Genomic DNA, 57671 nt, shown 5'->3' with positions numbered 1-57671 from the left:
ATCACCCGCACCGCCCCGGTTTCTGTCAATATCAGATTCCGCAAATGAATATCTGACGGGTTCAGTCCGGCTGCCCGGGCGTCAGAAAGCGCTTCTTCAACCTGCTGAATCATGTCATCACTGATTGCAATGCCTTTCTTCAGACAGTTATAAAAGGTTTCACCTTTAATATATTCCATGAGAATAAATGAATCGCCAGTTTCGTAAATGTCAGGATAGAATGCGGACCCGGCTAATTTTTCATAGATCGCTGCTTCTTTGACTGCTGTCGCTTGATATTCCGGAAAAAATACTTTCAGCGCCATTTTTCGACCGCCTTCTGTTAAGGCAAACACATAGGCGCTTCTTCCCTTGCCGATTAGTGTTAATTCCTCGGATTTCTCTTTGACTTTATCAAATCTGCTGTTCTTGCGGTATATGACGGAATGGGCCAGTGCCTCTGCTTTTGTCAGCATTTCATTCACCTTCTTTGCTCTATTTTATGCAGCTGTTTATAGGAAAATCATAAACTGTTCAGGAAAAAGAGCCTAATTCTAGTGTATCTGGTCTTGAAGAAGAAGGCTACTTATAAGCATGAATTGTGATAAAAGAGACATAGAACGTTTAATTTCCATTCTTGAAAAGCGCTTACAAATGGGATAGTATTAATTTTAAATAAAGCGCTTTCGTGAATGATCAAGGGGGAAGAAGCCATGACAAAACAGATTGTGACAGGGATTATCGGTGCAGGCCGCATCGGCAAACTTCATGTTCAAAATATAAGCCGGATTCCTCACATGAAAATAAAAGCAGTCTCTGACATTCAGGCAAGCCGTATAAAAAGCTGGGCCGACAGTCATCAGATTGAATACATAACCTCTGATTATCGTGATTTATTACATGATCCTGATATTGATGCTATTTTGATTTGTTCTCCTACAGCCGTACATGCACAGATGATCAAAGAAGCAGCCGAGGCGAAAAAGCATATATTTTGTGAGAAGCCCGTTAGTTTCTCTCTGGACGAAACGAGTGAAGCGCTTGCGGCTGTCTGGAAACACGGGGTAACACTTCAAGTCGGATTTAACCGCCGCTTTGATCCTCATTTTAAGAAAATCAAAACGATTGTTGAAAATGGTGAAATCGGCACACCTCATTTATTAAAAATCACGTCCCGGGACCCAGAACCCCCGAATATAGATTATGTCCGTACGTCAGGCGGATTGTTTATGGATATGTCGATCCATGATTTTGATATGGCCAGATATATTATGGGAAGCGAAGTGACGGAAGTGTATGCCAAAGGGGCGGCTTTGGTGAATCCTTCTTTTGCGGAGCTGGGTGATATTGATACAGCTGTTATTACACTGACCTTTGAAAACGGTGCCATGGCTGTGATTGATAACAGCCGCCAAGCTGTGTACGGATATGACCAGCGGGTTGAGGTTTTCGGGACGAAAGGCTCTGCAGCGGCTGACAATAGCAGGCCGACGACGGTTGAGGTGTCAACAGCTGATTTTGTGATGAAGGATAAACCGCATTTCTTTTTCCTTGAACGCTATAAGGATGCATATGAGGAGGAGATTCTCCGTTTTGCAGAAGCGATCGGCACAAACCAGGAGACTCCCTGCACCGGTAATGACGGTTTACAGGCCGGAAGGATCGCCAGAGCAGCACAGCAATCGCTTGCTTTTGGCATGCCTGTCAGCATTGAGCACACTGAAAAAATCGCTTTTTAATCTAACAGGATTACAATTCAGCAAGCTTGGGTATATACTCCATTGATACTTTAAGTAGGCGGTGGAGAAAATGAATACAGTACATGCTAAAGGAAATGTTTTGAACAAAATCGGAATTCCTTCTCACATGGTTTGGGGTTATATTGGCGTTGTCATCTTTATGGTTGGAGATGGCCTCGAACAAGGCTGGCTGTCTCCTTTTCTCGTTGATCATGGTCTCAGTATGCAGCAATCCGCATCGTTATTTACCATGTACGGCATTGCTGTCACCATCTCAGCTTGGCTTTCAGGAACGTTTGTCCAAACTTGGGGGCCGAGAAAAACGATGACTGTCGGATTGCTTGCATTTATCCTCGGTTCGGCCGCTTTTATCGGCTGGGCGATTCCTCATATGTATTATCCAGCTCTCTTGGGCAGCTATGCTCTTAGAGGCTTGGGATATCCGCTGTTTGCATACTCTTTTCTCGTATGGGTATCATACAGCACCTCTCAAAATATTCTCGGAAAAGCCGTCGGCTGGTTTTGGTTTATGTTTACGTGCGGCCTTAACGTGCTCGGCCCGTTCTATTCCAGCTATGCAGTTCCGGCCTTTGGAGAAATCAATACGCTTTGGAGCGCTTTACTGTTTGTGGCGGCAGGCGGAATTCTTGCCTTATTTTTTAACAAAGATAAATTTATTCCGATACAAAAACAAGATCAGCCGAAATGGAAAGAATTGTCGAAGGCATTTACAATTATGTTTGAAAACCCTAAGGTAGGCATCGGCGGAGTGGTCAAGACGATTAATGCGATAGGACAATTTGGATTTGCCATCTTTCTTCCTACTTATTTAGCACGATACGGGTATTCGGTTTCGGAATGGCTGCAAATATGGGGGACGCTGTTTTTTGTGAATATTGTGTTTAATATCATTTTCGGTGCAGTCGGAGATAAACTTGGCTGGCGCAATACGGTCATGTGGTTTGGCGGTGTCGGATGCGGTATTTTTACGCTGGCGCTGTATTACACGCCTCAGCTGATCGGGCATCAGTATTGGGTGCTCATGATTATCGCCTGCTGCTATGGCGCGGCTTTAGCAGGCTACGTTCCATTAAGCGCGCTTTTGCCGACGCTTGCACCTGATAATAAAGGTGCTGCCATGTCAGTGTTGAATTTGGGATCTGGTTTATGTGCGTTTATCGCGCCGGGCATCGTGAGTCTTTTCATTGGGCCGCTCGGTGCAGGCGGCGTGATTTGGATCTTTGCGGCATTGTATTTTTTCAGTGCCTTTCTGACGCGATTCTTGACAATTTCTGAGCAAAGCACAGATGTGTATACGGAGGAACGGTTTGTCAGTGAAAATGTGCAGACAAATTTTGATAAAACGGTTAAGCAGTAGCCTCTTTGGTCAAACTAATCATAAACGTGTGCAAAGAGGTGTAGAGGGTGAAACGATTCAGCACGGCGTATCTTTTGCTGGGCATTCTTTGCTCAGCGGCAGTATTTTTAATAGGAGCTCCTTCCCGCGCACTTGGCGCGGAAGTGGAGCACTATGAGCCGCTGCAGGTGCATGTGCAGCTTGAAAAGGTGTATTTGGACGGCGATGTCAGCATTGAGCATAAGCATGAAAAAGTGTTTTCTATGGATGATTTTTGGGCAGCTTATGCCGGATGGACGCTTGTGGAACAAAAAAAGGGATATGTGCTCTTCCGGAAGCAAATGGACGATATTTCTCCGCTCAGCAAGGTCAACGGGTATATCGGTGTATCGGATAATGGAGTGATTTCCACTTTTCATGGGCGGCCTGAGCCAGCTTCCGAACCAATTCAGTCTTTTTTTCAAATTGATTTAGAAAGGCTGGAAAGCCATATGCAAAAAAATCTGCTGAAAGGCATTCCATTTCGGACAAAAGCGGAGTTTGAGGATGTCATCGAACATATGAAGACATACAGCGGGTAGCGTCCGCTGATTGAAGACATGTATTCATGTCTTTTTTTTCGTGAAAGAATGAGAGAGAAGCGAACATATGTTAACTTTTCTATAAGACTTTGGCTGTTTTTATGGTACAATGAAGAACAGTCAAAGAGGTGAATTTGCGTGATTGAATTTGTTAAAGGGACGATTGATTATGTATCTCCCCAATATATTGTCATAGAGAACGGCGGCATCGGCTATCAGATTTTCACGCCGAATCCGTTTATATATAAGGAGAGAAGCCAAGAAACGATTTTTACATACCATCATATCAGAGAGGATGCTTTTTCGCTTTACGGTTTTTCAACAAGAGAGGAGAAGGCGCTCTTTACAAAGCTGTTAAACGTGACCGGAATTGGCCCGAAAGGAGCACTTGCCATCTTGGGCTCGGGTGATCCCGGAGCGGTCATCCAAGCAATTGAAAATGAGGATGAAGCTTTTTTGGTCAAGTTTCCTGGAGTAGGAAAGAAAACCGCACGCCAGATTATTCTAGATTTAAAAGGAAAGCTAGCAGATGTTGTGCCTGAAATGATTGAAAATCTGTTTAATCATGAAGAAAGGCTTGAAAAGCAAACAGCGGAAACGGCTCTTGAAGAAGCACTTGAAGCCCTCAGGGTTCTCGGATATGCTGAAAAAGAAATCAAAAAGGTGCTTCCTCACCTTAAAGAAGAAATTGGGCTGACAACAGACCAATATGTGAAAAAAGCATTACAAAAACTATTAAAGTAAGGTGATGTTCATGGATGAACGGCTCGTCTCAAGTGAAGCAGACAACCATGAATCAGTGATAGAGCAAAGCCTGAGGCCGCAAAATCTGGCACAGTATATCGGGCAGCATAAGGTAAAAGAAAATTTGCGCGTGTTTATAGATGCGGCGAAAATGAGACAGGAGACGCTGGATCATGTTCTTCTGTACGGGCCGCCCGGACTCGGAAAAACAACGCTTGCTTCGATTGTTGCTAATGAAATGGGAGTGGAATTGCGGACGACATCAGGGCCTGCGATTGAAAGGCCTGGTGATTTGGCTGCTATATTAACGGCGCTGGAACCGGGAGATGTATTATTTATTGATGAAATACATAGGCTGCACAGATCGATCGAAGAGGTGCTTTATCCTGCAATGGAAGACTTTTGCCTGGACATTGTGATTGGCAAAGGCCCATCTGCCCGCTCGGTCCGGCTCGACCTTCCGCCTTTTACGCTGGTGGGAGCCACGACGAGGGTGGGGCTTTTGACGGCTCCTTTAAGAGACAGATTCGGCGTCATGTCTCGCCTTGAGTACTATACACAAGAAGAACTGGCGGATATTGTCACAAGAACCGCTGATGTATTCGAGGTTGAGATTGATAAACCGTCGGCTCTTGAAATTGCAAGAAGATCGAGAGGGACGCCCCGCGTGGCGAACCGCCTGCTGAGAAGGGTGCGCGATTTCGCCCAAGTGCTGGGTGACAGCAGGATTACGGAAGACATTTCTCAGAATGCGCTGGAGCGGCTTCAGGTTGACCGCCTCGGTTTGGATCATATTGATCATAAGCTGCTGATGGGCATGATCGAAAAATTCAACGGCGGCCCAGTAGGCCTTGATACGATTTCAGCTACCATCGGCGAGGAATCGCATACGATTGAAGACGTATATGAACCATATCTGCTGCAAATTGGATTTATACAAAGAACGCCGCGTGGAAGGATCGTGACACCGGCCGTTTATCATCATTTCCAAATGGAGGCTCCCCGATATGACTGAATTTCCTAAGATCATTATGATTCTTGGTGCTGTTTTGCTTATTATCGGAGCAGTTTTGCATTTTGTCGGCAAGATGCCGGGAGATATTTTTGTAAAAAAAGGAAATGTCACGTTTTTCTTCCCGGTTGTCACTTGTATTATTATAAGTGTGGTATTATCAATTTTGCTCAATCTTTTTGGCAGAATGAAATAACAAAAGACTAGAATAAAGGTGAAATCATCATGAAAGTCGATTTATTTGATTTTGAACTACCAGAACGTTTAATTGCACAAGTACCGTTGGAGCAGCGTGATGCTTCAAGGCTGATGGTGCTCGATAAACATACAGGAGAGCTTACTGACAGCTCGTTTAAACACATTATCAGCTTCTTTAACGAAGGCGATTGTCTAGTCCTGAACAATACCCGGGTGCTGCCTGCGCGGTTATTCGGCACAAAAGAGGATACCGGCGCGAAAGTGGAACTTCTTTTGCTGAAACAGGAAACCGGTGATAAATGGGAAACACTTGCCAAACCGGCGAAACGGGTGAAAAAAGGAACTGTTGTCACATTTGGAGACGGAAGATTGAAGGCAATCTGCACGGAAGAGCTTGAGCACGGCGGCAGAAAGATGGAATTTCAATATGACGGTATTTTCTACGAGGTGCTTGAATCCCTTGGAGAGATGCCGCTCCCTCCATATATCAAAGAACAGCTTGATGACAAAGAGCGCTACCAGACAGTGTATTCAAAAGAAATCGGCTCTGCTGCTGCGCCTACAGCTGGCCTTCACTTCACGGAAGAAATCTTACAGCAGCTGAAAGACAAAGGCGTGCAAATTGAGTTCATCACACTCCACGTAGGCCTTGGAACGTTTCGCCCTGTGAGTGCCGATGAAGTGGAAGAGCATAATATGCATGCAGAGTTTTATCAAATGTCAGAAGAAACGGCTGCAGCCTTAAACAAAGTAAGAGAAAATGGCGGCAGAATCATTTCTGTCGGCACGACCTCGACACGCACGCTTGAGACGATTGCCGGGGAACATGACGGGCAATTTAAAGCATCAAGCGGCTGGACATCTATTTTTATTTATCCGGGCTATGAATTTAAAGCCATTGACGGAATGATTACAAACTTCCATTTGCCGAAATCGTCATTGATTATGCTGGTAAGCGCGCTTGCTGGAAGAGAAAACATTCTGCGTGCCTATAACCATGCAGTGGAAGAGGAATACCGTTTCTTCAGCTTCGGAGACGCGATGCTGATTATATAATTTGAGAACAGGAGGCCTCATCAAAAGTGGCTGAACAACCAATACGCTATGAATTTATAAAAGAATGCAAACAAACAGGAGCGCGGCTGGGCAAAGTGCATACTCCTCACGGCTCCTTTGAAACGCCGGTTTTTATGCCGGTCGGCACACTGGCGACAGTCAAAACAATGTCGCCTGAAGAGCTGAAAGCAATGGATGCAGGCATCATTTTGAGCAACACTTATCATCTATGGCTTCGTCCGGGCCAAGACATTGTCAAAGAAGCGGGCGGGCTCCATAAATTTATGAACTGGGACCGCGCAATTTTAACAGATTCAGGCGGTTTTCAGGTCTTTTCTTTAAGCAAGTTTCGTAATATAGAGGAAGAGGGTGTCCATTTCCGCAATCATCTAAATGGAGACAAGCTGTTTTTATCTCCGGAAAAAGCGATGGAGATCCAAAACGCACTCGGCTCTGATATTATGATGGCGTTTGACGAATGCCCGCCATACCCGGCGGAGTACGACTACATGAAGAGGTCAGTTGAACGGACAAGCCGTTGGGCGGAACGCTGCCTGAATGCCCACAATCGTCAGGATGAACAAGGGCTGTTTGGTATTGTACAAGGCGGAGAATATGAAGATCTGCGGACACAAAGTGCGAAGGACTTGATTTCCCTTGATTTTCCGGGATATGCTATAGGCGGATTGTCTGTAGGTGAACCGAAGGATGTCATGAACCGTGTACTCGAATTTACAACACCGCTCTTGCCGAAGGATAAACCGAGATATCTGATGGGAGTAGGTTCTCCGGACGCACTGATCGACGGAGCGATCCGAGGGGTCGACATGTTTGACTGTGTGCTGCCTACACGGATTGCAAGAAACGGCACAGTGTTTACTGCTGAAGGACGACTCAATATGAAAAATGCGAAATTTGAAAGAGACTTCCGTCCGATTGATGAAGAGTGTGATTGCTATACATGTAAAAACTACACTCGCGCGTACATTAGGCACTTGATTCGCTGCAATGAAACATTCGGCCTTCGATTAACAACTTACCATAACCTTCATTTTCTGTTACACTTAATGGAGCAGGTAAGACAGGCTATTCGCGAGGATCGTCTAGGTGATTTCAGAGAAGAGTTCTTTGAGCGTTACGGCTATAACAAGCCAAATGCGAAAAGCTTCTAAATAAAACATAACAGGCTTACAGAAAGGGGTGAAAATGATGACTGGCACTTTAGGTACATTGGTTCCTATTATTTTAATGTTTGCGGTCCTTTACTTCTTGCTGATTCGTCCTCAGCAAAAGCAGCAAAAGGCTGTACGCCAAATGCAGGAGGAACTGAAAAAAGGCGATTCAGTAGTGACAATCGGGGGATTGCACGGTACTGTTGACTCTATCGACGAAAGCAAAGTCGTAATTAAGACTGGTGATAACACACGTCTTACGTTCGACCGCCGCGCGATCAGAGAAGTTTCTGCTGCTGAATAACAGCAGGAGCTATACATAGCAAACAAAAAAGAGCGGGCGAGTGAGCCCGCTCTTTTTTATGTGGAAGACCTGTTTCCCCTCATGTTCACGCCGAAAACCCCGCCCAGCATGCACACCCCTAAAAATCCCAGATGGAAGATCAGCTGTTCTGCTGTAAATGTCTTTCCGAATCCTAAATACTGAAACAATAAGATAATCAGAGAAAAACTTAAGGCAGTCAATGCTCCAATCATCCAGCCTCTTTCCTTGCCTTTCCCGCCTGAAATGAACCCGCCGATAAATAAAGAGAGAAATGAGATAGCTGTGATCAGCCAGTTAAATGATGATTCTTCCAGCGAGGTTGCGGTCAATAAAAGTGAAACCGCCAAACTTGTCAGGAGCATGGCTGAAAATATGGCGATTAAGCCGTAAAGAATGCCTTTTCCAACTTGTTTCGTTTCCTCCATGATTGTCTCCTCTCTGCCTGTATTAAAAGGCTTCTGTTCTTTTTGTTCAAAACCGTCAGACATGCTGATGGCTCGTCTTTGTAAAAATGTATTCCCTTATCCCATGAATTAGACGTAAAAGCTTTGTGAAATGCAATCGGTTTTTCTTACATAAATTGATCATTTTGTTGCATCCTATAATGAGTTGGAGGTGCATAATGGAAGAGCTTCTCACTATTGCGTTTCGCACAGTCGTATTGTATTTTGTGATATTGGTCATTTTTCGTTTCATGGGCAAACGGGAGATCGGAGAGCTTAGTATTTTAGATCTCGTTGTCTTTATCATGATGGCTGAAATTGCCGTTTTAGCCATAGAAAACGTAGACGATCATCTATTTCATACCATTTTGCCAATGCTTGTATTAATGATCATTCAAGTGACTTTGGCATACTTTTCTTTAAAAAACCGAAAAGTCCGCCAGCTTCTTGACGGTAAGCCGACCATAATTATCAAATATGGAAAAATTGACGAAGACGCCATGAAATCACAGCGTTATAATTTTGATGATTTAATGGTTCAGCTCAGAGAAAATAGCGTCGACAGAGTAGCTGACGTATCATTTGCTATTTTAGAGCCGTCGGGCAAACTGACTATTGTAAAGAAAGAAAATAGCGGAGAGCATCGGCAGCTCGAATTGCCGCTCATTATAGACGGCTTCATTCAAACAGAAAACCTGTCCAGAATCAGTAAAGATAGAAAATGGCTGCTTGAAAGTTTGCAAAAACACGGATACACAAACCCTTCAGATATTTCATTTTGCTCGTTTACAGACGGAGAATTATTTATTGACGAAAAAGATGGGCACCGCACGTGACCATTATCGGACGATCAGACGTCCGATAATGGGAATGCGGCGAAGCTCATCTTTTTTAATTAAACGGAAAACGAGCAGGAGGATCATATAAATGGCGGCGCTCGCCGCAATCCATCCGGCTAGATTGACAGCCTCAGATGCTCCAAAGCTTATATATTGTTTGATGGCGGAGCTGATGAATCCGCAAATTACAATAACAGCGAAGCTGAGCGCGTACTCCTTGATTTTGATACTGATCGGCAGCACTTTGCTTACGGTTGCTGCGTGCAATAGCGTGACGAGCACCATGCCTGTCACAATGGCTAATGCCGCGCCCATAATGCCAAGAGAAGGCCTTGTGGCAAGGACAAAAATAAGGCCTGTTTTGACAAGCGCTCCGATTAAGCTGTTCATCATCGCAGCTCCTGCCAAATTAAGCGCCTGCAGCACAGCTTGAAGCGGGCCTTGGAAATAATAAAGCAGAAAAAACGGGGCCATTACTTTTATAAATACAGCTGCGCCTGAGGAACCGTACATCACTCTCATCAGCTCATCCGCAAATACAAATAAAATAACAACTGAAATGCCTCCGCTGAGCAGACAGAGACGCATCGCCTGTTCCAAGCGGTATTCCACCACCTGCAATTTTTTCTGCTCCATTCCTTCACTGATCGCAGGAACAAGGGCGGTCGACAAAGAATATGTAATAAAGCTGGGCAGAGTCAGCAGCGTCATGGCAAAGCCGGTCAGTTCCCCGTATTGCTTTGTTGCGGCAACTGTTGCCACACCGGCGATGGCAAGGCTTTGAGCGACGACGATTGGCTCGAAAAACCAAGAGAGGTTTCCGATAAAGCGGCTCCCGGTTGTTGGAAGGGACACGCTCATTAATTGGGTAAAGGTTTGTTTTCCGTTTTTAATTGACTGGAAAAAATGCTTTCTGATTTTAATTGTCTTTTTATACTTAAAGCAAACGAATAAATAAAGAAGTGATGCCAGCTCCCCTGCCACTGAGGATAGCATTGCCCCCGCTGCAGCATATTCAATTCCGTAAGGGAGAAAAATCGTTGTGCAGACAGCCACGAGTGAAATGCGGACAACCTGTTCAAGGACTTGTGACATAGCAAGCGGGTTCATATTTTGTTTTCCTTGAAAGTATCCCCTCAGCACACTCGATATAGCAATAATCGGCACAACCGGCGTAATGGCCAAGAGCGGATACAGTGTTCGCTTATCTGTCAGCATCGTTTCAGCCATAACCGGGGCGAAAAACAGAAACAGCGGTGTAAAGATGAGGCTGAGCACTCCCGTAATGGTCAGAGACATGACTAAAATATTTTTCGTTTTTTGATGATCTCCGCGCGCACTAGCTTCAGCGACTAGCTTGCTGATCGCGACCGGCAGACCGAATTGAGTTAATGTAGTGGCCAAGAAGAAGGTGGGCGCTGCCATCATGTAAAGCCCGACTCCTTCTTCACCGATAAAACGGGCGATAACCACCCGGTTGACAAACCCGAGCATTCTTGTAACCATTCCTGCTGCGATAAGGATAAGAGTGCCCTTTAAAAACGTCTGTTTCGCCATTTTTACCCCCTGCCTTCTCAAACTACCTGGAATCATATACAATAAAGATATGCGTATATGTCGTCCAAGCATGACAAGTCTTCTTGAAAAACAATAAAAAAGGAGCGTGGAATTCGTGGAGAAGCATCCAGCCGATCTATATAAAGACCACGTCAGGCCGTTTCTTTACAGCAAACTGGAAGAGTTTAAGATTCTCGGGTATGATGATGTTGAACTCGAAAGTTTGTGGTCATACTTAACAGATAAGAAGTGGAAAAAGAAAACGGAACTGAACATTTATGAACTGGCGAGTGATATTTTATCAGTGAAAATTGGCGAATTTATGAACTATGCAACCGTTGAGTCATTTAAAACGTCTAATTGGCTGGGCAGTGAAGAGGGCCAGGAAGCATTGGAAGAACTGCTGAGATAGCAGGTTGATTCGCACAGGTTTAAGGGAGGATATACATAATGAAAAAAGGACGCTTGATTGCGTTTTTCCTTTTCGTTCTATTGATCGGCACGGGCTTGGGCTACTTTACGAAGCCTGCTGCTAACAATATTACGTTAGGATTGGATTTGCAAGGCGGATTTGAGGTGCTGTATGATGTACAGCCTGTAAAAAAAGGTGACAAAATCACAAAAGACGTTCTGGTCAGCACTGTAGAGGCATTGAACCGCCGGGCCAATGTTCTTGGTGTCAGCGAACCGAACATCCAAATTGAAGGGAATAACCGGATTCGCGTTCAGCTCGCTGGTGTGACAAACCAAAACAGAGCGCGTGAAATTCTGGCGACTGAAGCGCAGCTTTCTTTCAGAGATGCAAATGATAAGGAACTGTTAAACGGTGCTGATCTAGTCGAAAACGGCGCTAAACAAACTTATGATAGCACAACAAATGAGCCAATTGTCACGATTAAGCTGAAAGACGCTGATAAATTTGGAGAAGTGACCAAAAAGGTCATGAAAATGGCGCCAAACAACCAGCTTGTCATTTGGCTGGATTATGATAAAGGTGATTCCTTTAAGAAAGAAGTTCAAAAAGAGCATCCTAAATTTGTATCCGCTCCAAATGTAAGTCAGGAGCTAAATACAACTGATGTAAAAATTGAAGGTCATTTCACAGCTCAAGAAGCGAAAGATTTAGCCAGCATTTTAAACGCAGGCGCACTTCCTGTAAAACTGACTGAAAAATATTCAACATCAGTAGGCGCACAATTCGGCCAGCAGGCTCTCCATGATACAGTATTTGCCGGTATTGTCGGTATCGCAATTATTTTCTTATTTATGCTTTTCTATTACCGTCTGCCGGGATTAATCGCGGTGATAACACTATCGGTTTATGTATACATTACGCTCCAGATTTTTGACTGGATGAATGCTGTACTTACACTTCCGGGAATTGCCGCTCTCATTTTAGGTGTCGGGATGGCTGTTGACGCCAACATTATCACCTATGAGCGGATTAAAGAAGAGCTCAAGCTAGGAAAGTCAGTCCGCTCTGCCTTCCGTTCAGGAAACAGACGGTCATTTGCGACGATTTTTGACGCGAATATTACAACCATTATCGCAGCGGTTGTGCTCTTTATCTTTGGGACAAGCTCTGTTAAAGGGTTTGCGACAATGCTGATCCTATCGATTTTGACAAGCTTTATCACTGCCGTTTTCTTATCGAGATTTCTCCTCGCTCTCCTTGTGGAAAGCAGATGGCTTGATCGGAAAAAAGGCTGGTTTGGTGTCAATAAGAAACATATCATGGATATTCAGGATACAGATGAAAATACAGAGCCGCATACGCCATTCCAAAAATGGGATTTCACGAGCAAACGCAAATACTTCTTTATTTTCTCCAGTGCAGTCACGGTTGCCGGGATTATTATCCTGCTTGTGTTCAGGCTGAATCTTGGCATTGACTTTGCAAGCGGCGCACGGATTGAAGTACAAAGCGACTATAAGCTGACGACAGAGCAAGTCGAAAAGGATTTTGAATCTCTGGGTATGGACCCTGATACTGTAGTTCTGTCAGGCGAAAAGAGCAATATGGGTGTTGCCCGTTTTGTCGGGGTGCCAGATAAAGAAACCATTGCAAAAGTAAAAACGTATTTTAAAGACAAATACGGATCTGATCCAAATGTCAGTACAGTTTCACCGACAGTCGGTAAGGAGCTGGCAAGAAATGCGCTGTACGCAGTTGCTATAGCTTCTATTGGCATCATTATTTACGTTTCAATCCGATTCGAATACAAAATGGCGATTGCCGCCATCGCCTCATTGCTATATGACGCATTCTTTATCGTCACGTTCTTCAGTATTACAAGGCTTGAGGTAGATGTTACGTTCATCGCGGCCATCTTGACGATAATCGGGTATTCCATTAACGATACAATCGTTACATTTGACAGGGTCCGCGAGCATATGAAAAAGCGCAAGCCGAAAACATTTGCCGATCTGAACCATATTGTAAACCTGAGCCTGCAGCAAACCTTTACACGTTCAATTAACACTGTATTAACTGTTGTGATTGTTGTTGTGACATTGCTGATCTTTGGAGCATCTTCTATTACTAACTTCTCAATTGCTTTATTGGTCGGGCTGTTAACAGGCGTTTATTCTTCTCTATACATTGCCGCACAAATTTGGCTTGCATGGAAAGGAAGAGAACTGAAAAAAGATTCGGCGCAATAAAAAATATCAGGCTGTCCTCTGCAGGGCAGCCTGTTTTTTGAAGTTTCATTGAACTTAAAATAGACATTTGCTATAATGACATACGCTTACATTTAAACATATATATGGTGTTAAAAGTGTTTATGACTGGTTTTCAGATATGTAGGAGGGTTTATATATGAGGGTTCGCGAATCAGAGCTGCCGGGCATAGGACAAAAAGTTGAAATGATTACTAGAAACCGTGATAAAATTTCAATTATCATTCATCATGACGGACGGAGAGAGCTTTACTATTTTGACGAAAACGACCATGAGGAATGTGTTACCTCCGTGCAGTTTGATGACGCTGAAGCAAGGCAAATGTCTGCAATTCTTGGCGGAATGGCCTATAAACCGAAAGCATTAGAACAGGTGGAGTCAGCCCTTGATGATTTGATTATAGAGTGGTGTAAAGCAGAGGCGGGAGCGCCTGCTATTCATCAGACGATTGGTGAGTTGAATGTGGGTCAGGAATATCATGTGACGGTCATTGCAATTATTAAGAAGAATCAGGATAAACAACTGAATCCGAGCTCTGAAACAGTCATTGACGAAGGCGATACACTTGTGATTTCCGGTGAGGGAACCGGACTGAAGAGGCTGATCCGGGAAAAATTAACAGCAAAGGGGGCTTAACCTAGTGTTAAGCCATGTTTAAAACCAGTCTTGATGGGGAAAGTTACCTCAATAAGAAGTTTGGGGGAAAAGAGAATGAATAAACAATGGACCATTATTTTCGCACTTATTTTCACCTTAATTGTCGCTATTTTCGCAGTCATTAATGTTCGATCCGTAGAAGTTGATTACCTGTTTGGAAGATCAGAATGGCCGCTCATTCTTGTTATTTTGGGCTCAGTTTTAATGGGAGCGCTGATCGTATTTTCTGTCGGCATTTTTCAGGTAATGAAATTGAAGCGGGAAATAAAAACCTTGCGGAAAGAAAATAGAACTGCAATACATAAACAAGAGGATACTCATCTTGCTGATCAGACTGACACACAGGATGCATCAGCCATGATTGAGAAAAAAGACTAGTTTTCGAATATTATTTGAAACCCCTCAGCCTGCTCTAGTATAATAGGGTGGTTGAGGGGTGAATTTATGTTAGCGTCAAAAATGCGATGGGAAATCCAGCGACCAGATCAGGATAAGGTCAAATCACTCACAGAACAATTGCATATAACACCTCTTGTTGCGTCCCTGCTTGTAAAAAGAGGCTTTGATACGGCAGAAAGCGCTAGGCTGTTTTTACATACAAAGGATGCCGATTTTTATGATCCTTTTGAAATGAAAGGCATGAAAGAAGCGGCAGATCGAATAAAACAGGCGATTTCACAACAAGAAAAGATTATGATATATGGCGATTATGACGCCGATGGGGTTACAAGTACGTCAGTGATGCTTCACACGCTGCAAAAACTGTCGGCTCAAGTTGATTTTTATATACCTGACCGTTTTAAAGAAGGATATGGACCTAATGAACAGGCGTTTCGTTCGATTAAAGAACGGGGCTTCTCTTTGATCATTACGGTTGATACAGGAATTGCCGCTGTGCATGAAGCGAAGGTGGCAAAGGAACTCGGACTGGATGTCATCATTACCGATCATCATGAACCGGGACCGGAGCTTCCGGATGTCCATGCGATCGTCCACCCGAAGCAGCCTGGCTGCACTTACCCGTTTAAGGAGCTTGCCGGGGTTGGAGTCGCGTTTAAGCTTGCCCACGCTTTATTGGGTGAACTTCCTGATGAACTGCTTGACCTGGCGGCTATCGGCACCATTGCCGATCTAGTCCCGCTGCATGACGAAAACAGATTAATTGCAACACTAGGACTTGAAAGGCTTCGACGGACAAATCGGCTCGGCTTAAAAGAGCTGATTAAGCTGTCAGGCGGAGACATCGGAGAAGCGAACGAAGAAACTGTCGGATTTCAGCTCGCACCAAGGCTGAATGCCGTCGGAAGAATCGAACAGGCGGATCCCGCTGTTCATTTGCTTATGTCAGAGGATTCGTTTGAAGCGGAAGAGCTTGCCGCAGAAATTGACCAGCTGAACAAAGAGCGCCAAAAAATGGTCAGCAAAATGACGGATGAAGCGATTGAAATGGTTGAACAGCAAGGGCTCGATCAAACTGCAATTGTCGTGGCCAAAGCCGGATGGAACCCGGGAGTCGTCGGGATTGTGGCTTCAAAGCTTGTGGACCGTTTCTACCGACCGGCCATTGTTCTTGGCATTGATGAAGAAAAGGGAATCGCTAAAGGTTCGGCCCGAAGCATCAGAGGATTTAATTTATTTGAGAGCCTTTCTGAATGCAGAGATATTCTTCCTCATTTCGGCGGCCATCCAATGGCTGCGGGGATGACGCTGAAAGCCGAAGATGTGCCGGATTTGCGAAGCAGGCTGAATGAAATAGCGGACAATACGCTTACGGAAGAGGATTTTATTCCCGTACAGGAAGTCGACCTTGTCTGCGGCGTCGAAGACATTACAGTTGAAAGCATCGCAGAAATGAACATGCTGTCTCCTTTTGGCATGCTGAACCCGAAACCGCACGTTCTCGTAGAAAACGCAGTACTGGAAGATGTCCGCAAGATAGGGGCAAATAAAACTCATGTCAAAATGACGATCAGAAACGAGTCGTCCCAGCTTGATTGCGTTGGTTTTAATAAAGGCGAGCTTGAAGAAGGCATCGTACCGGGTTCAAGAATTTCCATTGTCGGTGAGATGTCAATCAACGAATGGAACAATCGAAAAAAGCCGCAGCTTATGATAAAGGATGCCGCTGTTTCTGAATGGCAGCTGTTTGATTTAAGGGGAAAACGGACGTGGGAAGACACAGTTTCCGCCCTTCCATCTGCTAAACGGGCAATTGTCTCTTTCAAAGAAGACTCAACAACATTACTTCAAACTGAAGACCTTCGCCGAGAAGTGCACGTCATCAGTTCTAAAGATCAAGCAAAGGCGTTTGACCTCGATGGTGCATATATTGTATTACTGGATCCGCCGCCTTCGCTGGACATGCTCGCACGTTTGCTGGAGGGCAAAGCGCCTGAGCGGATATATTTTATTTTTCTTAATCATGAGGACCACTTCTTATCAACTTTTCCCGCAAGAGACCACTTTAAATGGTATTATGCGTTCTTGCTGAAAAGAGGCGCTTTTGACGTGAAAAAACACGGTTCAGAGCTTGCAAAACATAAAGGATGGTCCGTTGAAACAATCAATTTCATGACAAAGGTGTTTTTTGATCTCGGTTTTGTTAAAATAGAGAATGGTGTGCTGTCTGTTGTGAGCGGAGCAAAGAAACGCGACTTAACAGACTCACAAACATATCAGGCGAAACAGCAGCTGATGGAACTGGATCAAAAGCTGAATTATTCTTCTGCTGAAGAGCTGAAGGAATGGCTGAATAAGCTGATGAAACAAGATTCAGAGGCTTATGAAAGTACGAGGAGGACATAAAACAGATGGATTTAAAACAATACGTAACAATTGTACCGGATTACCCGAAAGAGGGCGTGCAATTTAAAGATATTACGACACTGATGGATAAAGGCGATGTATACCGCTATGCCACAGATCAAATTGTTGAATATGCGAAAGAAAAGCAAATTGATTTGGTTGTTGGTCCTGAAGCACGCGGCTTTATTATCGGCTGTCCCGTTGCTTACGCGCTTGGCGTAGGTTTTGCGCCGGTCCGCAAAGAAGGCAAGTTGCCTCGTGAAGTAATCAAAGTGGATTATGGCTTGGAATACGGAAAAGACGTATTAACGATCCACAAAGATGCGATTAAGCCTGGTCAGCGTGTGCTTATTACAGATGACCTGCTTGCGACAGGCGGCACAATTGAAGCGACAATCAAACTTGTTGAAGAACTTGGCGGCGTTGTTGCTGGTATCGCTTTCTTAATCGAGCTTTCTTACCTTGACGGCAGAAACAAGCTGGAAAATTACGACATCTTAACATTGATGAAATACTAAGGATAACCGCATAACGAAAAAGCACTCCATGTCAGGGTGCTTTTTTCCTATTGTTTTGCATTTATTTTATATAATATTTGGCTATTTGAACTTCTGCTCTTTACATCTTTCGTTTTTTTCTTGATAATAAACTACAATACAGTTTACATTTTAAAAAAGGTGATTCCATGGCGAACGAACAAGTATTGACTGCCGAGCAAGTTATAGATAAAGCGCGCAGCTATCTATCTGATGAGCATATCGCATTTGTCGAAAAAGCATATCTGTACGCTGAAGATGCTCATCGCGAGCAATACCGCAAATCGGGCGAGCCATATATTATTCATCCGATTCAGGTTGCGGGGATTCTCGTTGATCTTGAAATGGACCCTTCCACAATCGCGGGCGGATTTTTGCACGATGTCGTGGAAGATACAGATGTGACGCTCGATGACCTGAAAGAAGCATTTTCCGAAGAAGTGGCAATGCTTGTAGACGGCGTAACGAAACTCGGCAAAATTAAATATAAATCTCAAGAGGAACAGCAGGCGGAAAATCATCGCAAAATGTTTGTCGCTATGGCTCAAGATATCAGGGTCATATTGATCAAGCTGGCGGATCGTCTTCACAATATGCGGACACTGAAACATCTGCCTCAGGAAAAACAGCGGAGAATCTCCAATGAAACGCTGGAAATTTTTGCTCCTTTGGCGCATCGTCTCGGGATTTCAAAAATTAAGTGGGAATTGGAAGATACGGCGCTCCGTTATTTGAACCCTCAGCAATATTACAGAATTGTCAACCTCATGAAGAAGAAACGTGCGGAACGTGAGCTTTATGTCGATGAGGTTGTCAATGAAGTGAAGAAACGTGTCGAAGAAGTAAATATCAAGGCTGACTTCTCGGGACGCCCGAAACATATTTACAGCATTTATCGAAAAATGGTGCTGCAAAATAAGCAATTCAATGAAATTTACGATTTGCTGGCTGTCCGTATTCTTGTGAATAGCATAAAGGACTGCTACGCGGTGCTTGGCATCATTCACACATGCTGGAAACCGATGCCCGGCAGATTCAAAGATTATATCGCAATGCCGAAGCCGAATATGTATCAATCGCTTCATACAACGGTTATTGGGCCTAAAGGCGATCCGCTTGAAGTGCAGATCCGCACCTTTGAAATGCATGAAATAGCGGAATACGGGGTTGCGGCTCACTGGGCTTATAAAGAAGGGAAAGCAGCCACTGAAGGTGCAACCTTTGAGAAAAAGCTTTCTTGGTTCCGTGAAATTTTAGAATTTCAAAATGAATCGACAGATGCAGAAGAATTTATGGAATCGCTCAAAATTGATTTGTTCTCTGATATGGTGTATGTCTTTACGCCAAAAGGAGATGTGATCGAGCTTCCGTCCGGTTCTGTTCCGATTGATTTTTCTTACCGGATTCACTCTGAAATCGGCAATAAAACAATCGGTGCCAAAGTAAACGGAAAAATGGTTACGCTTGACCATAAGCTTCGGACAGGTGATATCGTTGAAATTCTCACCTCTAAGCATTCCTACGGCCCGAGCCAGGATTGGGTGAAGCTTGCCCAAACATCCCAAGCGAAGCATAAGATCCGTCAATTCTTTAAGAAACAGCGGCGTGAAGAAAATGTCGAAAAAGGCCGTGAACTGGTCGAAAAAGAAATTAAAAACCTGGATTTTGAATTGAAGGATGTTTTAACGCCGGAGAATATTCAAAAGGTTGCTGACAAATTTAATTTCTCAAATGAAGAGGATATGTACGCGGCGGTCGGTTACAACGGCATCACAGCTCTGCAGGTGGCGAACCGCCTAACAGAAAAAGAGAGAAAGCAGCGCGATCAGGAAGAACAGGAAAAGATCGTTCAGGAAGTCACTGGGGAACCTAAGCCATACCCGCAAGGAAGAAAACGGGAAGCTGGCGTTCGTGTCAAGGGCATCGACAACCTCCTTGTCCGTTTATCAAAATGCTGCAATCCTGTGCCAGGTGATGATATTGTCGGCTTTATCACAAAAGGCAGAGGGGTTTCGGTCCATCGCGAAGACTGTCCGAATGTCAAAACGAATGAAGCCCAAGAGCGGCTGATCCCGGTAGAGTGGGAGCATGAGTCACAGGTTCAAAAGCGCAAGGAATACAATGTTGAGATAGAGATTCTTGGGTATGACCGCCGCGGATTGCTGAACGAGGTACTCCAGGCAGTGAATGAAACGAAAACCAATATTTCATCTGTCTCTGGCAAATCGGATCGCAATAAAGTGGCAACCATCCATATGGCGATTTTTATCCAGAATATCAATCACTTGCACAAAGTCGTCGAGCGTATTAAACAGATTAGAGATATCTACTCTGTGCGCCGCGTCATGAACTAAAGGGGTTAGAAAATGAGATTAGTTGTTCAGCGAGTAACAGAAGCAAGCGTTACAGTGGACGAAGAGGTCGTCGGCCAAATTGGACAAGGCCTCATGGTGCTGGTCGGCATCACTCATGATGATACAGAAGATGATGCAGCTTATTTAGCCGATAAAGTTGTCAATCTCCGTATTTTCGATGACAGTGAAGGAAAAATGAATCTGTCTCTTGTAGATATAGGAGGAGAGATTTTATCCGTCTCACAGTTTACGCTTTATGGAGATACGAAAAAAGGGCGCCGGCCGAACTACATGAACGCGGCCAAACCTGATAAAGCTTTAGGTCTTTATGAAAAATGGAATGACCTGCTTCGTGAAAAAGGAATCAAAGTGGAGACCGGAACGTTTGGAGCAATGATGGATGTACAGCTTACAAACTCCGGACCGGTCACGCTCATTATGGATTCAAAATAAAAAAAGCTGCCAAAAGGCAGCTTTTTTTATTGGAAGTATTTCTCTAATCCGCTTTCGATCCCATCTGTTACTTTTTCTTGGTATGAATTGCTATGTACAATGGCTTCTTCCTGCGGATGGCTTACATATCCCAGCTCGTACAGCATAGCGGGCTGTCTGTTTTCCCGGAGCACATAATAATCTCCGAATAATACGCCGCGGTCTGGAATGGAAGAACGCTTCACTACTTCTGAGTGGACATCTGATGCGAGTTCCTGATCTTTGGCAGGACTGTAGTAATATGCAGTACTGCCTCTTGTAGAGGTATCCGCATAGCTGTCATAATGAATGCTGATAAAGGCGTCAGCGTTGCGGTAGTGAGACGTAGAGACCCGTGACTGCAGGCTGACAAAGGTATCATCCTGGCGTGTCACATATACATCCGCTCCAGCCGATCTAAGTTTGCTGGCGAGCAGTTTTGCCGTTTTGATCGTCAGGTTTTTCTCGAATTTCCCCGAATACCCGATCGTTCCGCTGTCTTTTCCTCCATGTCCCGGGTCAACAATAATCGTTTTATTGTTTAGAGAGCCGTTTCCAGACGGGGGATCAGAGACTGGCGGTTCACCTGCTTCTTCTGCGCTTTTAGACGTTTGGACCACCCAATTGGCTACATAAGCAGTCTGCCCGTTATCAAGCTTTATTTCATACCAGCTTCCCTTTGAACCGGTAATGGTGTATGAATCTCCTTTGGCAGCACGCTCAACGATCGAAGCTGATGTTGACGCATCACTTCTTAGATTCGTTCCTCCGTACATGATATAGGCTTTTTTAGCGGAGGATGAACTGCCGGCATTTGCTGAATCATCAGCTGGAACAGAACTAGTCAAAAGGTAATGGCTCGCAACCCAGCCTTTTAGCCCGTTCACCTCAATGTGAGCCCAGCCATTTTTCTCGTTGAGAACCGTCAGTTTCGTTCCGCGATCAAGTTTTGTTATAATTGCCGCGTCATGTGAGGCGGAGGCCCTTACATTTAGCGAAGAAACACCGACTGTGCCCGTCGTTGACGCACCGGAATCCTCGGTTTGGTCACTCTCATCAGACGCTGAACTGCTGCCTCCTGACGTGACATATTCAGATGATACCCATCCGGTGGCACTGTGATAGGATATCTTGATCCAGCCCGAATCTTTATCAATGACAGATGCTTGGCTGCCTTGCGGGAATTTGCCGATGACTTCGTAGGAAGTGCCCGGACCGCTTCTCATCCGCAGATCGGGGTCTGTTGATGTCACAGTGCCACTGCTTCCTGAGGAGCTTGTGTTGGCCTGGTCTTCCTTTGTAATAAGCCAGGAGACTACCCAGCCCTTTTCTCCGGAACCAAGCTGTATCTGCACCCAGTCTCCATCTTCCTTTAAAATCGGATAGCGTTCTCCCTTTTTTACTTCCGCTGTAATGCCGTAGCTAAGCCCAGGGCCGCTTCTGACGTTCATTTCATCTGTTGCGATGACCGCTTCTCCTTGAGCAGCTGTAACGGATGAAAAGGTCGGGAATAGCGCTGCGGTGCAAATAATACATACAATAAGGACAAAGTATTTCTTGTTCATTGTGTCCTCCTTTCTGATGATCATTAAAAAAGCATTCTTGTTTAATATCGTAAAGTCCTTTCTGATTTTTAAATAAAAATAAAATGATTTGTTTATACTAAGCGTAAATACAATCAAAAAGGTGTGCAAATCATGAAATATCATCCAAAAATGGGACGTGCATTTCACGACGGTGAAGCGAATCTGCATTACAGCGATCACGCAGATCCCGATACGACTGGTTATCTTACGGAAACAGCATCTGAATTTGGTCTTATGTCCAAAGAAGCAGCGCTGAGGAAAAACAACCGGAATAAAGCTTGACAGAGAACCCTAATCCCATTATTATAATAGAAATTGAGTACATAGCAAATGATGAAAGATTTGAACCAATAATGGAGAAGAGTAGGTCAGATTGCATGATTAGAGAGGAACCCGCCCCAGGCTGAAAGCGGATCCCATTGCGTCTTTCTCGAAACAACACTCCGGAGGTTTCCTGCTGAACGCGTGAATAACGCCATTAGGCAGTGAACGTGAACCTGCGTTAAAGGATCGAGCGGGAATATGAACGTATTCCAACTAGGGTGGCACCACGGGTATAACTCTCGTCCCTACTATCATGTATAGTAGGGGCGGGAGTTTTTTTCATTTTCATCATAAACGATCATTGGATATTTTATAAGGAATACATAAGGAGGTCTACCTATGGGATATAACATTCCGAGAGGAACACAGGATATTCTGCCTGGAGAATCAGATCGCTGGCAGTATGTTGAACAAATTATGAGAGACACTTGCCGCACTTATCAATATAAAGAAATCCGCACACCGATTTTTGAGCATACAGAACTGTTTGCCAGAGGCGTCGGAGAATCAACGGATATCGTACAAAAAGAAATGTATACCTTTGAGGACCGCAAAGGCAGAAGCCTGACGCTTCGTCCGGAGGGAACAGCTGCTGCGGTTCGCGCTTTTAATGAAAACAAGCTGTTCGCAAATCCTGTACAGCCGACAAAGCTTTATTATGTCGGGCCGATGTTCCGTTATGAACGTCCTCAGACGGGCCGTTACCGCCAGTTTTATCAGTTTGGAATTGAAGCGATTGGTTCGAAAGACCCTGCAATCGACGCTGAAGTAATGGCGCTTGCGATGAGTATTTATCAAAAAGCGGGTCTGCAAAACGTTAAGCTTGTCATAAACAGTCTTGGCGATCAAGATAGCCGCAAAAGCTACAGAGAAGCGCTCGTGAAACATTTTGAGCCTCGCATCGAAGAATTTTGTTCAGACTGCCAGTCACGGCTGCACACGAACCCGCTTAGAATCTTGGACTGCAAAAAAGACCGAGATCATGAGCTGATGAAATCAGCGCCTTCAATTTTGACGTATTTAAACGATGAATCGGCCGCTTATTTTGAAAAAGTGAAACAATACTTAAATGATCTGGGCATTTCGTATGAAATCGATCCGAACCTTGTGAGAGGGCTGGATTATTACAACCACACCGCATTTGAAATTATGAGCAATGCGGAGGGCTTCGGCGCGATTACGACACTTGCCGGCGGCGGACGCTACGACGGACTTGTCGAACAGATCGGCGGACCTGAAGCACCGGGCATCGGATTTGCGATGAGCATCGAACGCTTGCTTGCCGCAATTGATGCTGAAAAACGAGAGCTGCCTGTTGATAAGGGAATCGACTGCTATATCGTCACACTCGGCGAAAAAGCAAAGGATTATTCTGTTTCATTGGTGTACAAACTGAGAGAAGCAGGCATTTCCAGTGAAATCGATTATGAAAATAAGAAAATGAAAGGCCAGTTTAAAACAGCTGATCGCTTAAATGCCAGATTTATTGCGATTTTGGGTGAAGATGAGCTTGCCCAAAACAAAATCAATGTAAAGGATGCACAGACGGGCGAACAGATTGAAGTGGCACTTGATGAATTTATACATGTGATGAAGGCAAACCAAAAGGGATAAGGAGTGAAACGCATTGTTTGGAAGAACATATTATTGCGGTGATATAACTGAAAAAGCAATTGGCGAATCTGTAACGCTGAAAGGCTGGGTCCAAAAAAGACGAGACCTCGGCGGATTGATTTTTATTGACTTGCGTGACCGTACGGGCATTGTTCAAGTCGTTTTTAACCCTGATGTGTCAAAAGAAGCGCTTGCTATTGCGGAAGGCATCAGAAATGAATACGTGCTTGATATTCAAGGAAAAGTGGTGGCGCGTGAAGAGGGAACAGTTAATCCGAATTTGAAAACAGGCGCGATCGAAATACATGCTGATGGAGTGAACGTATTAAATGCTGCAAAGACACCTCCATTTGCGATTTCTGATCAAGCAGAAGAAGTGTCAGAGGACGTTCGTTTAAAACACCGTTACTTAGATTTGCGCAGACCGGCTATGTTCCAGACGATGCAGCTGCGCCATAACGTGACGAAAGCTGTTCGCAGCTTTTTAGATGAAAATGGGTTTCTTGATATTGAAACGCCGATTTTAACAGGAAGCACGCCTGAAGGCGCACGTGACTACTTGGTGCCAAGCCGTGTGCACGAAGGTGAGTTCTACGCGCTGCCGCAGTCCCCGCAGCTATTTAAACAGCTTCTGATGGTATCAGGCATTGAACGATATTATCAAATTGCCCGCTGTTTCCGCGATGAAGACTTGCGTGCGGACCGTCAGCCTGAGTTTACGCAAATTGATATTGAAATGTCCTTTATGAGCCAGGAAGACATTATGTCATTGGCTGAGGAGATGATGGCAAAGGTTATGCGTGAAACAAAAGGTGAGGAACTTAAGCTTCCTCTTCCTCGAATGACGTATGACGAAGCAATGAACAAGTACGGTTCTGATAAACCGGATACGCGTTTTGACATGCTTTTGACGGATGTGTCTGACATTGTAAAGGATACGGAATTTAAAGTGTTCTCATCAGCTGTAGCAAACGGCGGCGTGGTTAAAGCCATCAACGTAAAAGGCGGTGCCGGCGATTACTCCAGAAAAGACATCGACGCTCTTGGCGCTTTTGCTGCAAACTACGGGGCAAAAGGGCTTGCCTGGGTGAAGGTTGAGGCAGACGGAGTGAAAGGCCCGATCGCTAAATTCTTTGATGAAGAAAAGCAGTCTAAGCTGATTGAAGCACTTGATGCTGCTGAAGGTGATTTGCTGCTGTTCGGAGCGGATCAATTCGAAGTTGTGGCCGCATCACTCGGCGCCCTGCGCTTAAAGCTTGGGAAAGAACGCGGGCTGATTGACGAAAAATTGTTCAATTTCTTATGGGTCATCGACTGGCCGCTATTAGAGCATGATCCGGAAGAAGGCCGTTTTTACGCAGCGCACCATCCGTTCACAATGCCTATCCGGGAAGACCTTGAGCTGATTGAAACAGCGCCTGAAGACATGAAAGCACAAGCTTATGACCTCGTCTTAAACGGCTATGAGCTTGGCGGCGGTTCAATTCGTATTTTTGAAAAGGATATTCAGGAAAAAATGTTTGCGCTTCTCGGCTTCTCACCAGAAGAAGCGGCTGAACAGTTCGGATTCCTGCTGGAAGCATTTGAATACGGCGCTCCTCCGCACGGCGGAATCGCACTCGGTTTAGACCGTCTCGTTATGCTTCTCGCTGGACGTACGAACCTGAGAGATACGATTGCATTCCCGAAAACGGCAAGTGCAAGCTGCCTGATGACAGAAGCGCCGGGAGAAGTAAGTGACGCCCAGCTTGACGAGCTTCATCTTTCTATCAAGAAAAAAGTTAAGAACTGATTGGGCAGTTCGATTCTTGAAAATCAAAATCGTCTGTGATATGATTTTGACAAGTTAAATAAAGTCCTGATGTGTTAGTTGTACACCTAGTTTTGACCGAACATTTTTTTGACTTGGAAGCCCGCATTTTTAAATGGCGTACATGCCTCTTTTCATTCGGTAAAGAGGACTTACAAGATTTAAAAGAGGGCACCCACCTGCTGAGAGCGGGTTCAAAACAAAGGAAAGCTGCAACGGCACTATTGGGACTTTATTTTTTGTGCGCAGAAAAAACGGCTGCTCATGGATCAGCCATTTTATAGATGAAACCAGAATACGAATGTGGAGTGAGGTTCTTGTTACACCAGTTTTCACGCAATGAATTAGCTATCGGAAAAGAAGGCCTTGAAACGCTGAAAAACAGCACAGTTGCTGTGCTTGGAGTCGGGGGAGTCGGGTCGTTCGCGGCGGAAGCTCTCGCGCGGTCAGGCGTCGGCCGCATTCTGCTTGTCGACAAAGATGATGTCGACATTACAAATGTAAACCGTCAGCTTCACGCGCTGCTTTCAACTGTCGGACAGCCGAAAGTTGATTTAATGAAGGCGCGGATCGCAGACATTAACCCAGAGTGTGAAGTGATCGCGTTAAAAATGTTCTATACGGAGGAAACGTATGAGCAGTTTTTTGATTATGATCTTGACTATGTCATTGATGCGTCAGACACCATTTATTATAAAATTCATTTAATGAAAGAATGTCTGAAACGGGATATTCCGCTCATCTCCAGCATGGGTGCAGCAAATAAAACGGATCCGACACGCTTCCAAATCGCTGATATCTCAAAAACGCACACTGATCCAATTGCGAAGGTCGTTCGTACGAAATTACGCAAAGAGGGGATCAAAAAAGGTGTTCAAGTGATTTTCTCTGATGAAAGCCCGATTGTCATTCGAGAAGATGTCAGAAAAGAAGTGGGAAATGACGAAGCGAAAATCCGTAAAGCAAAAATGCCACCTTCCTCTAATGCTTTTGTGCCGTCAGTTGCAGGTTTGATTATGGGCGGACATGTTGTCATGGATCTTTTGAAAGACATTGAAATCAAACGTGTGAAGGATAAATAATGCATAAAAACAGCCTTGATGATCAAGGCTGTTTTTGTTTTATTTTCTTTTCATTAATTTATCGTACACCTGCTTTAAGGCGGATTCGAATTTTCCTGTCTGTTTCGGCTTATAGTATTGCTTATTTTTCAGAGGATCAGGGAGGTATTGTTGTTCGACCCAACCGTTGTCGTAATTGTGCGGGTATTTATAGTCGATTCCCCTTCCTAATTCCTGAGCTCCTTTATAATGCGCGTCTTTTAAATGCTTCGGTACATCCCCGATTTTTCCGGCTCTAATATCAGCCAGAGCCTCATCGATTGCCAGAATGGCTGAGTTTGATTTCGGTGAGAGGCAGAGTTCGATGACTGCGTTGGCCAGCGGGATTCGCGCTTCAGGAAACCCGACTCGCTCAGCGGTCTGAATAGCGTTCAGCACTCTAGGGCCGGCTTGCGGGCTTGCTAAACCGATATCTTCATAGGCGATAACAAGCAATCGTCTTGCGATGCTCTCCAGATCACCGGCTTCAATTAATCTAGCCAAATAGTGGAGAGCAGCGTTGGCATCAGAGCCACGTATCGATTTTTGAAAAGCGGACAGTACATCATAATGCGCGTCACCATCTTTATCGTGAGAAAAGCTTTTTTTCTGCAAGCATTCTTCCGCGGTTTCTAATGTAATGTGAATTTCACCGTCTGCTGACTCCTTCGTTGACAACACGGCAAGCTCAAGCGCATTTAAAGCGGAGCGGACATCTCCTCCGCATCCGTGGGCGAAATGCTCCATCGCCTGATCATCAATGGATACAGAATAGGTGCCAAGGCCCCGATGTTCATCATGGAGCGCACGTTCCAGTGCCTGTTTAATCAGATCGGGTGTTAACGGCTCAAGCTCAAAAATCTGGGTCCGGCTTCTGATCGCCGGATTAATGGCATGATACGGGTTAGCTGTGGTTGCTCCGATCAAAATGATCATCCCGTTTTCCAAATAGGGTAATAGAAAATCCTGTTTTCCTTTATCCAGCCTGTGGACTTCATCCAGAATCAAAATCACTTGGCCGGACATCTTGGCTTCCTGGGCTACAATTTCCATATCTTTTTTATTGTTAATGACAGCATTCAGCTTTCGAAAAGCAATACTTGTTGAACCGGCGATTGCTGTTGCGATTGATGTTTTTCCAATTCCGGGCGGCCCGTACAAAATCATGGATGACAAATGTTTTGCCTGGACCATTCTGCCAATAATTTTATCTTCAGCCACCAGATGCTGCTGGCCGATAATATCCTCTATTTTTGTCGGACGCATCCGATATGCCAATGGCTTCATCTATCATCTCTCCTTACTTAATTACAGGGTAACGGAAAACCGTACATTAGAAAAGGGGAAAGGCCCTTTTCCTTCTGCCTCAATGAAAATTCGCTGAAGGTATGTTATAATAACAGTTGGTCTATAAGATAATAAACGGACGAAACATATAGAAATTACCATTATAAATGTGGAAAATCATGAAATAACAGAGGTGTTCATGTTGAAAATATCAACTAAGGGAAGATACGGGCTCACCATTATGATCGAGCTTGCAAAAAAGCACGGTGAAGGCCCGACTTCATTAAAAAGCATCGCACAGACGAATAATTTGTCCGAGCATTATTTGGAGCAGCTGGTATCGCCGCTCAGAAATGCCGGTTTAGTGAAAAGCATCAGAGGCGCATATGGCGGATATGTATTAGGCAGTGAGCCGGATGCCATTACCGCGGGAGATATTATCCGTGTGCTTGAGGGGCCGATCAGCCCTGTTGAAGTGCTGGAAGATGAGGAGCCTGCCAAGCGTGAGCTCTGGATTCGCATCCGGGATGCTGTAAAAGAGGTTTTAGACAGTACGACATTAGAGGATCTTGCCAGCTATACAGACGGAGAGCAAGAAGCTTATATGTTCTATATTTAGATCAGAGGTGGAAACATAATGGAACGGATTTATTTAGATCATGCCGCAACGTCTCCGATGGATGAGCGCGTGCTGGAAAAAATGATACCGCACTTCTCCGGCAGTTTCGGTAATCCATCCAGTATTCATTCATTTGGCAGAGAATCTCGAAAATGGGTGGATGAAGCAAGAGCGCAGATCGCAGCAGAAATCGGAGCGGCAGAGCAGGAGATCATTTTTACAAGCGGGGGAACGGAAGCTGATAACTTGGCGATCATGGAAACCGCACTTGCAAGAAAAGATCTTGGCAGACATATCATCACAACAAAAATTGAGCATCACGCCGTGCTTCACACATGTGAAAAACTTGAGGAAGACGGATTTGACATAACGTATCTGGACGTTGACCAAAATGGAAGAGTCAGTGCAAAACAGGTGAAAGAAGCACTGCGTGATGATACAATCCTTGTGACAGTGATGTATGGAAATAATGAAGTTGGAACAGTGCAGCCGATCGAAGAAATCGGTGAGCTGTTAAAGGAACACAAAGCTTATTTTCATACCGATGCTGTTCAGGCATTCGGGTTGCTGCCAATTGATGTGAAAAACAGCCATATTGACCTTCTGTCTGTTTCCGGGCACAAGCTCAACGGGCCAAAAGGGACAGGCTTTTTATATGCTAGTAAAGATGTGAAGCTTTCACCGCTTTTATTCGGAGGAGAGCAAGAAAGAAAACGCCGTGCCGGAACGGAAAATGTTCCAGGCATTGTCGGGCTGAAAGAAGCGATTAAGCTGTCAAGTGAAGAACGGGACGAAAAAAACGAGAAGTATCAATCGTTTAAAGCAATCTTTGCCGACACGCTTAGAGATGCAGGTGTGTCATTCGAGATCAACGGGGACAAAGAGCATAGTCTGCCGCATGTTCTGAATCTTTATTTCCCCGGTGTGTCAGTGGAAGCCCTGCTGGTCAATCTTGATATGGAGGGTGTCGCTGTCTCCAGCGGTTCAGCGTGCACGGCCGGTTCAGTCCTGCCGTCACATGTTCTGACTGCTATGTTCGGAGAAGAGAGTGACCGGCTGACGTCCTCTATTCGAATCAGCTTCGGCCTCGGCAATACGGCTGAGCAAGTGAAAACTGCTGCCAAACATGTGGCCGACGTTGTCAAACGGCTGACACAATAAGGCGGCTTAGTAATTGGAGTGAATGAAATGGAAAAACGGCCGGAGGATACAAGAGTCGTCGTCGGCATGTCCGGCGGAGTAGACTCATCTGTGGCGGCCCTGCTGTTAAAAGAACAGGGCTATGATGTAATCGGAATCTTTATGAAAAACTGGGATGATACGGACGAAAACGGTTTTTGCACGGCGACAGAGGATTATGAAGATGTGATCCGCGTCTGCAACCAAATCGGAATTCCGTATTATGCCGTAAACTTTGAAAAGCAATATTATGAGAAGGTATTTCAATACTTCCTTGATGAATATAAAGCAGGCAGAACACCAAACCCGGATGTACTGTGCAACAAAGAAATTAAATTCAAGGCCTTTTTGGAGCATGCATTGTCACTTGGCGCCGACTATTTAGCGACTGGCCACTATGCAAGAGTAGACAGAAGCGGCGAAAAAGTCAGAATGCTGCGCGGCATTGATGAAAACAAGGATCAAACGTACTTCTTGAATCAGCTGACAGAAGATACGCTGAGCAAAGTCATGTTCCCGATCGGCGAACTTCAAAAAAGCCGTGTGCGTGAAATCGCCAAAGAAGCAGAACTTGCAACGGCGACGAAAAAAGACAGTACAGGCATCTGCTTTATCGGCGAACGCAACTTCAAAACGTTTCTCAGCCAATATCTCCCTGCACAGCCGGGCGATATGATGACGATGGACGGCGAAGTAAAAGGCCGCCACGACGGGTTGATGTATTACACGATCGGACAGCGTCACGGCCTTGGCATCGGCGGAAGCGGCGAGCCGTGGTTTGCGGTAGGCAAAGATCTTGAAAAGAACATCCTCTACGTGGATCAAGGGTTCCATAACCCGCTTTTATATTCTGACAAAATCACAGCAACAAATATCAGCTGGGTGCGTTCGGATATCATGAAGGGCGAAGAGATTTCCTGCACGGCTAAATTCCGTTACCGCCAAGAAGATCATAAAGTAACGGTGCGTATGACTGGCGAGGGTGAAGCGGAAGTCTTCTTTGATGAACAAGTCCGCGCTGTAACGCCGGGACAAGCCGTTGTCTTCTATGACGGCGAAGAATGCCTTGGCGGCGGGACAATTGATGATGTGTACAAAAACGGAACAAAATTGTGGTACGTATAAAAGATGAAAAACCTCAACACTGAGTTGGGGTTTTTTAATGAAAGGAAGATGATCGGTGGATTATAATCAACTCGGTATAGAGGCGATGCAGGAAGGCGATTACGAGAAAGCGGCAGAGGCATTTACAAAAGCGATCGAAGAAAATAAAGAAGACGCGATTCCGTATATCAATTTTGCCAACCTGCTTTCATCCGTAAACGAGCTGGAACGTGCGCTTGCGTTTTATGATAAAGCGCTTGAATTAGACAGTAGCGCAGCCACTGCTTATTATGGAGCAGGAAATGTCTATGTTGTAAAAGAAATGTACAAAGAAGCTAAAGACATGTTTGAAAAAGCGCTACGTGCGGGGATGGAAAACGGTGACCTGTTTTACATGCTCGGAACGGTACTTGTCAAGCTCGAACAGCCTAAGCTTGCACTGCCATATTTACAAAGAGCGGTCGAACTGAATGAAAACGATACGGAAGCGCGTTTTCAATTCGGGATGTGCTTAGCCAACGAGGGCATGCTGGACGAAGCGCTCAGCCAATTCGCAGCTGTGACAGAGCAAGACCCGGGGCATGCAGATGCATTTTATAATGCCGGTGTCGCTTATGCTTATAAAGAAAACCGAGAAAAAGCGCTGGAAATGCTGGACAAGGCAATCGATATCCAGCCAGATCATATGCTTGCGCTTCATGCTAAAAAACTGATTGATCCATCATAACAGGCACAGGAGGAGGAACAGCTCGTGCAGCAGCATCCGGATCAGCTTAAACTGGAGGAAGAGCCCTATTTAAAAGGGACAGTCAACACAGTCATCTATCATAATGACACCAATTTATATACGGTTCTGAAAGTGAAAGTCACAGAGACCTCCGAAGCCATTGAAGATAAAGCCGTATCCGTGACGGGCTACTTCCCTGCGCTTCAAGAAGAAGAGACCTACACGTTTTACGGAAAGATCGTAACCCATCCAAAATTCGGGCTCCAATTTCAGGCGGAGCATTTCAAAAAAGAGATACCGACGACTAAGGAAGGCATCATTCAATATTTATCGAGTGATTTATTCGAGGGAATCGGCAAAAAGACTGCTGAAGAAATTGTGAAAAAGCTGGGCGACAGCGCCATTAATAAAATATTGGCTGACGCTTCAGTGCTTTATGATGTTCCCAGACTCTCAAAAAAGAAAGCCGACACGCTGGCTGGCGCATTACAGCGGCATCAGGGACTGGAGCAAATCATGATTTCCTTGAATCAGTTTGGCTTTGGCCCGCAGCTGTCTATGAAAATCTATCAAGCCTATGAATCCGAGACGCTTGAAAAGATTCAGGAAAATCCTTATCAGCTTGTGAAGGATGTAGAAGGCATCGGATTTGGAAAAGCGGATGAGCTGGGCAGCAGAATGGGTCTTTCGGGTAACCATCCTGAGCGGGTAAAAGCTGCTATTTTGTACACGCTTGAAACGACTTGTCTGTCAGAGGGGCACACGTACATAGAAACGGAACAGCTGATCATTGACACCCAATCTCTGTTAAACCAATCAGCAAGGGAAGGGCAGCGCATCACAGAAATGGATGCCGCTAACGCGATTATTGCCCTTGGAGAAAATAAAGACATTGTCATAGAAGATGGCCGCTGTTATTTTCCTTCGCTGTTTTACGCAGAACAAAACGTTGCAAAGCGTGTGAAACATATCGCTAGCCAAACCGAATATGAGAACCAGTTTCCCGAATCAGAGTTTTTGCTCGCGTTGGGAGAACTGGAAGAACGGATGAACGTTCAGTATGCCCCCAGCCAGAAGGAAGCGATTCAAAAAGCCCTTTCCTCGCCGATGCTTCTTTTAACAGGCGGTCCGGGAACAGGGAAAACGACGGTAATCAGAGGGATTGTCGAGCTCTACGGAGAGCTTCACGGTGTGTCACTAGATCCGTCAGCTTATAAAAAGGATGAAGCTTTTCCGATTGTTTTGGCCGCTCCGACAGGGAGAGCAGCAAAAAGGATGAGCGAATCAACGGGACTCCCTGCAGTCACGATACACAGGCTGCTTGGCTGGAACGGCGCTGAAGGCTTTACTCATACAGAGGATCAGCCGATTGAAGGGAAGCTGTTAATTATCGATGAAGCCAGTATGCTTGATATATGGCTGGCGAATCATTTGTTCAAGGCGATCCCTGATCATATACAAATCATTATTGTCGGAGACGAAGACCAGCTGCCTTCCGTCGGTCCGGGACAAGTGCTCAGAGACCTGCTGGCATCCCAGGTGATTCCGACTGTGAGACTGACAGACATCTATCGCCAGGCGGAGGGGTCATCAATCGTTGAGCTTGCCCACCAGATGAAAAATGGATTGCTGCCGAACAATTTGACTGCCCCGACAAAGGACCGTTCCTTTATTCGCTGCGGAGGCTCGCAAATTAAAGAAGTTGTTGAGAAGGTTGTCGCTAATGCATTGAAAAAAGGCTATACGGCAAAGGACATTCAGGTCCTCGCTCCGATGTACAGAGGAAAAGCCGGCATCAATGAATTGAATGTGATGCTGCAGGACATTTTAAATCCTCCTAAAGAAAAACGGAGAGAATTGAAGTTCGGGGATGTTGTCTACAGAACCGGAGATAAAATTTTGCAGCTTGTCAATCAGCCGGAAAACAATGTGTTCAACGGAGATATTGGCGAAATCACGTCGATATTTTATGCAAAGGAAAATACAGAAAAAGAAGACATGGCCGTCGTTTCTTTTGACGGCAATGAAATGACATTTACGAAAAAAGATTTTAATCAATTTACCCATGCGTATTGCTGTTCTATTCATAAATCGCAGGGAAGTGAATTTCCGATTGTGGTTTTGCCTGTTGTGAAAGGCTATTATAGAATGCTCAGAAGAAACCTTCTTTATACCGCGATTACAAGAGCGAAGAAATTTCTCATTTTATGCGGGGAAGAGGAGGCGCTGGAGTGGGGCGTGAAAAATAATGATGCAACTGTCAGACAGACCTCCTTGAAAAACAGGCTGTCCGTACAGGTTGAGGAAATGGATGCCGAGCTTGAAGCTTTGCAAAAAGAGCTCCCGTTCAGCGTACACGACGCCAACATTGGCATGGAAGGCATTACACCATTCGATTTTATGAAAGAAGAACAGCAATAAAATGCTCCCGTGCAAGCGGGAGTTTTTTCATTTGCAGTGGAATTGATTTCATCGTATGAGTCTAAGGCGCAAAGCAAAACCTAAGCCTGTTCAACAAAAGGTGGTTGATCACACTTTGAGAACATGCCATGAAGTAGAAGGATTCCCAGTATACTCAGAACGAACTTCTTGTTATCTCGGGGCAATTTCTGATATTTGTTTTTCTATGAAGGGAGATTGTCTCGGGTTTATTCTTGCACAAAAACGCTTTTTGCATCATCATCATGCGCTATTACGGGCGTGTGATATCTCTTTCATTCTTGATGACCGCATATTGGCTTCGGTCAGTTCAGAACAGCTTCTGCCTCTTCCGAAAACATGCTTCACATACGAGCAGCTGAAGATGAAGCTTGTGAAATCGCAAGAGGGGGATATATTGGGGATGCTGGAAGATGTATACTTTTGTTTGGACAGGGGCATAATCGTAGCATATGAACTCTCGGACGGTTTCTTTTCTGACCTGGCGGGAAGCAAGCGCCAGATCCAAAGAGCGGATTCGCTTGTCGAGGTGCGGAAAGACGAGATCGTTCTGAACGGATAGAGGTGTGAGGTATGCTTATATGCCCGAATTGCAAAAGTAAGGATATCGGCAAAATCGGCGTGAACCAATATTATTGCTGGGGCTGTTTTATTGAACTGACAGTGGCGAAAGGGAAGATTGCAACTCATCAGGTGGAAGAAGACGGAACGTTAAGCAGCTTGGATGATTTGTTTTCTGAGGATGAACGCAGCATCAATTTTTAATCATGAAAGGAGATGCGCAGGATGAATCGGACGATGACTTCTCTTTTGGCAATGGGAGCCGGAGCTCTCGTGTACCGAATGGCGACTCAATCTGACATGCTGAATAATCGAAGCATGAAGCGGATGAGAAGAAGAATTACGAAAATGTTTTAATGCAAAAAGGATACTCTCCAAAGAGTATCCTTTTCTATGTTTGCCGGACCTCGAGGCGTCTTGCTGCGAGTGAAAGGCTGTAGTTGACTGCGAAATACATAAGGGCCGCAAATAAAAAGATCGGGAAAAAATAACTGCCGTCTGCGCTTTGGCCGTTAATAATTTGCGCGTTGTGAATCAGTTCAGGCAGGGCGATCACAACAGCGAGCGATGTATCTTTTAATAAAGAAATAAACTGGCTTACGATGGGCGGAACCATGCGGCGAAGCGCTTGCGGCATGACGATAAAGAACAGGGTCTGTGTATAGCTCAGCCCGGAGGAGCGCGCCGCTTCAATTTGTCCTTTGTCAATTGATTTCAGTCCGCTTCGGATAATTTCAGATAGCATAGCGGATTCAAAAATCGTTAGTGCTGTAATTGCAGCAGCTGTAATTTCAAGCTTAATCCCAATTTCCGGAAGGGCAAAAAACGTAAAGAAAATAATTAACAGCAAGGGGAGGTTTCTGATCGTTTCAACGAGAACCGCAATCAATTGAGAAAGAACGGGAACTTTCGCATAACGCAGGGTGCCTGCGATTAAACCGAAGAAAAAGCTCAGAATGATGGAGATGAAAGCAACGTACAAGGTGACGAGAAAGCCATCCCATAAAAACGCTAAATGCTCCTGTGAATAAGCACCGATGAAATCCAATGTAACTCACTCCTTATCAATAGCTTTTTTCCAGTCGTTTTTCCAGATAGTTAACACCGATGCTAAGCGGAATCGTCAGCACTAAGTAAAAAAGCGCCACAAAAATATAAACATCAAATACAACGAGTGTGCTCGACGAAACTAAATCGGCTTGGTACATAAGATCCAATCCGGCCACAACCCCAAGAATCGAAGAGTTTTTGACTAAGTTTAAAAATTGATTGCCTAAAGGCGGAATGACGATTTTGATTGCCTGCGGCAAAATGATATGGAGCATGGCTTGGCTGTAGGTAAAGCCTGACGAGCGTGCCGCTTCCATCTGCCCTTTTGAAACAGACTGGATGCCTGCTCTGATGGCTTCAGCGATAAACGCAGAGGTATAAATGGTGAGAGCAACCGTTCCCGCTTGAAAACCGTCAAGCCTCAGGCCTGCGTTTGGAAGTCCGAAATAGAAAACAAAGGTAATTAAAAGAAGAGGGATGTTGCGGATGAACTCTACATATGCGGTCCCGAGCCATTGCAGCGGCTTAAAGACTGTTATTCTCATAACCGCTACAGCAACGCCGAGGACAAAACTGCCGGCCAGCGCGATAACACTTGCGAGCAAGGTATGGTAAAAACCGTCCATATACATGCCAAAGTTATCGAAAAGAATTGACACATTCATCAGCCTATTCACTCCTTATCAAATTGGGATGAGCATCGCCTGCTCATCCCAGGATGGTTGTTATTCAGCTGGGTCTTCTTTAATCCATTTTTTATAAATTTCATCGTATCTGCCATCCGACTTCATCTTTTTAAGTGAAGCGTTGATTTCTTTCGCGAGAGCCGATTGCCCTTTTTTCACGGCGATCCCGTAAGGCTCATCTGTAAAAGGCTTTCCTGTTAATTGATAATTTTTATTTTCATCAGCCATTCCATATAAAATCGCATTATCTGTGGTGAGGGCATCGCCTTGCCCCGATTTAAGGGCTGTAAAGGCTTCTGCGTAGTTTTCAAATTCTAAAACCGATGCTTGAGGCGCCTTTTCACGAATGTTTTGAGAGGAGGTGGAGCCTTTTACTGCAAGAACTTTTGAGCCTTTGCCAAGATTCTCGACACTCTTGATTTTGCTGCCTTTTTTCACGAGAAGCGATTGCCCGGCCTCGAAATAGACATCAGAAAAGTCAACTTCCTTTTTTCGTTCATCAGTGATCGTCATTGTGGCGACAATGGCGTCGATATCCCCGTTTTGCAGCATAGGAATCCTTGTTTTTGAGGTGACCTCTTTAAATTCAGCTTTTTTCTCATCACCTAAAATGTCTTTAGCGATTTGTTTAGCAATATCAATATCAAAACCCTCAATCTCACCTGAGCTTGGATTTTTAAGACCGAACAGTCGAGTGTCCGTTTTTACGCCGAAGACAATTTTGTCATTGTCTTTAATGGCTGCTAGCGTATCTTTTTTGCTCTCCTTTGAGGCTTCTCCATTTGATCCCTTGCTGCCGCAAGCGGCAAGCAAGATGACAGCGAATAAAGAAATCAATGCTAAAGAAAAAATCTTTTTCATACAAGCTCCCCCATTTCTGTTTTAATGATTTAAAATACGGCTTAAGAATAAGCGGGCCCGTTCTTCCTTCGGGTTCGCGTAAAACTCAGCCGGCACTGCTTCTTCTAAAATTTTTCCTTCGTCAATGAAGACAATCCGGTCGGCAACTTCTTTGGCAAACCCCATTTCGTGTGTCACGACAACCATTGTCATGCCTTCTTTGGCGAGAGTTTTCATGACATCTAGCACCTCACCGATCATTTCAGGATCAAGTGCTGATGTCGGCTCGTCAAACAGCATGACCTCCGGCTTCATCGCCAGTCCTCTTGCGATGGCAACACGCTGCTGCTGCCCGCCGGAAAGCTGGGAAGGATAGGCGTCAGCCTTGTCTGGGATGCCGACTTTTTCAAGATAGTACCGCGCCGTTTCCTTTGCTTGTTCAGGTGATTGTCTAAGCACTTTTACCGGAGCCAGCATGATGTTCTGCAGCACTGTTTTATGCGGATATAAATGAAAGTGCTGAAACACCATCCCGATATTCCGCCGCACTTGATTGATATCAGTTTTTCTGTCGTTAATGGCGGTGCCGTTTACTGTGAGCACTCCCTCATTGATCGTCTCAAGTTTGTTGATACATCTGAGCAATGTGCTTTTACCGGAACCGGATGGGCCGATGATAACAACGACTTCCCCTTTTTCGATTTGAAGATTAATTTGTTTTAACGCGTGAAAATCTCCATAATGCTTGTTTACATTTTGAAATGTGATCATCGCAATCCTCCTATCAGAAATTTGACTAAAAAGTATACATGAAATCAAACTTTTCTGAAAATTAAATGCGGAAAAATGTCCATGACTTCTGGCTGACTAAAGAAACATAAAGAATAATTCCGTGTAAACCTCAAAAGATATAGGTGAGGTGAAAGCAGATGCTCCAAAAACCGGTGCAGCTTTTGTTGTGGGTGGCTATTTGTTTGCTGGTTCTGTTAACAGTCTATGTCTTTTTTATGCTTGATATGTTATGGTCACCCTTTTGGCTCGTCATAAAAACGATCTTTATTCCCTTGATCATTTCTATTTTTATATCTTATTTATTGCTTCCGGTCACGGAATGGCTGCATAGCAAAGGATTGCCTAGGACTTTGAGCATCTTGGTCATTTATGTTCTTTTTTTTGGCGGGATTGGCTGGGCGTTGTATAAAGGGGTGCCTGTTTTAATCGTGCAGCTGACGGATTTGTCAGAAAATATACCCATGTTTGTCGAAACGTATAACGGGCTTCTTCTTCATGTGCATAACCATACGGATGACTGGCCTGATGGTATGCATCACCGTATAGATAAAATGATCCGCCAGACGGAGGCGTTTTTTGCGGGAACGATCGAGGGTGCGATCAGCGGGATCCGCAATGTGCTTGATTACTTCTTAATTGCTGCAACAATCCCTTTTCTCGTGTTTTATATGGTGAAGGACATTGAGTTAATGAAAAAGACAGTATGGTACTTGACTCCGAAGTCGTGGAGAAAGCGGGGCAGCGCCTTTTTGCGGGATGTGGATGATTCGCTTGGCGATTATATCCGCGGCCAGCTTTTGGTCTGCTTGATTCTTGGCGTGATTGCAGGCATTTCGTTCTGGGTATTTGGGCTTCCATATCCGCTGATACTTGGCCTTATCTCTGGAGTAACGAATGTCATCCCGTATTTTGGCCCTTTCATCGGAGCTGTTCCTGCGTTGTTAATTGCGATGACGATCTCAGTCAAGGCTGTTCTTGTTGTGGTAATTACGGTGTTTATTCTGCAGTTTATGGAAGGAAATATCCTCAGTCCGTTCATTGTCGGCAGAAGCCTTAAAATGCATCCGGTCGTTATCATGCTTGCGCTCCTTGCCGGAGGGGAGCTTGCGGGAATCGTCGGGATGATTTTGGCTGTTCCTGCGACGGCTGTTTTAAAAGTAATGATGATCCATTTTTTGCGGATGAGGACGGAGCATTGACATCGGCGTGCCGCTTGTCTATAATTTCTCGTAGAATACATACGAATCTCGAGTGACGGATCTGAGTACGCCGAAGCCCTGTTAAAGAGAGAAGCTCCATAAGCTGAAAGGAGCTTTATCAGAAGATCGGAGGAAGCTAATCCTGAGTGCAGTTAATCACTGCCGCTTATCCTGCGTTACAGGGTTAAAGGTGACGGGCGCATGAATGCCCGTAATCAGGGTGGTACCGCGAGACAGCTCTCGTCCCTGTGTAAACGTTGGTTTGCATAGGGGGAGGGCTTTTTTGCTGTCACTGAAGAGAATTTCGATTTTTATAGAGGAGGAAATACAATGAAACACTTAACTTCTGCGGAAGTGCGTCAAATGTTTTTGGATTTCTTTAAAGAAAAAGGACATGCGGTAGAGCCAAGCGCGTCATTAGTGCCTCATGAGGATCCTTCACTGCTTTGGATCAACAGCGGTGTTGCGACGCTGAAAAAATATTTTGACGGCCGTGTCGTGCCGGAAAATCCAAGAATCGTAAACGCTCAAAAAGCGATCAGAACAAACGATATAGAAAATGTAGGTAAAACTGCGCGCCATCACACTTTCTTTGAAATGCTCGGAAACTTTTCCATCGGCGATTATTTCAAAGAAGAAGCCATTACATGGGCTTGGGAGTTTTTAACGAGCGACAAGTGGATTGGCTTCGACAAAGAGCTTCTCTCTGTTACGGTTCATCCTGAAGATGAAGAGGCATATGAGTTTTGGGCAAAAAAAATCGGTATTCCTGAAGAAAGAATTATCCGTCTGGAAGGGAACTTCTGGGATATCGGTGAAGGGCCGAGCGGACCGAATACGGAAATCTTTTACGACCGCGGTGAAGCATACGGTAATGATCCAGAAGATCCGGAGCTTTACCCAGGCGGGGAAAACGACCGTTACCTGGAAGTATGGAACCTTGTGTTCTCAGAGTTCAACCATAACCCTGACGGCACGTACACACCGCTTCCTAAGAAAAACATTGATACAGGCATGGGTCTTGAAAGAATGGTATCTGTCATCCAGAATGTTCCGACAAACTTTGACACCGATTTGTTTATTCCGATCATTAAAGCAACAGAATCGATTTCTGGTGAAACATATGGCAAAGACAATGTGAAAGACACTGCGTTTAAAGTGATTGCTGACCATATCAGAACGGTTGCCTTTGCTGTCAGTGACGGTGCGCTGCCGTCAAATGAAGGCCGCGGCTATGTATTAAGACGCTTATTACGCCGTGCTGTGCGTTATGCCAAAACGATCAACATCCATCGTCCGTTCATGTTTGATTTAGTGCCGGTTGTCGCAGAAATCATGGCTGATTTCTATCCTGAAGTGAAAGAGAAAGCGGATTTCATCGCAAAAGTCATTAAAACCGAGGAAGAACGCTTCCATGAGACCCTTAATGAAGGGCTTGCGATCCTGTCAGAAATGATCAAAAAAGAAAAAGACAAGGGCAGCAGCGTTATCTCAGGTGCTGATGTGTTTAAACTGTATGATACGTATGGATTCCCGGTTGAATTGACTGAAGAATACGCAGAAGACGAGAACATGACGGTTGACCATGAGGGCTTTGAGGAGGAAATGAACCAGCAGCGTGAACGGGCAAGAAACGCCCGCCAGGATGTCGGCAGCATGCAGGTGCAGGGCGGCGCACTGCGCGACGTGACCGATGAAAGCACATTTGTCGGCTACTCTCAAACCAAAGCTGATGCCAATATCATTGTGCTTCTTCAGGACGGCCAATTAATCGAAGAGGCTCATGAAGGAGAAAGCGTTCAAATCATTCTTGATGAAACACCGTTCTATGCAGAAAGCGGCGGCCAAATCGGCGATAAAGGCTATCTCCGAAACGAGCAGGCAGTTGTAAGAATTAAAGATGTTCAAAAAGCGCCGAACGGCCAGCATGTGCATGAAGGTGTTGTGGAGAGCGGTACTGTTCAAAAAGGCCTGCATGTTACGGCTGAAGTTGAAGACCATATGAGAAGCGGCGTCATTAAAAACCACACGGCAACGCATTTATTGCATCAGGCTCTAAAAGATGTTCTTGGAACTCATGTCAATCAGGCGGGCTCTCTTGTAACGGAAAACCGTCTTCGTTTTGACTTCTCGCACTTTGGCCAAGTGACAAAAGAAGAGCTCGAACAAATTGAAAGAATCGTAAACGAAAAGATCTGGGCGAGCATCCCGGTCAGCATTGATTTGAAACCGATCGCTGAAGCAAAAGAAATGGGTGCGATGGCACTGTTCGGCGAAAAATATGGCGATATTGTCCGTGTCGTTCAAGTTGGAGATTACAGCTTAGAGCTGTGCGGCGGCTGCCATGTCAGAAATACAGCAGAAATCGGCTTGTTTAAAATCGTTTCTGAATCTGGAATCGGAGCAGGCACAAGACGGATTGAAGCTGTAACGGGACAAGGCGCTTACGTCGAAATGAACAGCCAGATTTCTGTATTGAAAGAGGCTGCTGACGAGCTGAAAACAAATATCAAAGAAGTGCCGAAACGGGTCGCGGCTCTGCAGGCTGAACTGAAGGAAGCACAAAGAGAAAATGAATCTCTTCTTGCAAAACTAGGCAACGTGGAAGCAGGAGCAATCCTGTCGAAAGTAAAAGAAGTTGACGGCGTAAACGTGCTTGCGGAAAAAGTAAATGCAAAAGACATGAATCATCTCCGCACAATGGTCGATGAACTCAAAGCAAAGCTTGGCTCTGCGGTGATCGTGCTTGGTGCGGTACAAAACGATAAAGTTAATATCTCTGCCGGAGTCACAAAGGACCTCATCGACAAAGGCCTTCACGCTGGCAAGCTGGTTAAACAAGCTGCGGAAGTTTGCGGCGGAGGCGGCGGAGGCCGTCCGGACATGGCGCAGGCAGGCGGCAAACAGCCGGAAAAATTAGAAGAAGCTTTGGCTTCTGTAGAAGATTGGGTGAAATCCGTTTTATAATTCGCCCATGTAGTGTAGAATGATGGTAAGATTAGGACCCCAGGCTGAACTTTGCCTGCGAATTTGGGAAAGAGGTGCAAAACGGTGAGCTCGTTTGATAAAACGATGAAATTTAATTTCTCCGATGATTCTGCTGAGACTAACGTAAATGAGGTGCTGATTACAGTGTATGACGCGCTTCAGGAAAAGGGCTACAATCCAATCAACCAGATTGTCGGATACTTGCTGTCAGGTGATCCCGCTTATATTCCTAGGCATCGTGACGCTCGCAATTTAATTCGCAAACTTGAAAGAGACGAATTAATCGAGGAATTGGTGAAGTCTTATTTAGAACAGCATAAAGAGGCGTAAATAAAGAATGAGAATATTAGGACTCGATTTAGGAACCAAAACACTCGGTGTAGCTCTAAGCGATGAAATGGGCTGGACTGCTCAAGGCATTGAGACCATAAAGATAAATGAAGCAGAAGGCGATTATGGTTTATCCCGTTTATCTGAACTGATAAAGGACTATACTATAGATAAAATCGTGCTCGGCTTTCCTAAGAACATGAACGGAACAGTCGGCCCGAGAGGCGAAGCCAGCCAAACATTTGCGAAAGTGCTTGAAACAACGTACAATGTTCCTGTTGTGCTGTGGGACGAGCGTCTTACCACAATGGCGGCTGAAAAAATGCTGATTGCAGCTGACGTCAGCAGGCAGAAACGAAAAAAAGTCATTGATAAAATGGCGGCTGTTATGATTTTACAAGGATATCTTGACAGCTTAAATTAAAGCCAGAGGTGAAGAAAATGGAACACGGCGAAAAAAATATTACAATTGTTGACGATCAAGGAAATGAACAGCTTTGTGAAGTGCTGTTTACATTTGAAAACGAAGAGTTTGGCAAGTCTTATGTCTTGTACTACCCGATCGAATCAAAAGAAGACGAAGAAGTAGAAATTCTTGCTTCCAGCTTCACGCCAAACGAAGACGGTGAAAACGGTGAGCTATTCCCGATTGAAACTGACGAAGAATGGGATATGATCGAAGAAACACTAAACACATTCTTAGCGGACGAAGACGAAGAGTAAAACATCGCGCCAAACCAAAGCCGGAGCTATACTGCTCCGGCTTTTTTCTGCTTTATGCAGGCCTCTTTTTGTAATAAATTGCCGAAATACAATGAATCATGTAGTATAAGAGCTGATGGGAGGAGACCTAATGTATATCAATCAGCAAAAAAAATCGTTTTTTAATAAAAAAAGAATCATACTGTCTTCCATTGTTGTGCTGTTTCTTATCATTGGCGGGGCATTTTTATATGGGAAATCATTACTTGAACCTGTTGAAAAAGACAGTAAAACGACAGTTAATATTAACATTCCGAGCGGTTCGTCTGTTTCAGCCATCGCATCGATATTAAAGAAAAATGATGTCATAAAAAGCGAGAAGGCGTTTCAGTACTATGTGAAATATAAAGGTGCTTCCGGGTTTCAGGCCGGATTCTACCATCTGAATAAAGGTATGGATTTAGATGCCATTATTCAGAAGCTGACAAGCGGGGCTACAGGCTACGCTTTTCAAATCACAGTGACTGAGGGAGCACAGCTGACCCAAATCGCGGCTGCTATTGCTGATGAAACAAAATACTCTAAAAAACAAGTCATAGCGAAGCTGGACGATGAAACATTTATCAATCAGCTGAAGAAAGAATTCCCGGACACTGTGACAAATGATGTTTTCAATAAAAACATTAAGCACCCGCTTGAAGGGTACCTATTCCCGGCTACATACCCTTTTAACGATCCGGACACATCACTTGAAGACATTATCAAGGCAATGATAAAGCAGACAAATTCTTATGTGGAAACATATAAATCAGAAATGAAGAAAAACAAACTTTCTGTGCATAAGCTGCTGACGATGGCTTCTTTGATAGAAGAAGAAGCGACTGAAAAAGCCGACCGCCACAAAATTGCGAGCGTCTTTTATAACCGCCTGAAAAAGAAAATGCCGCTCCAAACAGATCCGACCGTGCTGTACGCGGCAGGCAAGCATAAAGATCGGGTTCTTTATAAGGATCTGGAAATCGATTCACCATACAATACGTATAAAAACACAGGGCTGACGCCAGGTCCGATTGCCAATGCCGGCATGTCGTCATGGGAAGCGGCGCTGCATCCGGATAAAACGGACTATCTGTATTTCTTGGCCAAATCAAATGGTGAGGTTGTATTTACAAAAACGCTAAAAGAGCATAATAAAGCAAAAGAAAAATACATTTCCTCAAAAAATGAGAAATAAAAGGAGAGCATAAAGCTCTCCTTTTGTTCGCTTTCCGCAAGGTTTTATGATAAAATATATCGGGTTGTTTACCGATGTATCATGATGTATTCAGAGAGTGTCCTGCGCATAAGACTGGGGCACTCCTTTTTAGAACGGGAGGCTGTTTGTAGTGACTGACCGGTATGAACAAATAAATGACTATATAGAAGCATTATTAAAGCCTCGGCCGGATAACGTGAAGAAGCTTGAAGCATATGCAGAAGAACATCATGTCCCGATCATGGAAAAAGCGGGCATGGAGGTGCTGCTTCAAATTTTGTCTGTGAAACAGCCGAAAAAAATACTAGAAATCGGAACGGCCATTGGTTATTCAGCTATTCGAATGGCGCTGGAGCTGCCGTCTGCTGAAATATATACAATTGAACGCAATGAGAAACGGCATGAAGAAGCGGTAAACAATATCAAGGAATTTCAGCTTGATGACCGGATTCATGTTTTTTACGGAGATGCGCTTGAATTAGCCGACGCCGTTCATGTAACTGCGCCTTACGATGTCATTTTTATTGACGCTGCAAAAGGTCAGTATCAAAACTTTTTTCATTTATATGAACCGATGCTTTCACCGGACGGGGTGATTATAACAGACAACGTGCTGTTTAAAGGTCTGGTGGCAGAGGATTACAGCAAAATAGAACCGAAGAGAAGGCGCAGGCTTGTAACAAAAATTGATGAATATAATCATTGGCTGATGAATCATCCGGATTATCAAACTGCGATTATTCCTGTCGGAGACGGACTTGCGATTAGTAAAAAGAAGAGGTGAACGTCATGAAAAAACCAGAGCTCTTAGTGACGCCGACGAGTACAGCGGACATTTTGCCGCTCATACAGGCGGGGGCAACTGCGTTTTTAGTTGGGGAACAGAGATACGGCTTGAGATTAGCCGGAGAATTTTCTCGTGAAGATATAACAAAAGCCGTAGAGATTGCTCACAAAGAAGGGGCAAAAGTATACGTTGCTGTAAATGCAATTTTCCATAACGATAAAGTGGGTGAGCTTGGCGAATATCTGGCTTTCTTGGCAGAAGCCGGTGTCGATGCAGCGGTATTCGGCGATCCTGCCGTGCTGATGGCTGCCCGTGAATCTGCGCCTGCTCTGAAGCTTCATTGGAGCACAGAAACGACAGGCACCAACTATTATACATGCAACTACTGGGGACGCAAGGGTGCGGCGCGTTCTGTGCTTGCCAGAGAATTAAACATGGACAGCATTGTTGAGATTAAAGAAAATGCTGAAGTCGAAATTGAAATCCAGGTGCATGGAATGACGTGCATGTTCCAATCGAAGCGTTCTTTGATTGGAAACTATTTTGAATATCAGGGCAAAGTCATGGACATTGAAAGAAAGAAAAAAGAATCAGGCATGTTTTTACACGATAAAGAACGTGATAATAAATATCCGATTTTCGAAGATGAAAACGGCACTCACATCATGAGCCCGAACGATGTGTGCATCATTGATGAGCTCGAGGAATTGATAGATGCCGGAATTGATTCTTTCAAGATCGACGGTGTTTTGAAAACGTCTGAATACCTAATAGAAGTCACCAAAATGTACAGAGAAGCAATTGATTTGTGCGTGGAAAACCGTGACGAATACGAAGCGAAAAAAGAAGACTGGATCGAACGCATTGAAAGCATCCAGCCAGTAAACAGAAAAATTGATACCGGATTCTTCTTCAAGGAAACGGTTTATTAATCAAAAGGAGGTTAAGCTATGACTGCCGTAAATGATAATATATCCACAATCGTTAATGGAAAGCGTGTGATTACGAAAAAGCCGGAGCTTCTTGCACCTGCGGGTAATCTTGAAAAGCTGAAAATCGCTGTTCATTACGGAGCGGACGCGGTCTTTATCGGGGGACAGGAATACGGGCTGCGCTCGAATGCCGATAACTTTACGATCGAAGAAATTGCAGAAGGCGTTGAATTCGCAAAGAAATATGGCGCGAAGATCTACGTAACAACGAATATTTTCGCTCATAATGAAAACATGGACGGGCTTGAAGACTATTTAAAAGCGCTTGGAGACGCCAACGTTGCCGGTATTATTGTGGCAGATCCGCTTATTATTGAAACATGCCGCAGAGTGGCGCCGAATGTTGAGGTTCACTTGAGCACACAGCAGTCTCTTTCAAACTGGAAGGCTGTCCAGTTCTGGAAGGAAGAAGGTCTCGACCGCGTCGTGCTGGCACGTGAAACAAGCGCTCTTGAAATCAGAGAAATGAAAGAAAAGGTAGATATCGAAATCGAATCCTTCATTCATGGCGCAATGTGTATTGCATATTCCGGCCGCTGCGTGCTGAGCAATCACATGACAGCTCGGGATTCCAACCGCGGAGGCTGCTGCCAGTCATGCCGCTGGGATTATGATCTCTATCAAACAGACGGTGCCAACGCCGTTGCTTTGTATGGTGAAGAAGATGCACCATTTGCGATGAGCCCGAAAGATTTGAAGCTGATTGAATCCATTCCGAAAATGATTGAAATGGGGATCGACAGCTTAAAGATTGAAGGCCGCATGAAATCCATTCACTATGTAGCAACTGTTGTCAGCGTATACCGCAAAGTAATCGATGCTTATTGCGCTGATCCAGAGAACTTTGTGATTCAAAAAGAATGGCTTGAAGAGCTTGATAAGTGCGCCAACAGGGACACTGCGACAGCTTTCTTTGAAGGAACGCCAGGCTATGAAGAGCAAATGTTCGGCGAACACGCCAAGAAAACGACATATGATTTTGTCGGCTTAGTGCTGAATTATGATGAAGATACACAAATGGTCACGCTTCAGCAGCGCAATTTCTTCAAAAAAGGCGACGAAGTGGAATTTTTCGGTCCAGAAATCGAAAACTTTACACATACGATTGAAACCATTTGGGACGAAGACGGAAATGAGCTAGATGCTGCCCGCCATCCCCTGCAAATTGTCAAATTCAAACTAGACAAAAAGATTTATCCGAGCAACATGATGAGAAAGGGGAAGTAACAGCCCATGGGTAAGAATCCAGTAGTCATTGGAATCGCAGGAGGTTCCGGTTCAGGAAAAACGAGTGTCACACGGTCCATTTATGAACAGTTTAAAGGACACTCAATTTTAATGATCCAGCAGGACCTTTATTATAAAGACCAAAGCCATCTTCCGTTTGAAGAAAGGCTGAACACAAACTATGATCATCCGCTTGCGTTTGATAATGACTATTTAATCGAGCATATTCAGGATCTATTGAATTACCGCCCGATTGAAAAGCCGATTTATGACTATAAGCTTCACACACGTTCAGAAGAAACGGTTCACGTAGAGCCAAAGGATGTTATTATCCTTGAAGGAATTCTTGTTCTTGAAGACAAAAGGCTTCGTGATCTGATGGATATCAAGCTTTATGTTGATACGGACGCTGACTTGCGTATCATCAGACGGATTATGAGAGATATTAATGAGCGCGGACGCTCTATTGATTCTGTCATTGAACAATATGTGTCAGTGGTCCGTCCGATGCATAACCAATTCGTCGAGCCGACGAAACGATACGCTGATATTATTATCCCGGAAGGCGGTCAGAATCACGTCGCAATTGATCTGATGGTCACAAAAATTCAAACCATTCTTGAACAAAACGCGATTTTGTAATACCATAGCATAGACATAAATAACTCTGACCATATTATGTATAGGCAGGAAGGGAATGTGCGAATTCCCTTCTTTCCCTGTTTATAAACGCGAAATATTTGCAGAACGACAAGATTCAGTTTAAGATAAACAGTACCTATATGGGAGAGAAGAACGAGGACTGCCCTGTGTTCTCATTCTTGTATTTTTTAGTTTATGCTCTCATACATAATCGAAGATGTTGAGGGACAACCAGAAGGAGTGAAGGGACATGGCACAAGAGAAAGTTTTTCCTATGACTGCAGAAGGAAAACAAAAACTTGAACAAGAATTAGAATATTTGAAAACGGTTAAACGAAAAGAAGTAGTAGAGCGCATCAAAATTGCGAGAAGCTTCGGAGACCTTTCCGAGAACTCTGAATACGATTCAGCGAAAGAAGAGCAGGCATTTGTAGAGGGCCGCGTGACGACTCTTGAAAATATGATTCGCAATGCGAAAATCATTGAAGATGACGGCGGCTCTAACGTTGTCGGTTTGGGTAAAACCGTCACTTTCGTCGAACTGCCTGACGGTGACGAAGAATCATATACGATCGTCGGAAGCGCGGAAGCTGACCCGTTTGAAGGGAAAATCTCAAACGATTCACCGATCGCAAAAAGCCTCTTGGGCAAAAAAGTAGATGAAGAAGTCACAGTACAAACACCGGGCGGAGAAATGCTCGTGAAAATTGTGAAAATTTCATAATATCTGTTTAGCAGCGAAACACCTCGTCCACAATGTGGGTGAGGTGTTTTTTTATGAAGATATCGAAACGAATGAAGCTGGCAGTCATCGCTTTTTTGATTGTATTTTTTCTGCTTCTGCTGAGGCTTGCAGAAATCCAGCTGTTTTTCACAGAATCATTTTCTAAAAAGAAAATTAATTTGATTCAAGAAAGTGTGAAACAGCGGACGGAGGAAGTGCTCATTTCAGATGGAAGAGGCTCTTTTTTAGATCGAAACGGGCGGGCGCTGACAGGACAAAGCGAGCCTGCGGTTGTTTTGTTCCCTTTTCTGCTGACGCAGGATTGGCCGATCAAAAAAGTTGCGGACATCCTCGGCATGTCTGAAGATGATTTGCGCCAGACACTAGGTAAGGCAAAAAAACCGGTCATTTTGCAGCAAAAGAAAATCAAAACACTTTCAAAACAATCTATCACAAAAATCAATTCTTTGAAATATCCCGGCATTTACGGCGTATATATGGAGAATGAAGACAAGCCCAGCCTTGCTTCACATACGATTGGGAGCACGAACCAAGATCCGGCGCTGCTTCGCAAGAAATATCCTGACAAGGAGAGCCTTCCGATTACAACAGAAATCGGAACAACCGGTTTAGAACGGACATTTGACGAGTTTTTGCTTCCGGAACAAGACACAAAGCTTTTATATCATGTGGACGGAAAAGGAAACCCTTTGTTTGGCATGGACGTCAAATATACAGCTGAAGCCAATACATTTTATCCGCTCCAGGTCAAAACAACGATCGATCAAAGCATTCAAAAAGTGATGGAGGAGGTATTGGATGAACAGGGGCTGAAAAAGGGAGGGGCTGTGCTGCTGGACATCGAAAATAGCAGTGTTCTGGGAATTGTAAGCAAACCAGATGCGGATGTGTCCCGGCAAAACACACTTCAAAATTATATGCTGACGCCAATCTATCCCGGATCAGTTTTTAAAACAGTCATTGCCGCAGCTGCAATCGAAAATAATATGGTGGAGCCTAGTCAAACCTTTAATTGCAATTTAAACCTGTACGGGGAACCGGGGGACGACAAAGGAACCTTGTCTTTTGATGAAAGTTTTGCCCAAAGCTGTAATTACACATTTACGAGTCTTGCAGAACAATTAATGAAAAAAGACAGCTCGGTTATTGAAGATATGTCCGAGAAGCTGGCTCTCACTGATCGGGCAGGCTGGGAGGGGAAACTGTACCACGAAACCGATTTCCGCCAGCTGTATAACGAAAAAAGCGGCGTGATTTGGGGGGATGAAAAAGACAAATCAGTCAAAAAAGCCATTGCGCAAACAGCAATCGGGCAGAAAAATGTAAAGGTAACGCCGCTGGAGGTAGCCAATATGATGGCGACAATCGCCCGCGGCGGAGAAAAACGGCAGGTGAAAATTGCCGAAAAAATTGAGTATAAGAACGGCACAACGCTCGTTACGTTTAAAGATCAGAAGCTCAAAGGGGAAACAATAGACAAATATACGTCACAGCAGCTTCAAAAAATACTGCGGCGGGTGGTAGAATCTCCTTCCGGAACGGGCAGAAGGTTTCAAGATCTTCCGTATACTGTAGCAGGGAAGTCGGGCACAGCTCAGACAGGCAAGCTTTCAAAAGAGAAGGAAACACTCTATGAAAAATGGTTTGCCGGATATTTTCCCGCGGATAAGCCGAAATACGCTCTGGTTGTTTTACACATGGATACACCGGGAGATAAGGCTCTGACAAATTCGGTGTTTTATGATATTGTTAAAAAAGTACACGAAATTGAAATCAATCAGAAATAGAACAACTTCTCAGCACATGTTAAAATATATGCTGAGCTAAGAGGGATAAAGGAGTGCAGAATTATTGAGCAATAATCAATCTCGTTATGAAAATCGTGATAAACGCAGAAAAGCCAATTTAGTGCTTAACATTTTAATCGCAATCGTATCCATACTAATTGTCGTAGTAGCAGCGAATCTCTTCATTAACAGTCCTTCTAGCAAAGATGTCAGCAAGGATTCTGAAACGGCGCAAAAACAGGAATCTCCGGCTTCAGGAAAGACGGAAAAGAAATCGGATGAGGATATAAAAGACAGCAAGAAAGATACATCTGACAGCGAAAAGGATTCTGAGAGGTCTTCTGACTCTGATTCCAAAAAAGATGATTCTTCTTCTAAAAAAGATGACTCTGATTCAGATTCAAGCTCAGATTCAGCCGGTGACGGGCTTAAAGATGCAAAAGTAACAGAAGGCGGCTCATCGAGCGATGTGGAAAAAACGTATGAAAATCCTGACTGGAAAGCAGTCGGAACTGAGCAGACTGGCGAGCATGCCGCTACTTATGATTCAAGCTCACAAGACTGGGCTGAGATGCTGAAAGCCATTTCATACGCAACTGGTGTCTCAACAGATAACATGACGGTGCTCTGGCTTGGAAATAACGGCAGCCCTCAGGATGCCAAAGGCAAGATTTTGGACAAGGCGACTGGGAATAAATATCAAGTCACGATTACATGGGTCGATGAAAAAGGCTGGAAGCCGACAAAAGTAGAAAAGCTAAAATAAACAAAAGCAGCCGGGTTACAACCGGCTGCTTTTGTTTTAGGCTTCAGCTGCGAAATGAACCACCGCGCTGTACAATATTCGTCCTTCTGCCACAGCAGTTTGGTGTGAAACAGATTTCACCCGGAGCATGATGGCTTTATTGTTTTCAATTTGTGTATTGATTTTCTTTTCAAGCTCCTGCAATGAAGCCGCTTCAAAAAATTCCACTTTGTCTTTAATCAGATCTAATTGAAAATTCATGTCTTGACCCTCCAGCTTTCACAAGTCATATGAAGTATAAGCTTTTTTGCGGTCAATGCGCAATATGAGATGGCATTAAATACACAAAGTGTTTTAGTACCTGCTTTTCAGAAGATGTGGTATTATAGGAACTGTTCCATCATTAATTCATAGTATGCTTATAGGAATTATTAAATATGGAGTGTGACAAATATGGGACGTGAATTTATCCCTCTCTTTGAAGATTGGGCAGCAACTTATGATCAAACAGTACAAGGTTTAGATATTCAGTATAAAGAAGCGTTCAGAGGCTACGATCATATCCTTGATGCCATCGTCAGCAAATCTGGAACTCATGTGTTAGAATTTGGCCCGGGGACCGGGAATTTGACAGCTAAGCTGCTCGATGCAGGCAAAACTGTATTTGGAATCGAACCTTCTCCAGCAATGCGTAAACTGGCTTCTGACAAGCTTTCAGGCAGGACGGAAATCGTTGATGGAGACTTCCTGACATTCCCTGAGCCGCCATTTCAGGCTGATACAATTGTCAGTTCATATGCTTTTCATCATTTGACTGACGAAGAAAAGCGGGCTGCCATAAAGCAATATGGCAAATACCTTCACTTGCATGATAAAATAGTGTTTGCCGATACCGTCTTTGAAGATGCGCAAGCGTATCAACAGGCTATCGATAAAGCCCGTTCTCAAGGCTTCTATCAGCTTGCAAATGATTTAGAGACAGAGCATTATCCTACATTGGATGCGTTGAAAGAAATGTTTACAGCTGAAGGTTTTGCAGTCCGATTCACTCAGCAAAACGACTTCGTGTGGATAATGGAGGCGATCAAACGGTAAAGTGAAGGGAATGTGAATAGATGAGACTAGCAGTCATCGGAGCAATGGAAGAGGAAGTTACCATCCTAAGAAACAAACTTGAAAATGCAAAAACAGAAACGATCGCACACTGTGAATTTACAACAGGCGAATATGAAGGAACTGAAGTGATTCTTTTAAAATCAGGAATTGGAAAAGTAAATGCTGCTATCAGCACAACGCTTCTGCTTGACCGTTACAAGCCTGATTATGTCATTAACACAGGCTCAGCCGGCGGATTTCATCATACATTGAATGTAGGGGATGTCGTTATTTCCACTGACGTTCGCCACCATGATGTAGACGTAACGGCTTTTGACTATGAATACGGCCAAGTGCCGGGCCTTCCGGCTGCTTATGCGGCGGATGAAAAGCTGATCAGCATCACGGAAGAAGCGGTATCTGAACTCGACGGCATTCAGGTTGCAAAAGGAACAATTGCAACAGGCGATTCTTTCATGAACGATCCGAAGCGGGTTGAAGAGGTGCGTGCGAGATTTTCTGATCTGTACGCGGTTGAAATGGAGGCTGCGGCAGTTGCTCAAGTGTGCCATCAATTTAAAACGCCGTTTGTCGTCATCAGAGCGTTATCTGATATCGCAGGAAAAGAATCACATGTTTCATTTGACCAATTTTTAGAGCAGGCGGCTGTCCATTCAACAGAGCTTGTGTTAAAGGTGATCAAACGAATTCATTAAAACGGGGAGAATGTTCTCCTCCGTTTTTTCTAAAAACAACCTCTAATTAGGAGGAGGACATATATGACAGTGATTACGGACATTACTGAGCTGATTGGGAATACACCGCTTCTCCGCTTGAAGAACTTTGATGTTCCAGAAGGAGTCGCGGTGTATGCCAAGCTTGAAATGATGAATCCCGGGGGTAGCATCAAAGACAGACTGGGAGATATGCTGATTCGTGACGCGCTCGATTCAGGCAAGTTGAAACCTGGCGGAGTGATTATAGAAGCTACAGCAGGCAATACAGGGATCGGCCTTGCGCTAAGTGCCAGAAAATATGGGTTGAAAGCGATTTTCTGTGTCCCTGAACATTTCAGCAGAGAGAAACAGCAAATTATGCAAGCGCTTGGCGCATCAATCATTCATACACCGCGTCAAGACGGAATGCAGGGCGCCATTCAAAAAGCCATTCAGCTGGAGACTGAAATTGAAAATTCTTATTGCGTTTTGCAATTTAAAAACCAAGTAAATCCATCGACTTACTATAAGACGCTTGGACCTGAAATGTGGGAAGCGCTTGACGGGAATATTCATACGTTTGTCGCAGGGGCAGGATCAGGGGGCACGTTCGCAGGAACAGCTTCCTTCTTAAAAGAAAAAAATCCAGCAGTCAAAACGGTGATTGTTGAACCGGAGGGCTCGATTTTAAACGGAGGGGAACCCCACGCTCATAAAACAGAGGGCATCGGCATGGAGTTTATCCCTGATTATATGAATAAGAGCCACTTTGACGAGATCTACACCGTAACGGATGAGAATGCGTTTAGACTTGTGAAAGAAGCGGCAGAAAAAGAAGGACTGCTGATCGGAAGCTCTTCAGGTGCAGCGCTTTATGCGGCATTGGAGGAAGCGAAAAAAGCATCTGCTGGAACTAACATTGTCACAGTATTTCCTGACAGCAGCGATCGATATATCAGCAAACAAATATACGAAGGAGGCATCTGATATGAAGAAAAAAACATTGATGATACATGGCGGAATCACAGGTGATGAGAAAACAGGCGCAGTTTCCGTGCCGATTTATCAAGTAAGCACGTACAAGCAGCCGAAAGCAGGGCAGCATACAGGCTACGAGTATTCAAGAACGGCCAATCCGACTCGAACCGCTCTCGAAGCACTTGTGACAGAACTGGAAAGCGGGGAAGCAGGCTATGCGTTCAGCTCAGGAATGGCTGCCATTACAGCGGTTATGATGCTGTTTAACAGCGGAGATCATGTCGTGTTGACTGATGATGTGTACGGCGGAACATACCGCGTGATGACAAAGGTGCTTAACCGTCTTGGCATTGAATCAACATTTGTCGATACGAGCAGCAGAGAAGAAGTTGAAAAAGCGATTCGCCCTAATACAAAAGCCATTTATATTGAAACACCGACAAACCCGTTGCTCAAAATCACCGACTTGACGCTCATGGCTGATATCGCAAAAAAAGCGGGTGTTCTGCTTATTGTAGACAATACCTTTTACACTCCTTATTTTCAGCAGCCGCTTACTTTAGGCGCTGATATCGTACTTCACAGTGCGACAAAATATCTTGGCGGACACAGTGATGTCGTCGGAGGTTTAGTTGTGACAGCTTCGAAAGAGCTTGGAGAAGAGCTGCATTTTGTGCAAAACTCCACAGGCGGCGTGCTTGGCCCTCAAGATTCCTGGCTGTTAATGAGAGGAATCAAAACGTTGGGACTCAGAATGGAAGCGATCGATCAAAATGCGCGGAAAATCGCAAGCTTTCTTGAGAATCACCCTGCTGTCCAAACGTTATATTATCCTGGTTCTTCAAATCATCCCGAACATGAGCTTGCAAAAACGCAAGGATCTGGCTTCGGCGGCATGATCTCCTTTGATATTGGCAGTGAAGAACGGGTTGATGCGTTTTTAGGAAATCTGAAACTGTTTACCATTGCTGAAAGCCTGGGGGCGGTTGAAAGTTTAATTTCTGTTCCTGCAAGAATGACACATGCTTCTATTCCGAGAGAACGCCGGCTTGAGCTCGGCATTACGGACGGCTTGATCAGAATTTCTGTAGGAATTGAAGATGCGGAAGACTTGTTGGAAGATATCGGCCAAGCGCTTGAAAATATATAACAAATGGATAGAATTGCTTTCTCTGTAAGCCGCCGGATTATATTATAATAGTCGTATACTATGAATCTGGCAGGTGATTCTTTTGAACAAAAATAGAATGAAATCTTTAAAAGAAGACTACAAGCATTTTGCTTTTACATTGCTTGCAGTCAGCACTTTTTTATATATAGGCGCAGTTCTCCCTGATCAAGGCTTAACATTAGGCCAGAAATCGACGATGTTTTTAGCGGATTGCTTATTTTTAGCCGGTGCCTTCTTTTGCGCTGACCGTTCACTTATTTACAAGAAGCGTTTGGAAGAAGCCGACGAATAAAAAAACAGCCATCATCAGCGATGGCTGTTTTTCTGTTATTTTTCTCGAAGTTCTTTTCCCATGCCTTTTAAAAACTGAAGGCCGAAGCCGACGGCTCTGTTGATGTCAGGATCGTTCATTGCTTTTAACAGGTCGAGAATCCCGACTTTCTTGTCTTCTTTTAAAAAGCTTTGTGCCTGTTCAGTCCCAGCCATTACGCTTTCTAAAAGCTTTGCTGTAAACTCAGGATCGGCTTTTGTCAATGCGCCTCCGGCGGCCATCATCGTGTTGATGAGGTTGGTGACAGGCTCGCGGGAAACTTGGCCAAGCGCAATCTTGGCAATGTCTTCCTTCGCTCTGAGCATGCTTGTTGCCGCATCAAAAATTCCAAGGTCATTGAGTTCATTCATTAACGTCATCGTTTTAGAGACGGCGTCCTCATTTTCCGCCAGCAGCTCTTTCAGTTCTTCTATTTTTTCAAGCTTAATTTGCTCAGCTGTTTTTGTTTCTTTTTTGATCGTCGTAATCGGAGTGGCCATTCGTTTTCCTCCTATCGTTTAATCAGTCAGATGGACATAGCCAGGACGGTTCCATTTTCTTTCTGCTTCGACTCCGTTTTGCGGATGCCGTTTTTTGTTGCGCGGATTTGTTTTTGGAAGCGGCGCTGTTTCACAGCCGCCAAGCACTTCCATGCGAACCTTAGTCTGTTTATAAGCAGGCGTGTTCGTCCGTTTATCAGCTGCAGGGCCCGTCAAGAAGTTAATCGCTGACTCCTTGTCTGTCGAGTTCATTGGCAGATAGAGTTCATTTTTCCGTACCCGGTCTGTGATCAGCGCGTTCAATTTGACTGCTCCGAACGGAGAAACGAGCCGTACAAGCGAACCGTCACAAACACCTCGCTCTTGTGCAAGCTCAGGTGAGATCTCAACGAATACATTCGGCACTTTCGCTTGGATGCCTTTCGATTTATTTGTCATGTTTCCTTCGTGGAAATGCTCCAGCATCCGGCCGTTATTGATATGAAGGTCGTATTCCTCCGGAAATGCCGCTGGCTCGGTCCAATCAGAAAGGGCAAAGCGGGCTTTTTTGTCAGGGAAATTAAATCCGTCTTCATACAGAAGCGGTGTGCTTTCACCTGTGAAGCTGCCCCATAGGAAGCTGTTCCAGCCTTCAAGCACCTCATAGCTTGCTTTGGCAAACAGAGGAGAAAGACTCGCCATTTCAGAGAAAATGTCACTTGGATGGCTGTAAGTCCAATTCGCTCCTAAACGGTTTGCCACCTCTTGAATAATCCACCAGTCCGGTTTTGCGTCACCAAGCGTCGGAAGCGCCTGATACAATCGCTGGACACGGCGTTCTGTGTTGGTAAATGTTCCGTCTTTTTCAAGTGAAGGAGTGGCCGGCAAGACGACATCGGCATATTGAGCTGTTCTTGACAGGAAGATGTCCTGTACCACGAAGAAATCAAGGCTTGATAAAATATCATGCACATGGTTCGCGTTTGAATCGACCAGTGCCATATCCTCACCGACAAGATACATAGCTTTCATTTTTCCTTCTTCAATGGCATGAAGCATTTGAATATTATCTAAACCAGGCTTTCCATCTATCTCGACACCATATGCCTCTTCAAATTTAGCACGGGCTTTGTCATCTGTAATATGCTGATATCCCGGCAGCCAGCCAGGCAATGTTCCCATATCACAAGCGCCTTGCACGTTATTGTGTCCGCGCAGAGGATAAGCGCCGGCACCTGGACGGCGATAGTTGCCCGTAGCGAGAAGCAGGTTTGAAATGGCTGCTGATGTATCAGAA

The 57671-nt window shown here is 44.6% G+C and carries 60 protein-coding genes, 1 other RNA gene and 1 other annotated feature (2 of these 62 cut by a window edge); of the genes, 49 read left to right on the top strand and 12 right to left on the bottom strand.

Annotation, left to right across the window (positions count from 1 at the left end; genetic code table 11):
• Window positions 1-455: the 5' portion of a phosphotransferase gene (locus tag AC0OMA_RS13895; protein ID WP_047182966.1), read on the bottom strand. 193 nt of this gene lie to the left of the window's left edge; 455 of the gene's 648 nt are visible here — the first part of the coding sequence; it begins with the start codon at window positions 453-455; its stop codon lies beyond the left edge, outside the window.
• A 237-nt stretch (window positions 456-692) separates the two neighbouring features.
• Between AC0OMA_RS13895 and iolG the strand changes: the two genes are divergently transcribed.
• The 9 genes from iolG to yajC all read left to right on the top strand — a co-directional run bounded on the left by iolG (window position 693) and on the right by yajC (window position 8142).
• A complete protein-coding gene (gene iolG, locus AC0OMA_RS13890; RefSeq protein WP_474222183.1) occupies window positions 693-1718 on the top strand; it encodes an inositol 2-dehydrogenase in 1026 nt (341 codons plus the stop codon).
• A 70-nt stretch (window positions 1719-1788) separates the two neighbouring features.
• Window positions 1789-3096, top strand: coding sequence for an RbtT/DalT/CsbX family MFS transporter (locus AC0OMA_RS13885; protein ID WP_474222182.1), 1308 nt, complete (start codon window positions 1789-1791; stop codon window positions 3094-3096).
• A gap of 47 nt (window positions 3097-3143) precedes the next feature.
• The gene (gene bofC / locus AC0OMA_RS13880; protein WP_003229715.1) at window positions 3144-3656 is read left to right on the top strand and encodes a sporulation cell-cell signaling protein BofC; all 513 of its coding nucleotides are present in this window, start codon (window positions 3144-3146) and stop codon (window positions 3654-3656) included.
• 138 nt (window positions 3657-3794) lie between these two features.
• Window positions 3795-4400, top strand: a complete 606-nt coding sequence (gene ruvA / locus AC0OMA_RS13875) for a Holliday junction branch migration protein RuvA (protein ID WP_003229717.1) — start codon at window positions 3795-3797, stop codon at window positions 4398-4400.
• Between the two features lie 10 nt (window positions 4401-4410).
• On the top strand, window positions 4411-5415 hold the full coding sequence (gene ruvB / locus AC0OMA_RS13870; protein ID WP_003229718.1) for a Holliday junction branch migration DNA helicase RuvB: 1005 nt from the start codon (window positions 4411-4413) through the stop codon (window positions 5413-5415).
• A complete protein-coding gene (locus AC0OMA_RS13865; RefSeq protein ID WP_003222669.1) occupies window positions 5408-5608 on the top strand; it encodes a DUF2905 domain-containing protein in 201 nt (66 codons plus the stop codon). Before ruvB ends, AC0OMA_RS13865 begins: the two co-directional genes overlap by 8 nt.
• 29 nt (window positions 5609-5637) lie before the next feature.
• Window positions 5638-6666, top strand: a complete 1029-nt coding sequence (gene queA / locus AC0OMA_RS13860; RefSeq protein WP_003229723.1) for a tRNA preQ1(34) S-adenosylmethionine ribosyltransferase-isomerase QueA — start codon at window positions 5638-5640, stop codon at window positions 6664-6666.
• Between the two features lie 26 nt (window positions 6667-6692).
• Window positions 6693-7838 carry a tRNA guanosine(34) transglycosylase Tgt gene (tgt, locus tag AC0OMA_RS13855; RefSeq protein ID WP_003229725.1) on the top strand — a complete coding sequence of 382 codons (1146 nt, stop codon included), beginning with the start codon at window positions 6693-6695 and terminating at the stop codon, window positions 7836-7838.
• 37 nt (window positions 7839-7875) lie between these two features.
• Window positions 7876-8142 carry a preprotein translocase subunit YajC gene (gene yajC, locus AC0OMA_RS13850; protein WP_004398708.1) on the top strand — a complete coding sequence of 89 codons (267 nt, stop codon included), beginning with the start codon at window positions 7876-7878 and terminating at the stop codon, window positions 8140-8142.
• Between the two features lie 56 nt (window positions 8143-8198).
• Here the strand turns inward: yajC and AC0OMA_RS13845 are convergent, their stop codons facing one another.
• Window positions 8199-8588, bottom strand: a complete 390-nt coding sequence (locus AC0OMA_RS13845) for a TIGR04086 family membrane protein (protein WP_063335585.1) — start codon at window positions 8586-8588, stop codon at window positions 8199-8201.
• Window positions 8589-8785: 197 nt separating this feature from the next.
• Between AC0OMA_RS13845 and AC0OMA_RS13840 the strand changes: the two genes are divergently transcribed.
• A complete protein-coding gene (locus tag AC0OMA_RS13840) occupies window positions 8786-9442 on the top strand; it encodes a DUF421 domain-containing protein (protein ID WP_322839732.1) in 657 nt (218 codons plus the stop codon).
• Between the two features lie 3 nt (window positions 9443-9445).
• Here the strand turns inward: AC0OMA_RS13840 and spoVB are convergent, their stop codons facing one another.
• Window positions 9446-11002: a stage V sporulation protein B gene (spoVB, locus tag AC0OMA_RS13835; protein WP_003229733.1), complete on the bottom strand. Its 1557-nt coding sequence runs from the start codon at window positions 11000-11002 to the stop codon at window positions 9446-9448.
• Window positions 11003-11117: 115 nt separating this feature from the next.
• Here spoVB and comN point away from each other — a divergent pair, with 115 nt between their 5' ends.
• The 8 genes from comN (at window position 11118) to dtd (ending at window position 20490) form a co-directional block, all read left to right on the top strand.
• Window positions 11118-11414 (top strand): post-transcriptional regulator ComN, encoded by a 297-nt coding sequence (gene comN / locus AC0OMA_RS13830; RefSeq protein WP_003229735.1) that lies wholly within the window; start codon window positions 11118-11120, stop codon window positions 11412-11414.
• Window positions 11415-11452: 38 nt separating this feature from the next.
• Window positions 11453-13666, top strand: coding sequence for a protein translocase subunit SecDF (gene secDF / locus AC0OMA_RS13825; protein WP_322839731.1), 2214 nt, complete (start codon window positions 11453-11455; stop codon window positions 13664-13666).
• A 157-nt stretch (window positions 13667-13823) separates the two neighbouring features.
• Window positions 13824-14321 carry a cation:proton antiporter regulatory subunit gene (locus tag AC0OMA_RS13820; protein WP_474222179.1) on the top strand — a complete coding sequence of 166 codons (498 nt, stop codon included), beginning with the start codon at window positions 13824-13826 and terminating at the stop codon, window positions 14319-14321.
• Between the two features lie 75 nt (window positions 14322-14396).
• Window positions 14397-14720 (top strand): LapA family protein, encoded by a 324-nt coding sequence (locus tag AC0OMA_RS13815; protein WP_003229740.1) that lies wholly within the window; start codon window positions 14397-14399, stop codon window positions 14718-14720.
• A 66-nt stretch (window positions 14721-14786) separates the two neighbouring features.
• Window positions 14787-17147: a single-stranded-DNA-specific exonuclease RecJ gene (gene recJ / locus AC0OMA_RS13810; RefSeq protein ID WP_181217296.1), complete on the top strand. Its 2361-nt coding sequence runs from the start codon at window positions 14787-14789 to the stop codon at window positions 17145-17147.
• Window positions 17148-17152: 5 nt separating this feature from the next.
• Window positions 17153-17665 (top strand): adenine phosphoribosyltransferase, encoded by a 513-nt coding sequence (locus tag AC0OMA_RS13805; RefSeq protein ID WP_015384246.1) that lies wholly within the window; start codon window positions 17153-17155, stop codon window positions 17663-17665.
• 167 nt (window positions 17666-17832) lie between these two features.
• Complete coding sequence (gene relA, locus AC0OMA_RS13800) at window positions 17833-20037, top strand: GTP diphosphokinase (RefSeq protein WP_015483507.1); 2205 nt, start codon at window positions 17833-17835, stop codon at window positions 20035-20037.
• A 12-nt stretch (window positions 20038-20049) separates the two neighbouring features.
• Entirely contained in the window at window positions 20050-20490 is a 441-nt protein-coding gene (dtd, locus tag AC0OMA_RS13795) for a D-aminoacyl-tRNA deacylase (protein ID WP_004398689.1), read from the top strand.
• Between the two features lie 26 nt (window positions 20491-20516).
• On the opposite strand, the gene AC0OMA_RS13790 is transcribed toward dtd, so the two are convergent.
• On the bottom strand, window positions 20517-22073 hold the full coding sequence (locus AC0OMA_RS13790) for an SH3 domain-containing protein (protein ID WP_474222178.1): 1557 nt from the start codon (window positions 22071-22073) through the stop codon (window positions 20517-20519).
• Window positions 22074-22205: 132 nt separating this feature from the next.
• Between AC0OMA_RS13790 and AC0OMA_RS13785 the strand changes: the two genes are divergently transcribed.
• The 5 genes from AC0OMA_RS13785 (at window position 22206) to AC0OMA_RS13765 (ending at window position 26924) form a co-directional block, all read left to right on the top strand.
• Window positions 22206-22376 (top strand): YrzK family protein, encoded by a 171-nt coding sequence (locus AC0OMA_RS13785; protein WP_004399157.1) that lies wholly within the window; start codon window positions 22206-22208, stop codon window positions 22374-22376.
• 59 nt (window positions 22377-22435) lie between these two features.
• Window positions 22436-22668: a binding site (T-box leader), on the top strand.
• A gap of 89 nt (window positions 22669-22757) precedes the next feature.
• Window positions 22758-24032 carry a histidine--tRNA ligase gene (gene hisS, locus AC0OMA_RS13780; RefSeq protein ID WP_047182959.1) on the top strand — a complete coding sequence of 425 codons (1275 nt, stop codon included), beginning with the start codon at window positions 22758-22760 and terminating at the stop codon, window positions 24030-24032.
• Window positions 24033-24045: 13 nt separating this feature from the next.
• Entirely contained in the window at window positions 24046-25824 is a 1779-nt protein-coding gene (aspS, locus tag AC0OMA_RS13775; protein ID WP_474222177.1) for an aspartate--tRNA ligase, read from the top strand.
• Window positions 25825-25884: 60 nt separating this feature from the next.
• Window positions 25885-26077, top strand: a non-coding RNA gene (gene ssrS / locus AC0OMA_RS13770) — 6S RNA.
• A gap of 82 nt (window positions 26078-26159) precedes the next feature.
• Entirely contained in the window at window positions 26160-26924 is a 765-nt protein-coding gene (locus AC0OMA_RS13765; RefSeq protein ID WP_015384240.1) for a tRNA threonylcarbamoyladenosine dehydratase, read from the top strand.
• A 39-nt stretch (window positions 26925-26963) separates the two neighbouring features.
• Here the strand turns inward: AC0OMA_RS13765 and AC0OMA_RS13760 are convergent, their stop codons facing one another.
• On the bottom strand, window positions 26964-28229 hold the full coding sequence (locus tag AC0OMA_RS13760; RefSeq protein ID WP_015714437.1) for a replication-associated recombination protein A: 1266 nt from the start codon (window positions 28227-28229) through the stop codon (window positions 26964-26966).
• A 202-nt stretch (window positions 28230-28431) separates the two neighbouring features.
• Here AC0OMA_RS13760 and cymR point away from each other — a divergent pair, with 202 nt between their 5' ends.
• The 8 genes from cymR to AC0OMA_RS13720 all read left to right on the top strand — a co-directional run bounded on the left by cymR (window position 28432) and on the right by AC0OMA_RS13720 (window position 35215).
• Window positions 28432-28848 (top strand): cysteine metabolism transcriptional regulator CymR, encoded by a 417-nt coding sequence (gene cymR, locus AC0OMA_RS13755; protein ID WP_003225879.1) that lies wholly within the window; start codon window positions 28432-28434, stop codon window positions 28846-28848.
• A gap of 18 nt (window positions 28849-28866) precedes the next feature.
• The gene (locus AC0OMA_RS13750; protein WP_474222176.1) at window positions 28867-30009 is read left to right on the top strand and encodes a cysteine desulfurase family protein; all 1143 of its coding nucleotides are present in this window, start codon (window positions 28867-28869) and stop codon (window positions 30007-30009) included.
• 27 nt (window positions 30010-30036) lie between these two features.
• A complete protein-coding gene (gene mnmA / locus AC0OMA_RS13745; protein ID WP_474222175.1) occupies window positions 30037-31152 on the top strand; it encodes a tRNA 2-thiouridine(34) synthase MnmA in 1116 nt (371 codons plus the stop codon).
• A gap of 85 nt (window positions 31153-31237) precedes the next feature.
• Window positions 31238-31858: a tetratricopeptide repeat protein gene (locus tag AC0OMA_RS13740; protein WP_206697897.1), complete on the top strand. Its 621-nt coding sequence runs from the start codon at window positions 31238-31240 to the stop codon at window positions 31856-31858.
• A 24-nt stretch (window positions 31859-31882) separates the two neighbouring features.
• Window positions 31883-34279, top strand: a complete 2397-nt coding sequence (recD2, locus tag AC0OMA_RS13735) for an SF1B family DNA helicase RecD2 (protein WP_014477509.1) — start codon at window positions 31883-31885, stop codon at window positions 34277-34279.
• 55 nt (window positions 34280-34334) lie between these two features.
• Window positions 34335-34859 carry a PRC-barrel domain-containing protein gene (locus AC0OMA_RS13730; protein ID WP_474222174.1) on the top strand — a complete coding sequence of 175 codons (525 nt, stop codon included), beginning with the start codon at window positions 34335-34337 and terminating at the stop codon, window positions 34857-34859.
• Window positions 34860-34870: 11 nt separating this feature from the next.
• Window positions 34871-35062 (top strand): hypothetical protein, encoded by a 192-nt coding sequence (locus tag AC0OMA_RS13725; RefSeq protein ID WP_003225893.1) that lies wholly within the window; start codon window positions 34871-34873, stop codon window positions 35060-35062.
• Window positions 35063-35083: 21 nt separating this feature from the next.
• A complete protein-coding gene (locus AC0OMA_RS13720) occupies window positions 35084-35215 on the top strand; it encodes a YrzQ family protein (RefSeq protein WP_003229780.1) in 132 nt (43 codons plus the stop codon).
• Window positions 35216-35249: 34 nt separating this feature from the next.
• Here the strand turns inward: AC0OMA_RS13720 and AC0OMA_RS13715 are convergent, their stop codons facing one another.
• From AC0OMA_RS13715 to AC0OMA_RS13700, 4 genes are read right to left on the bottom strand one after another with little or no spacing between them, the layout of a single operon-like run.
• A complete protein-coding gene (locus AC0OMA_RS13715; protein WP_474222173.1) occupies window positions 35250-35906 on the bottom strand; it encodes an amino acid ABC transporter permease in 657 nt (218 codons plus the stop codon).
• A gap of 16 nt (window positions 35907-35922) precedes the next feature.
• Window positions 35923-36573, bottom strand: a complete 651-nt coding sequence (locus AC0OMA_RS13710; protein WP_038829647.1) for an amino acid ABC transporter permease — start codon at window positions 36571-36573, stop codon at window positions 35923-35925.
• Window positions 36574-36633: 60 nt separating this feature from the next.
• Window positions 36634-37455, bottom strand: a complete 822-nt coding sequence (gene glnH / locus AC0OMA_RS13705; RefSeq protein WP_181219979.1) for a glutamine ABC transporter substrate-binding protein GlnH — start codon at window positions 37453-37455, stop codon at window positions 36634-36636.
• 21 nt (window positions 37456-37476) lie between these two features.
• Window positions 37477-38205 (bottom strand): amino acid ABC transporter ATP-binding protein, encoded by a 729-nt coding sequence (locus AC0OMA_RS13700; protein ID WP_015384232.1) that lies wholly within the window; start codon window positions 38203-38205, stop codon window positions 37477-37479.
• 158 nt (window positions 38206-38363) lie between these two features.
• Between AC0OMA_RS13700 and AC0OMA_RS13695 the strand changes: the two genes are divergently transcribed.
• The 13 genes from AC0OMA_RS13695 to AC0OMA_RS13635 all read left to right on the top strand — a co-directional run bounded on the left by AC0OMA_RS13695 (window position 38364) and on the right by AC0OMA_RS13635 (window position 51646).
• Window positions 38364-39425 carry an AI-2E family transporter gene (locus AC0OMA_RS13695; RefSeq protein WP_474222172.1) on the top strand — a complete coding sequence of 354 codons (1062 nt, stop codon included), beginning with the start codon at window positions 38364-38366 and terminating at the stop codon, window positions 39423-39425.
• A gap of 330 nt (window positions 39426-39755) precedes the next feature.
• Window positions 39756-42392 carry an alanine--tRNA ligase gene (gene alaS, locus AC0OMA_RS13690; protein ID WP_309530197.1) on the top strand — a complete coding sequence of 879 codons (2637 nt, stop codon included), beginning with the start codon at window positions 39756-39758 and terminating at the stop codon, window positions 42390-42392.
• 84 nt (window positions 42393-42476) lie between these two features.
• Entirely contained in the window at window positions 42477-42743 is a 267-nt protein-coding gene (locus AC0OMA_RS13685) for an IreB family regulatory phosphoprotein (protein ID WP_003225903.1), read from the top strand.
• 7 nt (window positions 42744-42750) lie between these two features.
• A complete protein-coding gene (ruvX, locus tag AC0OMA_RS13680; RefSeq protein ID WP_003229795.1) occupies window positions 42751-43167 on the top strand; it encodes a Holliday junction resolvase RuvX in 417 nt (138 codons plus the stop codon).
• A gap of 17 nt (window positions 43168-43184) precedes the next feature.
• Window positions 43185-43466, top strand: a complete 282-nt coding sequence (locus AC0OMA_RS13675) for a DUF1292 domain-containing protein (protein ID WP_327829132.1) — start codon at window positions 43185-43187, stop codon at window positions 43464-43466.
• Window positions 43467-43596: 130 nt separating this feature from the next.
• Window positions 43597-44679: an endolytic transglycosylase MltG gene (gene mltG / locus AC0OMA_RS13670; RefSeq protein WP_014477501.1), complete on the top strand. Its 1083-nt coding sequence runs from the start codon at window positions 43597-43599 to the stop codon at window positions 44677-44679.
• A 151-nt stretch (window positions 44680-44830) separates the two neighbouring features.
• Window positions 44831-45484, top strand: a complete 654-nt coding sequence (locus AC0OMA_RS13665) for an O-methyltransferase (protein WP_015384228.1) — start codon at window positions 44831-44833, stop codon at window positions 45482-45484.
• A gap of 5 nt (window positions 45485-45489) precedes the next feature.
• Window positions 45490-46419, top strand: a complete 930-nt coding sequence (locus tag AC0OMA_RS13660; protein WP_015483497.1) for a peptidase U32 family protein — start codon at window positions 45490-45492, stop codon at window positions 46417-46419.
• Between the two features lie 18 nt (window positions 46420-46437).
• Window positions 46438-47706 carry a peptidase U32 family protein gene (locus tag AC0OMA_RS13655; RefSeq protein WP_015384226.1) on the top strand — a complete coding sequence of 423 codons (1269 nt, stop codon included), beginning with the start codon at window positions 46438-46440 and terminating at the stop codon, window positions 47704-47706.
• Between the two features lie 6 nt (window positions 47707-47712).
• Complete coding sequence (gene udk, locus AC0OMA_RS13650) at window positions 47713-48348, top strand: uridine kinase (protein WP_003225916.1); 636 nt, start codon at window positions 47713-47715, stop codon at window positions 48346-48348.
• 250 nt (window positions 48349-48598) lie between these two features.
• A complete protein-coding gene (gene greA / locus AC0OMA_RS13645; RefSeq protein ID WP_004399078.1) occupies window positions 48599-49072 on the top strand; it encodes a transcription elongation factor GreA in 474 nt (157 codons plus the stop codon).
• Between the two features lie 53 nt (window positions 49073-49125).
• Window positions 49126-50880, top strand: a complete 1755-nt coding sequence (locus tag AC0OMA_RS13640) for a peptidoglycan D,D-transpeptidase FtsI family protein (protein ID WP_181219973.1) — start codon at window positions 49126-49128, stop codon at window positions 50878-50880.
• A 64-nt stretch (window positions 50881-50944) separates the two neighbouring features.
• Window positions 50945-51646: a YrrS family protein gene (locus AC0OMA_RS13635; protein WP_181219971.1), complete on the top strand. Its 702-nt coding sequence runs from the start codon at window positions 50945-50947 to the stop codon at window positions 51644-51646.
• 36 nt (window positions 51647-51682) lie between these two features.
• Here AC0OMA_RS13635 and AC0OMA_RS13630 read toward each other — a convergent pair whose 3' ends face one another.
• Entirely contained in the window at window positions 51683-51886 is a 204-nt protein-coding gene (locus AC0OMA_RS13630) for a YrzA family protein (RefSeq protein ID WP_014477495.1), read from the bottom strand.
• 192 nt (window positions 51887-52078) lie between these two features.
• Between AC0OMA_RS13630 and AC0OMA_RS13625 the strand changes: the two genes are divergently transcribed.
• From AC0OMA_RS13625 to AC0OMA_RS13605, 5 genes are all read left to right on the top strand, one after another.
• On the top strand, window positions 52079-52720 hold the full coding sequence (locus tag AC0OMA_RS13625; RefSeq protein WP_015384223.1) for a class I SAM-dependent DNA methyltransferase: 642 nt from the start codon (window positions 52079-52081) through the stop codon (window positions 52718-52720).
• Between the two features lie 20 nt (window positions 52721-52740).
• On the top strand, window positions 52741-53436 hold the full coding sequence (gene mtnN, locus AC0OMA_RS13620; protein WP_009967881.1) for a 5'-methylthioadenosine/S-adenosylhomocysteine nucleosidase: 696 nt from the start codon (window positions 52741-52743) through the stop codon (window positions 53434-53436).
• Window positions 53437-53499: 63 nt separating this feature from the next.
• Complete coding sequence (locus tag AC0OMA_RS13615) at window positions 53500-54423, top strand: O-acetylserine dependent cystathionine beta-synthase (RefSeq protein ID WP_181219969.1); 924 nt, start codon at window positions 53500-53502, stop codon at window positions 54421-54423.
• Between the two features lies 1 nt (window position 54424).
• A complete protein-coding gene (locus AC0OMA_RS13610; RefSeq protein WP_015384221.1) occupies window positions 54425-55564 on the top strand; it encodes a bifunctional cystathionine gamma-lyase/homocysteine desulfhydrase in 1140 nt (379 codons plus the stop codon).
• Window positions 55565-55646: 82 nt separating this feature from the next.
• The gene (locus tag AC0OMA_RS13605) at window positions 55647-55877 is read left to right on the top strand and encodes a YrhC family protein (RefSeq protein WP_015483495.1); all 231 of its coding nucleotides are present in this window, start codon (window positions 55647-55649) and stop codon (window positions 55875-55877) included.
• A gap of 35 nt (window positions 55878-55912) precedes the next feature.
• On the opposite strand, the gene AC0OMA_RS13600 is transcribed toward AC0OMA_RS13605, so the two are convergent.
• Window positions 55913-56395, bottom strand: coding sequence for a helical membrane plugin domain-containing protein (locus AC0OMA_RS13600; protein ID WP_014477490.1), 483 nt, complete (start codon window positions 56393-56395; stop codon window positions 55913-55915).
• An 18-nt stretch (window positions 56396-56413) separates the two neighbouring features.
• On the bottom strand, window positions 56414-57671 hold the end of the coding sequence (gene fdhF, locus AC0OMA_RS13595) for a formate dehydrogenase subunit alpha (RefSeq protein WP_181219968.1). 1685 nt of this gene lie beyond the right edge of the window; the window shows 1258 of its 2943 coding nt (coding positions 1686-2943); its start codon lies beyond the right edge, outside the window; it ends in the stop codon at window positions 56414-56416.

The sequence above is a fragment of the Bacillus sp. AMCV2 genome, assembly GCF_056033925.1.
Note: the sequence above shows the minus strand (reverse complement) of the source record. Positions and strands in the feature narration are given on the sequence as shown.

Excerpts from the sequence above, each read along its gene's own strand:
- iolG (WP_474222183.1), top strand. The coding sequence starts at position 693 with ATGACAAAACAGATTGTGACAGGGATTATCGGTGCAGGCCGCATCGGC.
- AC0OMA_RS13885 (WP_474222182.1), top strand. The coding sequence starts at position 1,789 with ATGAATACAGTACATGCTAAAGGAAATGTTTTGAACAAAATCGGAATT.
- ruvB (WP_003229718.1), top strand. The coding sequence starts at position 4,411 with ATGGATGAACGGCTCGTCTCAAGTGAAGCAGACAACCATGAATCAGTG.
- AC0OMA_RS13865 (WP_003222669.1), top strand. The coding sequence starts at position 5,408 with ATGACTGAATTTCCTAAGATCATTATGATTCTTGGTGCTGTTTTGCTT.
- queA (WP_003229723.1), top strand. The coding sequence starts at position 5,638 with ATGAAAGTCGATTTATTTGATTTTGAACTACCAGAACGTTTAATTGCA.
- yajC (WP_004398708.1), top strand. The coding sequence starts at position 7,876 with ATGACTGGCACTTTAGGTACATTGGTTCCTATTATTTTAATGTTTGCG.
- AC0OMA_RS13845 (WP_063335585.1), bottom strand. The coding sequence starts at position 8,588 with ATGGAGGAAACGAAACAAGTTGGAAAAGGCATTCTTTACGGCTTAATC.
- AC0OMA_RS13840 (WP_322839732.1), top strand. The coding sequence starts at position 8,786 with ATGGAAGAGCTTCTCACTATTGCGTTTCGCACAGTCGTATTGTATTTT.
- spoVB (WP_003229733.1), bottom strand. The coding sequence starts at position 11,002 with ATGGCGAAACAGACGTTTTTAAAGGGCACTCTTATCCTTATCGCAGCA.
- secDF (WP_322839731.1), top strand. The coding sequence starts at position 11,453 with ATGAAAAAAGGACGCTTGATTGCGTTTTTCCTTTTCGTTCTATTGATC.
- AC0OMA_RS13820 (WP_474222179.1), top strand. The coding sequence starts at position 13,824 with ATGAGGGTTCGCGAATCAGAGCTGCCGGGCATAGGACAAAAAGTTGAA.
- AC0OMA_RS13815 (WP_003229740.1), top strand. The coding sequence starts at position 14,397 with ATGAATAAACAATGGACCATTATTTTCGCACTTATTTTCACCTTAATT.
- recJ (WP_181217296.1), top strand. The coding sequence starts at position 14,787 with ATGTTAGCGTCAAAAATGCGATGGGAAATCCAGCGACCAGATCAGGAT.
- AC0OMA_RS13805 (WP_015384246.1), top strand. The coding sequence starts at position 17,153 with ATGGATTTAAAACAATACGTAACAATTGTACCGGATTACCCGAAAGAG.
- relA (WP_015483507.1), top strand. The coding sequence starts at position 17,833 with ATGGCGAACGAACAAGTATTGACTGCCGAGCAAGTTATAGATAAAGCG.
- dtd (WP_004398689.1), top strand. The coding sequence starts at position 20,050 with ATGAGATTAGTTGTTCAGCGAGTAACAGAAGCAAGCGTTACAGTGGAC.
- AC0OMA_RS13790 (WP_474222178.1), bottom strand. The coding sequence starts at position 22,073 with ATGAACAAGAAATACTTTGTCCTTATTGTATGTATTATTTGCACCGCA.
- AC0OMA_RS13785 (WP_004399157.1), top strand. The coding sequence starts at position 22,206 with ATGAAATATCATCCAAAAATGGGACGTGCATTTCACGACGGTGAAGCG.
- hisS (WP_047182959.1), top strand. The coding sequence starts at position 22,758 with ATGGGATATAACATTCCGAGAGGAACACAGGATATTCTGCCTGGAGAA.
- AC0OMA_RS13760 (WP_015714437.1), bottom strand. The coding sequence starts at position 28,229 with ATGAAGCCATTGGCATATCGGATGCGTCCGACAAAAATAGAGGATATT.
- AC0OMA_RS13750 (WP_474222176.1), top strand. The coding sequence starts at position 28,867 with ATGGAACGGATTTATTTAGATCATGCCGCAACGTCTCCGATGGATGAG.
- mnmA (WP_474222175.1), top strand. The coding sequence starts at position 30,037 with ATGGAAAAACGGCCGGAGGATACAAGAGTCGTCGTCGGCATGTCCGGC.
- AC0OMA_RS13740 (WP_206697897.1), top strand. The coding sequence starts at position 31,238 with ATGCAGGAAGGCGATTACGAGAAAGCGGCAGAGGCATTTACAAAAGCG.
- AC0OMA_RS13730 (WP_474222174.1), top strand. The coding sequence starts at position 34,335 with ATGAGTCTAAGGCGCAAAGCAAAACCTAAGCCTGTTCAACAAAAGGTG.
- AC0OMA_RS13725 (WP_003225893.1), top strand. The coding sequence starts at position 34,871 with ATGCTTATATGCCCGAATTGCAAAAGTAAGGATATCGGCAAAATCGGC.
- AC0OMA_RS13720 (WP_003229780.1), top strand. The coding sequence starts at position 35,084 with ATGAATCGGACGATGACTTCTCTTTTGGCAATGGGAGCCGGAGCTCTC.
- AC0OMA_RS13710 (WP_038829647.1), bottom strand. The coding sequence starts at position 36,573 with ATGAATGTGTCAATTCTTTTCGATAACTTTGGCATGTATATGGACGGT.
- glnH (WP_181219979.1), bottom strand. The coding sequence starts at position 37,455 with ATGAAAAAGATTTTTTCTTTAGCATTGATTTCTTTATTCGCTGTCATC.
- AC0OMA_RS13700 (WP_015384232.1), bottom strand. The coding sequence starts at position 38,205 with ATGATCACATTTCAAAATGTAAACAAGCATTATGGAGATTTTCACGCG.
- AC0OMA_RS13695 (WP_474222172.1), top strand. The coding sequence starts at position 38,364 with ATGCTCCAAAAACCGGTGCAGCTTTTGTTGTGGGTGGCTATTTGTTTG.
- alaS (WP_309530197.1), top strand. The coding sequence starts at position 39,756 with ATGAAACACTTAACTTCTGCGGAAGTGCGTCAAATGTTTTTGGATTTC.
- ruvX (WP_003229795.1), top strand. The coding sequence starts at position 42,751 with ATGAGAATATTAGGACTCGATTTAGGAACCAAAACACTCGGTGTAGCT.
- AC0OMA_RS13675 (WP_327829132.1), top strand. The coding sequence starts at position 43,185 with ATGGAACACGGCGAAAAAAATATTACAATTGTTGACGATCAAGGAAAT.
- mltG (WP_014477501.1), top strand. The coding sequence starts at position 43,597 with ATGTATATCAATCAGCAAAAAAAATCGTTTTTTAATAAAAAAAGAATC.
- AC0OMA_RS13660 (WP_015483497.1), top strand. The coding sequence starts at position 45,490 with ATGAAAAAACCAGAGCTCTTAGTGACGCCGACGAGTACAGCGGACATT.
- AC0OMA_RS13655 (WP_015384226.1), top strand. The coding sequence starts at position 46,438 with ATGACTGCCGTAAATGATAATATATCCACAATCGTTAATGGAAAGCGT.
- udk (WP_003225916.1), top strand. The coding sequence starts at position 47,713 with ATGGGTAAGAATCCAGTAGTCATTGGAATCGCAGGAGGTTCCGGTTCA.
- greA (WP_004399078.1), top strand. The coding sequence starts at position 48,599 with ATGGCACAAGAGAAAGTTTTTCCTATGACTGCAGAAGGAAAACAAAAA.
- AC0OMA_RS13640 (WP_181219973.1), top strand. The coding sequence starts at position 49,126 with ATGAAGATATCGAAACGAATGAAGCTGGCAGTCATCGCTTTTTTGATT.
- AC0OMA_RS13630 (WP_014477495.1), bottom strand. The coding sequence starts at position 51,886 with ATGAATTTTCAATTAGATCTGATTAAAGACAAAGTGGAATTTTTTGAA.
- AC0OMA_RS13625 (WP_015384223.1), top strand. The coding sequence starts at position 52,079 with ATGGGACGTGAATTTATCCCTCTCTTTGAAGATTGGGCAGCAACTTAT.
- mtnN (WP_009967881.1), top strand. The coding sequence starts at position 52,741 with ATGAGACTAGCAGTCATCGGAGCAATGGAAGAGGAAGTTACCATCCTA.
- AC0OMA_RS13615 (WP_181219969.1), top strand. The coding sequence starts at position 53,500 with ATGACAGTGATTACGGACATTACTGAGCTGATTGGGAATACACCGCTT.
- AC0OMA_RS13610 (WP_015384221.1), top strand. The coding sequence starts at position 54,425 with ATGAAGAAAAAAACATTGATGATACATGGCGGAATCACAGGTGATGAG.
- AC0OMA_RS13600 (WP_014477490.1), bottom strand. The coding sequence starts at position 56,395 with ATGGCCACTCCGATTACGACGATCAAAAAAGAAACAAAAACAGCTGAG.